General features: G+C 64.6%; 50 protein-coding genes and 1 pseudogene (2 of these 51 only partly in view). 33 read left to right on the top strand and 18 right to left on the bottom strand.

Annotated features, from left to right (window positions below):
* Nucleotides 1-198, top strand: partial view of an ABC transporter ATP-binding protein gene (locus tag ABIA45_RS02365; protein ID WP_036043328.1) — the 3' portion only. It extends 642 nt beyond the left edge of the window; only the last 198 of its 840 coding nucleotides appear in the window; the start codon falls outside the window, past its left edge; it ends in the stop codon at nt 196-198.
* 12 nt (nt 199-210) lie between these two features.
* Here ABIA45_RS02365 and ABIA45_RS02360 read toward each other — a convergent pair whose 3' ends face one another.
* The gene (locus ABIA45_RS02360; protein WP_157285545.1) at nt 211-1,362 is read right to left on the bottom strand and encodes an AGE family epimerase/isomerase; all 1,152 of its coding nucleotides are present in this window, start codon (nt 1,360-1,362) and stop codon (nt 211-213) included.
* A gap of 86 nt (nt 1,363-1,448) precedes the next feature.
* Here ABIA45_RS02360 and ABIA45_RS02355 point away from each other — a divergent pair, with 86 nt between their 5' ends.
* The 8 genes from ABIA45_RS02355 (at nt 1,449) to ABIA45_RS02320 (ending at nt 10,121) form a co-directional block, all read left to right on the top strand.
* A complete protein-coding gene (locus tag ABIA45_RS02355) occupies nt 1,449-2,672 on the top strand; it encodes a phenylacetate--CoA ligase family protein (RefSeq protein WP_404539569.1) in 1,224 nt (407 codons plus the stop codon).
* Between the two features lie 228 nt (nt 2,673-2,900).
* On the top strand, nt 2,901-4,277 hold the full coding sequence (locus tag ABIA45_RS02350; RefSeq protein WP_271537350.1) for a CBS domain-containing protein: 1,377 nt from the start codon (nt 2,901-2,903) through the stop codon (nt 4,275-4,277).
* A gap of 22 nt (nt 4,278-4,299) precedes the next feature.
* On the top strand, nt 4,300-6,219 hold the full coding sequence (locus tag ABIA45_RS02345) for an N-acetylneuraminate synthase family protein (protein WP_271537348.1): 1,920 nt from the start codon (nt 4,300-4,302) through the stop codon (nt 6,217-6,219).
* Nucleotides 6,219-6,908, top strand: coding sequence for an acylneuraminate cytidylyltransferase family protein (locus ABIA45_RS02340; RefSeq protein ID WP_271537346.1), 690 nt, complete (start codon nt 6,219-6,221; stop codon nt 6,906-6,908). Before ABIA45_RS02345 ends, ABIA45_RS02340 begins: the two co-directional genes overlap by 1 nt.
* Complete coding sequence (locus tag ABIA45_RS02335; RefSeq protein ID WP_271537344.1) at nt 6,901-7,665, top strand: SDR family oxidoreductase; 765 nt, start codon at nt 6,901-6,903, stop codon at nt 7,663-7,665. The genes ABIA45_RS02340 and ABIA45_RS02335 overlap by 8 nt, the downstream gene beginning before the upstream one ends.
* Complete coding sequence (locus ABIA45_RS02330) at nt 7,662-8,510, top strand: sugar phosphate isomerase/epimerase (RefSeq protein WP_271537342.1); 849 nt, start codon at nt 7,662-7,664, stop codon at nt 8,508-8,510. The genes ABIA45_RS02335 and ABIA45_RS02330 overlap by 4 nt, the downstream gene beginning before the upstream one ends.
* The gene (locus tag ABIA45_RS02325; RefSeq protein WP_404651001.1) at nt 8,507-9,268 is read left to right on the top strand and encodes an SDR family NAD(P)-dependent oxidoreductase; all 762 of its coding nucleotides are present in this window, start codon (nt 8,507-8,509) and stop codon (nt 9,266-9,268) included. The genes ABIA45_RS02330 and ABIA45_RS02325 overlap by 4 nt, the downstream gene beginning before the upstream one ends.
* 13 nt (nt 9,269-9,281) lie before the next feature.
* Nucleotides 9,282-10,121 carry an SDR family oxidoreductase gene (locus tag ABIA45_RS02320; RefSeq protein ID WP_271537338.1) on the top strand — a complete coding sequence of 280 codons (840 nt, stop codon included), beginning with the start codon at nt 9,282-9,284 and terminating at the stop codon, nt 10,119-10,121.
* Between the two features lie 61 nt (nt 10,122-10,182).
* Here ABIA45_RS02320 and ABIA45_RS02315 read toward each other — a convergent pair whose 3' ends face one another.
* Both ABIA45_RS02315 and ABIA45_RS02310 read right to left on the bottom strand, forming a co-directional pair.
* Entirely contained in the window at nt 10,183-11,598 is a 1,416-nt protein-coding gene (locus ABIA45_RS02315; protein WP_404651000.1) for a DUF6418 domain-containing protein, read from the bottom strand.
* Nucleotides 11,599-11,606: 8 nt separating this feature from the next.
* Entirely contained in the window at nt 11,607-12,461 is an 855-nt protein-coding gene (locus ABIA45_RS02310) for a hypothetical protein (RefSeq protein ID WP_404650999.1), read from the bottom strand.
* A gap of 447 nt (nt 12,462-12,908) precedes the next feature.
* On the opposite strand from ABIA45_RS02310, the gene ABIA45_RS02305 reads away from it, so the two are divergent.
* From ABIA45_RS02305 to neuB, 6 genes are all read left to right on the top strand, one after another.
* On the top strand, nt 12,909-13,793 hold the full coding sequence (locus tag ABIA45_RS02305) for a class I SAM-dependent methyltransferase (RefSeq protein ID WP_404650998.1): 885 nt from the start codon (nt 12,909-12,911) through the stop codon (nt 13,791-13,793).
* Between the two features lie 327 nt (nt 13,794-14,120).
* Nucleotides 14,121-15,323: an HAD-IIIA family hydrolase gene (locus ABIA45_RS02300; protein ID WP_404650997.1), complete on the top strand. Its 1,203-nt coding sequence runs from the start codon at nt 14,121-14,123 to the stop codon at nt 15,321-15,323.
* Between the two features lie 134 nt (nt 15,324-15,457).
* Complete coding sequence (locus ABIA45_RS02295) at nt 15,458-16,477, top strand: NAD-dependent 4,6-dehydratase LegB (protein ID WP_404650996.1); 1,020 nt, start codon at nt 15,458-15,460, stop codon at nt 16,475-16,477.
* Complete coding sequence (locus tag ABIA45_RS02290) at nt 16,470-17,687, top strand: LegC family aminotransferase (protein WP_404650995.1); 1,218 nt, start codon at nt 16,470-16,472, stop codon at nt 17,685-17,687. The genes ABIA45_RS02295 and ABIA45_RS02290 overlap by 8 nt, the downstream gene beginning before the upstream one ends.
* The gene (gene neuC, locus ABIA45_RS02285) at nt 17,680-18,858 is read left to right on the top strand and encodes a UDP-N-acetylglucosamine 2-epimerase (RefSeq protein WP_404650994.1); all 1,179 of its coding nucleotides are present in this window, start codon (nt 17,680-17,682) and stop codon (nt 18,856-18,858) included. The genes ABIA45_RS02290 and neuC overlap by 8 nt, the downstream gene beginning before the upstream one ends.
* Nucleotides 18,855-19,925 carry an N-acetylneuraminate synthase gene (neuB, locus tag ABIA45_RS02280; RefSeq protein WP_404650993.1) on the top strand — a complete coding sequence of 357 codons (1,071 nt, stop codon included), beginning with the start codon at nt 18,855-18,857 and terminating at the stop codon, nt 19,923-19,925. Before neuC ends, neuB begins: the two co-directional genes overlap by 4 nt.
* Here the strand turns inward: neuB and ABIA45_RS02275 are convergent.
* Nucleotides 19,922-20,533 carry an acetyltransferase gene (locus ABIA45_RS02275; protein WP_404650992.1) on the bottom strand — a complete coding sequence of 204 codons (612 nt, stop codon included), beginning with the start codon at nt 20,531-20,533 and terminating at the stop codon, nt 19,922-19,924. The two genes, neuB and ABIA45_RS02275, sit on opposite strands and share 4 nt — an antisense overlap.
* 198 nt (nt 20,534-20,731) lie before the next feature.
* On the opposite strand from ABIA45_RS02275, the gene ABIA45_RS02270 reads away from it, so the two are divergent.
* The 12 genes and pseudogenes from ABIA45_RS02270 to ABIA45_RS02215 all read left to right on the top strand — a co-directional run bounded on the left by ABIA45_RS02270 (nt 20,732) and on the right by ABIA45_RS02215 (nt 32,276).
* Nucleotides 20,732-21,781 carry a nucleotidyltransferase family protein gene (locus tag ABIA45_RS02270; RefSeq protein WP_404650991.1) on the top strand — a complete coding sequence of 350 codons (1,050 nt, stop codon included), beginning with the start codon at nt 20,732-20,734 and terminating at the stop codon, nt 21,779-21,781.
* Complete coding sequence (locus ABIA45_RS02265; protein WP_404650990.1) at nt 21,778-22,686, top strand: Gfo/Idh/MocA family protein; 909 nt, start codon at nt 21,778-21,780, stop codon at nt 22,684-22,686. Before ABIA45_RS02270 ends, ABIA45_RS02265 begins: the two co-directional genes overlap by 4 nt.
* Entirely contained in the window at nt 22,683-23,384 is a 702-nt protein-coding gene (locus ABIA45_RS02260) for an acylneuraminate cytidylyltransferase family protein (RefSeq protein ID WP_404650989.1), read from the top strand. The genes ABIA45_RS02265 and ABIA45_RS02260 overlap by 4 nt, the downstream gene beginning before the upstream one ends.
* Nucleotides 23,385-23,397: 13 nt before the next feature.
* Nucleotides 23,398-23,649: pseudogene (locus ABIA45_RS02255) on the top strand (SDR family NAD(P)-dependent oxidoreductase); the annotation flags it as partial.
* Between the two features lie 64 nt (nt 23,650-23,713).
* Nucleotides 23,714-24,220 carry an SDR family oxidoreductase gene (locus ABIA45_RS02250; protein WP_404650988.1) on the top strand — a complete coding sequence of 169 codons (507 nt, stop codon included), beginning with the start codon at nt 23,714-23,716 and terminating at the stop codon, nt 24,218-24,220.
* A gap of 10 nt (nt 24,221-24,230) precedes the next feature.
* Nucleotides 24,231-25,757, top strand: a complete 1,527-nt coding sequence (locus ABIA45_RS02245; RefSeq protein ID WP_404650987.1) for a hypothetical protein — start codon at nt 24,231-24,233, stop codon at nt 25,755-25,757.
* Nucleotides 25,754-26,644: an SAM-dependent methyltransferase gene (locus tag ABIA45_RS02240; RefSeq protein ID WP_404650986.1), complete on the top strand. Its 891-nt coding sequence runs from the start codon at nt 25,754-25,756 to the stop codon at nt 26,642-26,644. Before ABIA45_RS02245 ends, ABIA45_RS02240 begins: the two co-directional genes overlap by 4 nt.
* Entirely contained in the window at nt 26,641-27,573 is a 933-nt protein-coding gene (locus tag ABIA45_RS02235) for a hypothetical protein (RefSeq protein WP_157285565.1), read from the top strand. Before ABIA45_RS02240 ends, ABIA45_RS02235 begins: the two co-directional genes overlap by 4 nt.
* 25 nt (nt 27,574-27,598) lie before the next feature.
* On the top strand, nt 27,599-28,987 hold the full coding sequence (locus tag ABIA45_RS02230) for a surface carbohydrate biosynthesis protein (protein WP_271537294.1): 1,389 nt from the start codon (nt 27,599-27,601) through the stop codon (nt 28,985-28,987).
* 4 nt (nt 28,988-28,991) lie between these two features.
* Entirely contained in the window at nt 28,992-30,395 is a 1,404-nt protein-coding gene (locus tag ABIA45_RS02225) for a capsule biosynthesis protein (RefSeq protein ID WP_271537292.1), read from the top strand.
* Nucleotides 30,396-30,406: 11 nt separating this feature from the next.
* Entirely contained in the window at nt 30,407-31,156 is a 750-nt protein-coding gene (locus tag ABIA45_RS02220; protein WP_404650985.1) for a glycosyltransferase family 2 protein, read from the top strand.
* A gap of 157 nt (nt 31,157-31,313) precedes the next feature.
* Nucleotides 31,314-32,276 carry a UDP-glucuronic acid decarboxylase family protein gene (locus ABIA45_RS02215; protein ID WP_036007439.1) on the top strand — a complete coding sequence of 321 codons (963 nt, stop codon included), beginning with the start codon at nt 31,314-31,316 and terminating at the stop codon, nt 32,274-32,276.
* Nucleotides 32,277-32,395: 119 nt separating this feature from the next.
* Here ABIA45_RS02215 and ABIA45_RS02210 read toward each other — a convergent pair whose 3' ends face one another.
* Nucleotides 32,396-35,341 (bottom strand): M10 family metallopeptidase C-terminal domain-containing protein, encoded by a 2,946-nt coding sequence (locus ABIA45_RS02210; protein WP_404650984.1) that lies wholly within the window; start codon nt 35,339-35,341, stop codon nt 32,396-32,398.
* 197 nt (nt 35,342-35,538) lie between these two features.
* On the opposite strand from ABIA45_RS02210, the gene ABIA45_RS02205 reads away from it, so the two are divergent.
* Entirely contained in the window at nt 35,539-35,841 is a 303-nt protein-coding gene (locus tag ABIA45_RS02205; protein WP_057028692.1) for a hypothetical protein, read from the top strand.
* A gap of 106 nt (nt 35,842-35,947) precedes the next feature.
* Nucleotides 35,948-37,141 carry a CaiB/BaiF CoA-transferase family protein gene (locus ABIA45_RS02200; RefSeq protein ID WP_271537282.1) on the top strand — a complete coding sequence of 398 codons (1,194 nt, stop codon included), beginning with the start codon at nt 35,948-35,950 and terminating at the stop codon, nt 37,139-37,141.
* Nucleotides 37,142-37,230: 89 nt separating this feature from the next.
* On the opposite strand, the gene ABIA45_RS02195 is transcribed toward ABIA45_RS02200, so the two are convergent.
* The 7 genes from ABIA45_RS02195 to ABIA45_RS02165 all read right to left on the bottom strand — a co-directional run bounded on the left by ABIA45_RS02195 (nt 37,231) and on the right by ABIA45_RS02165 (nt 44,950).
* Nucleotides 37,231-38,097, bottom strand: coding sequence for an outer membrane protein (locus ABIA45_RS02195; protein ID WP_271537280.1), 867 nt, complete (start codon nt 38,095-38,097; stop codon nt 37,231-37,233).
* 168 nt (nt 38,098-38,265) lie between these two features.
* On the bottom strand, nt 38,266-39,783 hold the full coding sequence (locus tag ABIA45_RS02190) for a tripartite tricarboxylate transporter permease (protein WP_271537278.1): 1,518 nt from the start codon (nt 39,781-39,783) through the stop codon (nt 38,266-38,268).
* A 16-nt stretch (nt 39,784-39,799) separates the two neighbouring features.
* On the bottom strand, nt 39,800-40,342 hold the full coding sequence (locus ABIA45_RS02185; RefSeq protein WP_036007459.1) for a tripartite tricarboxylate transporter TctB family protein: 543 nt from the start codon (nt 40,340-40,342) through the stop codon (nt 39,800-39,802).
* 74 nt (nt 40,343-40,416) lie between these two features.
* A complete protein-coding gene (locus ABIA45_RS02180; protein WP_271537272.1) occupies nt 40,417-41,391 on the bottom strand; it encodes a tripartite tricarboxylate transporter substrate binding protein in 975 nt (324 codons plus the stop codon).
* 155 nt (nt 41,392-41,546) lie between these two features.
* On the bottom strand, nt 41,547-42,344 hold the full coding sequence (locus ABIA45_RS02175; protein ID WP_271537270.1) for an enoyl-CoA hydratase/isomerase family protein: 798 nt from the start codon (nt 42,342-42,344) through the stop codon (nt 41,547-41,549).
* A gap of 57 nt (nt 42,345-42,401) precedes the next feature.
* Nucleotides 42,402-43,601, bottom strand: coding sequence for a pyridoxal-phosphate-dependent aminotransferase family protein (locus tag ABIA45_RS02170; protein WP_404650983.1), 1,200 nt, complete (start codon nt 43,599-43,601; stop codon nt 42,402-42,404).
* A 146-nt stretch (nt 43,602-43,747) separates the two neighbouring features.
* Nucleotides 43,748-44,950 (bottom strand): alanine--glyoxylate aminotransferase family protein, encoded by a 1,203-nt coding sequence (locus tag ABIA45_RS02165; RefSeq protein WP_271537267.1) that lies wholly within the window; start codon nt 44,948-44,950, stop codon nt 43,748-43,750.
* Nucleotides 44,951-45,083: 133 nt separating this feature from the next.
* Here ABIA45_RS02165 and ABIA45_RS02160 point away from each other — a divergent pair, with 133 nt between their 5' ends.
* From ABIA45_RS02160 to ABIA45_RS02150, 3 genes are all read left to right on the top strand, one after another.
* Nucleotides 45,084-45,830 (top strand): GntR family transcriptional regulator, encoded by a 747-nt coding sequence (locus tag ABIA45_RS02160; RefSeq protein WP_271537265.1) that lies wholly within the window; start codon nt 45,084-45,086, stop codon nt 45,828-45,830.
* Between the two features lie 104 nt (nt 45,831-45,934).
* Nucleotides 45,935-48,928, top strand: a complete 2,994-nt coding sequence (locus ABIA45_RS02155) for an FAD-binding and (Fe-S)-binding domain-containing protein (RefSeq protein WP_404650982.1) — start codon at nt 45,935-45,937, stop codon at nt 48,926-48,928.
* Nucleotides 48,921-49,349: a heme-binding protein gene (locus ABIA45_RS02150; RefSeq protein ID WP_404650981.1), complete on the top strand. Its 429-nt coding sequence runs from the start codon at nt 48,921-48,923 to the stop codon at nt 49,347-49,349. Before ABIA45_RS02155 ends, ABIA45_RS02150 begins: the two co-directional genes overlap by 8 nt.
* A 133-nt stretch (nt 49,350-49,482) precedes the next feature.
* Here ABIA45_RS02150 and ABIA45_RS02145 read toward each other — a convergent pair whose 3' ends face one another.
* Nucleotides 49,483-50,265, bottom strand: a complete 783-nt coding sequence (locus ABIA45_RS02145) for an enoyl-CoA hydratase/isomerase family protein (RefSeq protein ID WP_404650980.1) — start codon at nt 50,263-50,265, stop codon at nt 49,483-49,485.
* A 166-nt stretch (nt 50,266-50,431) separates the two neighbouring features.
* Here ABIA45_RS02145 and ABIA45_RS02140 point away from each other — a divergent pair, with 166 nt between their 5' ends.
* A complete protein-coding gene (locus ABIA45_RS02140) occupies nt 50,432-51,811 on the top strand; it encodes a caspase family protein (protein WP_404650979.1) in 1,380 nt (459 codons plus the stop codon).
* On the opposite strand, the gene ABIA45_RS02135 is transcribed toward ABIA45_RS02140, so the two are convergent.
* From ABIA45_RS02135 to ABIA45_RS02115, 5 genes are all read right to left on the bottom strand, one after another.
* Nucleotides 51,784-53,910, bottom strand: coding sequence for a molybdopterin oxidoreductase family protein (locus ABIA45_RS02135; RefSeq protein WP_404650978.1), 2,127 nt, complete (start codon nt 53,908-53,910; stop codon nt 51,784-51,786). The genes ABIA45_RS02140 and ABIA45_RS02135 overlap by 28 nt on opposite strands.
* Nucleotides 53,911-54,076: 166 nt before the next feature.
* Nucleotides 54,077-54,883: an SDR family NAD(P)-dependent oxidoreductase gene (locus ABIA45_RS02130; protein WP_404650977.1), complete on the bottom strand. Its 807-nt coding sequence runs from the start codon at nt 54,881-54,883 to the stop codon at nt 54,077-54,079.
* 22 nt (nt 54,884-54,905) lie between these two features.
* Nucleotides 54,906-56,198, bottom strand: coding sequence for a TRAP transporter large permease (locus ABIA45_RS02125; RefSeq protein ID WP_404650976.1), 1,293 nt, complete (start codon nt 56,196-56,198; stop codon nt 54,906-54,908).
* Nucleotides 56,189-56,740, bottom strand: a complete 552-nt coding sequence (locus tag ABIA45_RS02120) for a TRAP transporter small permease (protein ID WP_157285582.1) — start codon at nt 56,738-56,740, stop codon at nt 56,189-56,191. Before ABIA45_RS02120 ends, ABIA45_RS02125 begins: the two co-directional genes overlap by 10 nt.
* 65 nt (nt 56,741-56,805) lie before the next feature.
* Nucleotides 56,806-57,671: the 3' portion of a TRAP transporter substrate-binding protein gene (locus ABIA45_RS02115; protein ID WP_036043896.1), read on the bottom strand. 106 nt of this gene lie beyond the right edge of the window; the window shows 866 of its 972 coding nt (coding positions 107-972); its start codon lies off the right edge, out of view; its stop codon occupies nt 56,806-56,808.

Here is a 57,671-nt window from a genome sequence, read left to right as displayed (position 1 = left end):
GAGCAGAATGCACGCGCGGCGCTCTCCGTGGCGAGCCACGGCTACATCATGGAACAGGGCAAGGTCGTGCTCGATGGCAGCGCCGACGCATTGCGCGACAATGAGGACGTCAAGGAATTCTACCTCGGCGGCGCCGGCGACCAGCGCAAGAGCTTCAAGAACCTCAAGAGCTTCAAGCGGCGCAAGCGCTGGCTGTGATCCACAAGGAGCCTAGCCGAGCACCTGCTCGGCTTCCGTGACCGCGCAGAGAACATGATAGAACGACGACGCAGGAATGATGTCGATCAGCGATCTGCCGTCGCGATCGAACTGGTCGTACCAGCCGCCCTTGACGGGATGGCTGAGATAATGCCGTTCGAGCCGCACCAACGCCGCGCGCGCCTCGTCCGCCGCACCCGCCTCGCCAGATTCGGCCTGCGCGATCCACGCCTTCGCGATCTCGGTTTGCGGCCACAGCCGGCGCGTGCTGCGGCGGATGTTGCCGCTTGCATCGCCCTCGTCGACGAGGCAGCCCGTTGCCTCGTCACGATAGCGCAGCGAGGTCTCCAGCAATTCCGCACGCCGCTGGCCGGTCGGGCATCCCGTGATGCGTTCAAAATTCTTCAGCAGCCAGACCCATTCCGCCTGGTGGCCCGGCTCGACGCTGACCGGCTCGATCTTCGACCAGTCCTCCTCGAAATACTCGGACAATACGTGCTTCTGCTTGTCGTAGAGGTTGGCGAGGAACAGTGCGAAGAATTCTCCGGCACGGTTCTGGAACGACAGATCATGCGTCGCCTCGAAGCACGCGATCATCGCCTCGAACAGATGCATATGCGGGTTCTGCCGGCGCGGCAGCGAGACCGGAAGGCCTTCGTGAACGCCGCCATGCGGCGAGCGCAGGTGGCCGTCGAGGAAGGCGAGCAGCGCATCGATCTCGGCGCGGACCTGCGCATCCTGGTCGAGCGCATAGACGCTGGCGAGCGCAAACAGGATGAAGGCGTGGTCATAGGCATCGCGCCGGGCATCCAGCACCGATCCGTCCGGCGTCAGCCGGTGCACATAGCCGGGCCGGCCATCGGGCGCTTTCGCTTTGGCCAGCAGGTGCTCCAGCCCCTTCAGCGCAATCGCGCGCCCCTCGGGATACCAGCCCATCTGTGCCGCCTTGGCGTAGCACCAGATCTGGCGGGCCTGCACGAACACGCGCCGGGGCGCGGCCGCATCCGCCGCACCGTCGCGGTGCAGCCTGTCGATGAAGCCGCCCGCGGCGTGATCCCAGCCGACCGTCGACCACAGCGGCAGCGCCGCGTCGATCATACGGCGCTTCAGGCGCGCAACGACGTTCGACGCCTCGTCGGCCGCGATGATTCCTTCGTCCGCCATCGGATCCCTTTCAAGCCTCGCCAATGGCGGTCTGATAGCCATGCCGGTGGCGGCGCGCAACGGATGCCAACACGGAAAGAACAGCCATGACCGCCCATTACGACGCCCGCGAGACGCGTGAGCAGGCCGCGCGCGAGGCCGACCTGTTCGCCCGCCTCCCGGAGGTGCTGCGAGCCGCGATGGCCGCCCCGGCCTATGCCGAGCGGCTCAAAGGCTTAGATCCCGCCGCCGTGACCTCCAGGGCGGCTCTGGCGGATTTGCCGGTGTTGCGCAAGTCGGAACTGCCCGCCCTGCACAAGGCCTCCGCACCCTTCGGAGGCTTCGTGGCGGCGGCGCCTGGCTCGTTCGCCCGTCTCTTCACCTCCCCCGGTCCGATCTTCGAGCCGGAAGGGCGACAAGCCGATCCCTGGCGCGGCGCAAGGGCGCTGTTCGCAGCCGGGTTCCGCCCCGACGACATCGTCCTCAATACCTTCAGCTACCATCTCACCCCCGGGGGATTCATCTTCGATGCGTCGGCGCGGGCGCTAGGGTGCGCGGTGATCCCCGCCGGCCCCGGCAACACAGAGCAGCAGTTCGAGCTGATCGAGGCCTACCGGCCGGTCGGCTACAGCGGCACGCCGGACTTCTTGAAGATCCTGCTCGATGCCGCGGCAAGCTCGGGGCGTGACGTTTCCTCGATCAAGCGCGCGCTGGTCTCGGGCGCTGCGTTCCCGCCCTCGCTGCAGGCCGAGATCAAGGGGCGCGGCATCGATGCCTACCAGGCCTTCGGTACCGCCGATCTCGGCCTCATCGCCTTCGAGACCGAGGCACGCGAAGGCATGGTCGTGAACGAGGATCTGATCCTGGAGATCGTCAAGCCCGGCACGGGCGATCCGGTCGCACCAGGTGACGTCGGCGAGATTGTCGTGACTTCGCTCGACCCGCACCATCCCTGGATCCGGCTCGCGCTCGGCGACCTCACCGCAGCCTTGCCCGGCACGAGCCCGTGCGGGCGCACCAACATGCGCATCAAAGGCTGGATGGGCCGCGCCGACCAGACCACCAAGATCAAGGGCATGTTCGTCCGTCCCGAGCAGATCGCCGAGATCGGCAAGCGCCACGCGGGGCTCGGAAGACTTCGCCTCGTCGTCACGCGCCAAGGCGAGACCGACGCCATGACGTTGAGAGCGGAAGCCACGACTGCTGGCGACTCGCTCCGCGACGACATCGCGGCCAGCTTGCGCGCGATAACGAAGCTCGGAGGAGCCGTCGAGCTGGTCGGTCCGGGCACGCTGCCGAATGACGGTAAGGTCATCGTCGACGAGCGCTAACCTCAGCTCGATTTCGACAGCAGGTCATTGCCGGGGCTGAGCACATCCTCCGCGAATGCGGGAGCGCGGAACGAGCTCGCGGCGCGACGAAGATGACGAGCGTAGAGCCCGACCCTCGGGCCATGGCTGCGATGCCGCCGGGCGCAGGAACCTTGCATCGTCCGGGCTGCTCCCGTATTACCAGACGCTGCGATATGGCCGGAATCGGCCCTTTCTGGACCCCAAAACGTGCTTGACCGAACCCTCGTCACGATCGCCGAGACGGAGACCATTGAGGAAGCCTTCCGGCGCCTGAACGCGAACATGCTCGGCATCCTGTTCGCGCAGGACGCGAGCGGGCGAATCGTCGGCGCCGTGACGGACGGCGACATCCGCAGGCGCATGCTGACCGGTATCACGATCCAGGACCGGGTTGGGTCCTGCATCAACCGCAAATTCGTCTGGGCACCGACCGGCGGGCCACGCGAGCAGATCCTCAAGCTGCTCGACCAGCGCGTCCACGTGGTGCCGATCCTGGATGGCGAGGGACGGCTGGTCGACGTGTTCAGCCGCGAACTGTTCAACCTGTCGGAAGAGAGCGAGGTGTTCGCGCGCGCCCGCTCGCCGGTGCGGATCAGCTTCTCCGGCGGCGGCACCGATCTGACGCATTACTTCGTGGCGAATGACGGCGGCGCGGTCATCAGCGCCACGATCAAGATGTACGCTCACGCGACGTTGCGGCGCCGGAGCGATCCCAGCATCCGGATCTACTCGCACGACTTCCGCCGCACGGTCGAAGCCGGTAACCTCGCAGAGCTCGGAACGGGCGGAGATCTCGCACTGATCAAGTCGGTCGTGCGCCTGATCAAGCCGACTTACGGCTTCGAGCTCGAACTGTCCGCCGACTTCCCGGTCGGTTCCGGCCTCGGCGGCTCCGCGGTGGTTTCGTCGGCGATCATCGGCTGCTTCAACGAATTTCGCAGCGACCAGTGGGACCGCCACGAGATCGCAGAGATGGCCTTCCAGGCCGAGCGGCTGATGCTCAACATCCCCGGCGGCTGGCAGGATCAGTACGCCACCGTGTTCGGCGGATTCAATCACATGGAATTCTTCTCCGACCAGAACACCATCGTGCCGCTTCGCCTCGATCCCAACATCATCGCCGAGCTCGAGGAGAGCCTGGTGCTCTGCTACGTCGGCTCGGGGCGCGATTCCGGCGCCATTCATCGCGACCAGAAGGCTCAGCACGAGACCAGCGACGCGGTGGCCGCGGCTGCCAAGCAGAAGGAAGTGACGCGCGACATCAGGCGGCATCTGCTGCGCGGTCAACTGCTGGAATGCGGCCGGCTGATCGACGAGGCCTGGCACGCCAAGCGGAAGCTGAGCTCCAAGATCTCGTCGGACGCGATCGACGCGATCTATGATTTTGCCAAGCAGCATGGCGCGGTCGGCGGCAAGTTGCTTGGGGCCGGGGGCGGCGGTTACTTCATGTTCTTCGTCCGTCCGTTCGAACGCTACCAGCTGATCGCGGCGCTGGAACAGCAGGGGCACAGCTGTTCGCGCATCATGTTCGAGGAGAACGGGCTGCGGACGTGGAAATCGCGTGTTCCCGCCCAGCTAGCCTGACGCATATGAGACGAGAATGTTGATGACATCGCCCAAACAGCCTGCTCCGGTCCGCATCGGCAACCGTCTTCTGGGCGATGGCGAACCCTGCTACGTCATCGCCGAGATCGGCAACAACCATAATGGCGATTTCGACCGCGCCATTGCGCTGGTCGATGCCGCGGTCGCGGCCGGAGCCGATTGCGCCAAATTCCAGATGCGCAAGCTCGACGAGGTCTATCGCGCCTCGAGCCTGTCCGGGAAAGACGACGACCTCGCCGTCGAATATACGCTCGATCTTCTGCGCCGCTTCGAGCTGCCGACTGCACAGCAGAAGAAGATCGCCGAATATTGCGCAGCCAAGGGCATCGAGTACCTCTGCACGCCCTGGGACGCCAAGAGCGTCGCCGTGCTCGAAAGCTTCGGCGTCGAGGCCTACAAGGTCGCCTCGGCCGACCTCACCAATTTGCCGCTGCTCGCCCGCCTCACCGCCACCGGCAAGACGCTGATCGTCTCGACCGGCATGAGCACGACGGACGAGATCAAGGCCGCGGCGAAGTTCCTCGACGACCGCAATGCCAGCTACGTGCTGCTGCATTGCCAGAGCACCTATCCGGCCGCGCTCCACAACATCCATTTGCGTTTCATGGAAACGCTGCGCGAGATCCATCCGGTCGTCGGCTATTCCGGCCACGAGCGCGGCATTGCCGTTTCGACGGCCGCCGTCGCGCTGGGCGCCGTCGTCATCGAGCGCCACATCACGCTCGATCGCGAGATGGAAGGTCCCGACCATGCCGCAAGTCTCGAGCCGGAGGAATTCAAGGCGCTCGTCTCCGGCATTCGCGAGGTGGAAGCGGCCCGCGGCGAGAAGCTGGCCGAGCGCGCGCTGAGTCAGGGTGAGCTGATCAACCGCGAAAACCTCGCCAAGAGCCTGGTGGCCGCGCGCGACCTGTCGGCCGGCATCGTGATCTCCGAAAGCGATATTGCCGTGAAGAGCCCGGGACAGGGCCTGTCGCCGCTGAAGATGCCGGCGCTGCTCGGCCGCAAGCTGACGCGAACGATGGCGGCGGACGACTATTTCTTCCAGAGCGACATCAATGAGGGCGCCGCGAAGGCGCGGCGCTACCGGTTCGACCGCCCGTGGGGCGTGCCGGTGCGCTATCACGATACCGAACGCTTCCTGGAGATCTGCGAGCCCGACATCATCGAATTCCATCTCAGCTACAGCGACATGGAGCGCGATCCTGCGGCCTATCTGTCGGGCACCTATGATCTCGGTTTCGTCGTGCATGCGCCGGAGCTGTTTGCCGGCTCCAAGCTGATGGACCTTGCAACGCCCGACGAGGCGCTGCGGCGCTACTCGCTGGAGCAGACGCAGGCGGTGATCGACATCACCCGCGGCCTGAAGAAGTTCTTCCCCAAGACCAAGCGCCCGCCCATCGTCGCCAATATCGGCGGCTTCACCATGGACGAGCCGCTGCCGCCGGAAGAGAAAGCCGAGCGCTACCGCATCTTTGCGCAGAGCTTGACCGAGCTCGACATGGACGGCGTCGAGCTGACGCCGCAGACCATGGCGCCATTCCCCTGGCATTTCGGCGGCCAGCGCCACCAGAACATCTTCATCTTCCCGGAGGAATCGGCCGCGTTCTGCGCCAAGCATGGTTTGCGCATGTGCGTCGATATCTCCCACACCAAGCTCGCCGCCAATCATTTCGGCTTCGACTTCGCGCAAGGCCTCGCCCAGCTCGGGCCGCACACCGCGCATCTGCATTTCGGCGACGCCAAGGGCCTCGATGGCGAAGGTCTCCAGATCGGCGAAGGCGAGATCGATTTCGACGAGATCGGACAGGTGCTGCGCAAGCATGCACCGACGGCCTCGTTCATTCCCGAAATATGGCAGGGCCACAAGAACATGGGCGAAGGCTTCTGGACCGCGCTCGAGCGTCTGGAGGGACACATCTGATGGCGCGCAAGACGCTGGCTGTGATCGCCGCGCGCGGCGGCTCCAAGGGCATCCCGCACAAGAACCTGCTCGATCTCTGCGGCAAGCCCCTGATCGCCTGGACGGTCGAACAGGCTCGCGCGGCGCGCGGCGTCGACGTGGTGGCGGTCTCGTCGGACAGCGAGGCGATCCTCGCCGCGGCCGAGGCCGCCGGCGCGGTCGGCGTGCGGCGCCCGGACGACATTTCGGGCGACCTCGCCTCCTCCGAATCCGCCTGGCTGCATGCCCTCGATGCGACCGAGGCGCGACTGGGCCGGTTCGAGCGCGTGGTCGCGCTTCAGGCCACATCGCCGATCCGTGAGCCCAGCGACATCGAGAACGCGCTTGGGACCTTCGATCGCGACCATCTCGACAGCCTGCTGTCCGTCTGCGAGGTCGAGGACTACTTCAACTGGCGGATCGGCGCGAACGGCCCGGAGCCGATCAATTACGACTATCGCAACCGCCGCATGCGCCAGCAGATCGAGAAGCGCTACCTCGAGAACGGCTCGTTCTACGTCCTGATCCCATCCCTCCTGCGCGAGCAGAACAATCGTCTCGGCGGCAAGATCGGCTTCCACGTCATGGATCGTCACAAGATGTTCCAGATCGACCGCCCCGAGGACGTCAAGCTTTGCGCCGCCATCATGCGCAGTTACGGCTATGCCTGATCTCAGCGCCTTCTCGCTCGCAGGCAAGATCGCGGTGGTCACCGGCGCCTCGCGCGGCATTGGCGCGGCGATTGCGAGCGGCCTCAAGAATGCCGGAGCCACCGTGTTCGGCCTCAGCCGGTCCGGAATCGCGCCGCAGGGCGTCACCGCCATTGCCTGCGATCTCTCCGACGACAGCGCGATCGAAGGCGCATTCCGCAGCATCGCGGCAAAAGGCGATCGCATCGACGCACTCGTGAATGCCGCAGGCATCAGTCTTCCGGCCGAAGGCGGCGAAAGCGAGCTCGCGCGCTTCCGCGCCACGGTCGCAACCGATCTCACCGGCGTCTACGCCACCATCCTCGCCGCCTATCCGCTCCTGAAGAACGCGGGCTCGGCGGCGATCGTCAACGTCACCAGCATCAATTCTGTGCGCGGCTTCCCCGGCAATCCCGGCTACGTCGCGGCAAAGGCGGGGCTTGCCGGGCTGACGCGCGCACTCGCCGCCGACTACGCACCGGACGGCATCCGCGTCAACGCACTTGCGCCGGGCTACGTCGCGACCGAGATGACCGCGAAGAGCTATGCCGACCCCGTCATGCACGAGGATCGGCGCCGCCACACCATGCTCGGCCGCTGGGGGCAACCCGCCGACATGGTGGGTGCCGCCGTCTTTCTCGCGTCGGAAGCCTCCGCCTATGTGACCGGCCAGGAAATCTTTGTCGACGGCGGCTGGACCGCCAAGGGCCTCGCCATTAGTTCGGATAGCACATCGTGACCGCAACGCTCGACCGCATCGGCTTCATGCAGGGACGCCTGTCGGCCCTGGTCGACGGCAAGATCCAGGCGTTCCCGTGGAACGAATGGCAGGAGGAATTTCCCCGCGCCAAGGCGCTCGGCTTGAGGCGGATGGAATGGACCATCGATCAGGAACGGCTGCGCGAAAACCCGCTGATGACCGAGCCGGGACAACAGGAGATTCTGACGCTGGCACGCGAGAACGGCGTGCGCATCCCGAGCCTGACCGGCGATTGCTTCATGCAGGCGCCGTTCTGGAAGGTCGATGCCGTCGTGCGCGATGCTCTCGTCAACGATCTCGATCTCCTGATTGCCGCCTGCAGCCGCATCGGCATCGCGTTCATCGTGATCCCGCTGGTCGACAACGGCAAGATCGAGCGCGAGAGCGAGAGCGACACACTCAAGCGGGTGCTGATCGCCCGCCGCGAGCAGCTCATAAGACAAAACGTCAAGATCGTCTTCGAGTCCGATCTGCCACCGCGCGACCTCGCCCGCTTCATGGAGGCGTTTCCGGCGGAGGTCTTCGGCATCAATTACGACAGCGGCAACAGCGCCTCGCTGGGCTACGACAGCGCCGAGGAGATCGAGGCCTACGCGCCCCGCATTCTCAACGTCCATGTGAAGGACCGCGTGCGCGGCGGCACCACCGTGCCGCTCGGCACCGGCAACGCTGATCTCGCCAAGACGATCCGGCTGATCGAGCGCTCCGGCTATCGGGGACAATACATCCTGCAAACCGCGCGGGCCGGCGACGGCGATCACGCCGGCGCGCTGGCGACATATCGCGACATGACGGTTCGCTGGATCGAGGATGCCGCGCGATGAAGCTCGAGCTGGATGATCGCGTCGCGCTCGTCACCGGCGCCAGCCGCGGCATCGGGCTCGCGATCGCGACGACGCTCGCCGCCGAAGGCGCCAGAGTCGCGCTCGCGGCCCGCGGCGCAGATGCGCTCGATGCCGCGCGGGCTACGGTCGGCGGCAGCACGTCGGTCCACGTGGCCGATGTCACCGATCCGGCTGCCGCAGCGAGGCTGCTGCACGAGGTCGAACGGCAGTGGGGGCGCCTCGACATTCTCGTCTGCAACGTCGGCAGCGGTGCTTCCGTGCCGCCCGGGCAGGAGAATGCAGCGGAATGGTCGCGGGTGATGGACCTCAATCTCTTCGCCGCGACCAACATGATCGAGGCTGCACGGCCGCTGATGGCGTGCGGCAGCGGCGACCGGTCGATCGTCTGCATCTCCTCGATCGCCGGCATGGCGGCGCTGGGCGCGCCCGTCACCTACTATGCCGCGAAGGCGGCGCTGAACGCCACCGTGCGCGGGCTGGCACGCCCGCTGGCGCTCGAGGGCATCCGCATCAATGCGGTCGCGCCCGGCAACATCCTCGCCGCCGAGGGCACCTGGGCGCGCAAGCTCGCCGAGAACAGGGCCGCGGTCGAGGACATGCTTGTTCGCGAGGTGGCGCTGCGCCGGCTGGGGAAGCCGGAAGAGGTCGCCGACCTCGTCACATTCCTCGCCTCGCCGCGCGCGGCGTTCATTACCGGCAGCGTCATGGTCGCCGACGGCGGCCAATTGCGCAGCTGAACAGGAGCTCCCGATGCCAAGCCCGTCCTCACGCTATGACCTGACCGGCCGCACCGCTCTCGTGACCGGTGCAGGCGGCCTGCTCGGCCGGCAGCATGTCGCCGCGCTCTCCGAGGCCGGCGCGCGCGTCGTCGTCACCGACGTCGGACTTGCGCAGGCCGAAGCCGCCGTTGCCGCACTCAAGCAGAATGCGCCGTCTGCCGACCTGATCGCGCTTGCGATCGACGTCACCACACTCGATTCGGTGCGCGCTGCGCACGAGCAGCTTTCCGGCCGCGGCGTCTCCGTCGACATCCTCGTCAACAACGCGGCCATCGATCCCAAGGTGACCTCCGCACCCGGCGTGATGCATTCCTCCCGCTTCGAGGCGTTTCCGGTGCCGCAATGGCAGACCGAGATCGCCGTGGGCCTGACCGGCGCGATGCTGTGCGCTCAGGTGTTCGGCGGTGCAATGGCATCGCGTGGCCGCGGCGTGATCCTCAACATCGCCTCCGATCTCGGCGTGATCGCGCCGGACCAGCGGCTCTATCGCCAACCGCAGGTGACGCGCGAGGAGGAACAGCCGGTGAAGCCGGTGACCTACTCCGTGATCAAGCACGGGTTGATCGGACTGACGAAATATCTGGCGACGTACTGGGCCGATCACGGCGTCCGCGTCAACGCGATCTCGCCGGGCGGGGTCTTCAACAACCAGGATCCGGCCTTCGTCGAGCGACTGACGCGCCTGATCCCGATGGGCCGCATGGCAGATGTCGACGAGTACCGCGCCGCGGTGCAGTTCCTGTGCTCGGATGCCTCGAGCTACATGACCGGGCAGAACCTGGTGATGGACGGAGGAAGGAGCGTCTGGTAGCGCGGCGCGCCGCCCACGACGAGAGCGACACCGCTCTGCGCTGCTCGCCGGAACGTAGCTCCTAAACATTGGAAACCGCAGAGCGGCGAAACAAGCGAGTTTTGTCGGCGAGCACCCACGGGAGAATGGGACGGCCCAACCTCTGCCAACGCTCCTCCAGAATGATCGCGGCGAACAGCGCGGCAATTTTGATCCAATATGTCGGCGTCGTCACAAAGTTCAGCATGCCCCCGATGTACATGACGTAGAAGCCATACAGCACATAGAATGACAGCACCGCCGTCAGATATCGCTCGGCAACGATTGAGCGGATCATGATCGCGGAAATGAGCGCCGTGAGCCAGCCGGCTCCCAGCAGAAAGAACCAGCTCAAATAGGGACCAAACAGCTCGAAGAAGATTTCAGGAAATCCACCTGCGAATTGAAACCCGCCCGTGATGTGCTCCGTCGTCCGTGGCTCACCGATCGTTTCGGACATCAGGAACTGCGGTGTCGTGTTTCGCCCCGCAACGATGGGACGCCCGAACAGAGCATCGAAGGCACGGCGTGCATCCCAATCTCCGTTGACCAGAACGCGCTGATAGGACGTCCATCCTATCTCTGACGGCTGCACGAGCGCGCGCTCTAAAAAAACGCCTCGCGCGGCCTCTCCTTCGTATCCTCTGACTCTGGTCAGATTCCAGTAGAGCGCGAATGCAATCATCGCGACCGTCGCCGCTATGATGCCGGTGCCCGCCAGCACGATGCGGCGATCGGCGATCCGAGGCAGCAAGCTGAACGAACGTCCGCCTGCAAAGCCTCGCGCCCGAACGAGCAAAGCCGCCGAGAACGGTATGATAAAGAATGCACAATATCGGTAGAAGGGCGAGAAGCGCCCGCCTACGAGAAACATGTAGAAGATCATCGCGGCCAGCAAGACCAGAAAACGATAATCGTATCGCCGCCGTCGCAACCACTCGGCGAAGAACATGGTCCCCCACCAGAAGCAGACCATGTCGCCTCGCTCGATCACAAAGCGATGAAGAAAATTGGCCTGCTCGTTGAAGGTCCAACGCTCGATCTGGGCGAACAGTGGAATGACGCCCCCCTGGATCAGAGCGCCGAAAAGCAGGATCAAGAAAAGGACCGACGCGTAGAATGTGACGTCCGACAGGGTCAGTTGAGATCGGCTCGGATGCGGTTCGGGAACTGGAGCCGACCGCGCCCAATCATCCAGCGCCCGCGCATTGAAGACCCAGAGGAAGGGAAGAAGCGTTAGAAAATAGGCAATCGACTGGAACACAGTCATGACGCCGGGACCAATGAACATCTGAAGCTGGGACGAAAAGATGGGCCCCGAGAGATCGATGTAGAGGGAGGAGATCGTTCGCCACGCGAAGGTAAACAAAAGAAAGGCGAGGCACAGGAAGATTGTCGATCTGAAGCGCAACAACCAAACGATGAAGAGCAGTATCGAGACACCAGCCAAAAGGGTCATCGCCAGCTCTACCCGACGCGGGCCGATCGCTTCAGAAGGAAAGTCAAAAGGCCAATGAAAAGGATGATGCCCAAGCCCGCCAGAATGGCTCTTTGCACGAGATTGACCTCCCTGGGGCCTTCCGTCACAGGAGATGATCCATCCTGCAGCCCTGTCATCCTCACGGTGCGCTCGCTATAGGTCAGTAACGCAATGCGCGTTTCGACGTTGAGAAGTCCATCGACTGCCCCCCCGGGGCTCGCCATCAAGGGGGGTGTGCCATCCGGCCGAGCCGGCGTAATGTACATGTCGCCCTTCTTGAGAGAATCGCTCAGGCGTGTCCTTGCATCTTGAAGACTATCGCGCACGGAACGCAACAATTCCATTCTCGGTTCAAGCAATTTCTGATGAGCGGCCTGGATCGCGGCAACGCCCTGTTGAAGCAGGATTAGCGCCTCCTCCTTCGAGGCGGAACTTGCCTCCAGACGAATGATGGAATCGTCTATGACGATCCCGCGCAAGGAGGCTCCGGCGAAGGCCCCTCGGCGGTCGTGAAGTGCCTTGCGAGCATCGGCAAGTACATTGTCTTGGAACTGAATCCCTCCGATCCGCGTCACCAGTTCACGGGCACTCTCTACGCGTTCAACGGCCGCCGCAGACCGGCCGAGAATGCCTTCAAGGCTGGGCATCGTACCAAGTGCAATCGTCGCGCTTGCAGTCCAGGATTCCACCTTTCGGCCGACGTCCAGGGAACCGAGAGCAGCCAACAACATGACTCCGATAGCGAGCGAAAGAACCCAATGCCTCCGTACTGTCCGGATAGCGACATCGGACCACCTCGCAAGCTGCGGACGAATTGAAGCTTGCGGCGCACGCTCGATCATTGGCATGTACTCTTGTCCCGGACACGATATGAACAGAAAGCTCCATACCGTGAATGGGGCGCCCGGTCGATATCATACTGGTCAATCTATGGTTGATCAATCAGCTCTGCGCCGAACACTCGAGGAGCCATTGTGGCCCTGGCCGCCCTCGGTCTGTCTTGCCGTCTGATCCACCAAGGCCACCCGCGACTTTCGTCAGGCTCAAGCCTTGGTCGCCCAAGCGGCCGCTGGACATGAGGCCGCTCTGCTACCGGAAACGAGTGCCGCCATCTCTGCGCTCGATCCTTGCATTGGGGCTGCGGCTCCCGTATGACCGAAACTCGCTATGTGAGTTGGTACCTGCCTCAAACAGGCAGAACATCGGCCTTTCCTGGACCTACACCGTGCTTCAAGGACCGCTCGTCAGCATCACTCCGATCGTGGCCGTTCCAGCGAGGAAATGCTGACGTGCGCTGGCAAACAAAGGCGCGGGCGTTCTCCGTATTGTCGAACATTCCCTGGGGCGAAGACCTGCATTACGCCCTGCAGCGCTACGTCACACGACGGCTGCCGCGCCCTGAACGACAGGTCAGGTCCATCTATACACTTGCGCAGCGGCTGCTGAGCGTCCACGACAGGTACAGCATCCGACCGTTACGGGATTCGACTTTTTACGAGTTCGGCGCCGGGCGGGATCTGATCATTCCTCTCGCCTTCAGTGCACATGGGTCGCGGCGCTTCATCACCGTCGACATCGAGCGCTTGGCCAAGCTGGAACTGATCCGCTCCAACGCAGCCGTGATTTCTCGCCTGAGCGGGACCGACCACCCCGACTTGAAGTCCCTAGAGGACCTCGAACGTTACTGGCACATCGACTACCGCGCACCGGCCGATGCCCGAACGACAGGCCTGCCAGCCGGTTCGATTGACTGCGCGGTCTCGGTCGAAACACTCGAGCACATTCCCAAGAGCGACATCGCAGCGATCCTGAAGGAGTTGCGACGCATCATGCGCCCTGACGGGCTCATCCTCATGCAAATCGACTACGGCGACCACTTCAAAGGCTTCGATCCGTCCATCAGCTCATTCAATTTCCTGACCTATTCCGACGAGGATTGGGCGCCGTTCCAGTCTCGCTTCCAATATGTCAATCGTTTGCGCCACAGCGAATATCTGCAGCTGTTCAGAGAGGCCGGGTTTGAACTGCTCAGCGACCAACCAGACCGCCGGCCACCGGAGCAGCAGATCCTGGAACGGTTGGCACCGCGCTTTCGAAATTTCTCTCCGGAGGATCTGTTCACGCTCGGCTCCCTGATCGTTGGCCGCCCAGCCGACCTGCCGAACGGAAATTGATGATCCGCCGATTCTCGGCTGCAACGACGGCCCCGATCCTAGAGATCTCGCGATGTCGACGGACTACATTTTTCCTGACCTTGCTGTTCTTCCCGATCCAGCTCGGCACCGTTGGCTCCGCCAGAACCTACGAAAGGAATCATCCTCTCGGACCAGTATACGATGGGCATCGTCCGGGCGATCACCGGCGCGCCGGCCGCTTATCTGCAGACGGTCGTCGTTCGCATTCCTTGTTCGCGCTGATATGAAGACAAGACGGGAATTGCCCGCCGCATTGCGGCAGATTGGCGTCGTGCTGCATCATTCATGCTGTCGAAGGGACAAATCATGCTGAGACAAGCCGTCATCCTCGTCGGCGGGCTCGGCACCCGCCTTGGCGAACGCACCATGGCGATGCCGAAACCGATGCTCGAGATCGGGGGCAGGCCGTTTCTGGACACCCTGATCGATGAACTCGTCCGCTATCACGTATTCGACGAAATCCTCCTGCTTGCCGGCCACAAGGCCGACATCGTCGAGAGCCACTACGCCGGCGCTGTGCGGGGCCGGGCAAAGATCCTGGTGGCGCGCGAGACCGAGCCGCTCGGTACCGGCGGCGCGCTCGTGAACGCGCGCGATCTGCTGCACGACCGCTTCCTGCTGCTCAACGGCGACTCGCTGTTCGACTTCAACCTGCTTGATCTGATCGCGCGTGCGCGGGACGGTCGGATTCACATGGCATTGCGCGACGGCGTTGTCGGTGACCGCTACGGGCGCGTCGCGCTCGATGGCGACGTGGTGCGCGATTTCATCGCCCCGGGTGCGGGCGCCACCGGTCCGGTCAATGCCGGAATCTACGTCGTCGACAAGTCCGTTCTCGCCGATATCGCGAAGCTTCCCGCCTCCCTCGAACAGGACGCGTTTCCCGGCCTTGCCTCGCGCGGCGAGCTGCGCGGCACCGCCTATCGCGGCTATTTCATCGACATCGGCATCCCCGACGATTTCGCGCGCGCCGACCGCGAGCTGCGCGAGAAGCTGCGGCGTCCCGCCGTGTTCTTCGACCGCGACGGCGTGCTCAACCATGATTCCGGCTACACATTCGAGACGCACAAGCTCGAATGGATCGACGGGGCACGCGAGGCCGTGAAGGCCGTCAACGACGCCGGCTATTTCGCTTTCGTCATCACCAATCAATCCGGCGTCGCGCGCGGCTATTACGAGGAGCATCACGTCGACACCCTGCACCGCTGGATGGCGGACCAGATGGCACTCGTTGGCGCGCATATCGACGCCTTCGAATATTGCCCCGACCATCCTGAGGGAACCGTGGCCCGCTATTGCCGTGTCAGCGACCGCCGCAAGCCGGGCGCTGGCATGATCACCGACCTGGCGCAGCGTTTTCCCATCGACATGGCGCGCAGCATGGTGATCGGCGACAAGCCAAGCGACCTCGAGGCCGCGCAGGCGGCCGGCCTTCCCGGCCATTTGTTCCAGGGCGGCAATCTCCAGGCGTTCGTAAGAGCGCGTCTGAACGCGTCCGGCAACACTTAGATGGCGCGTCAAAAACTGCTGCATCCCCGGGCATTTGGCAGCTTTCGCACCGCGGCTCTGTTGCGCGCGACCGCCAGTATGCTATAGCGCCATCTTGTTGCGAAGACTGGCTTAATCGCCTTTTGGGGTCCGGCATGGCAGATCTGAGGGACGCCCGCGTCCTCGTTACCGGCAGCGACGGCTTCATCGGTTCGCATGTCGTCGAGGAGCTGGTGAAAGCCGGGGCCCGCGTCAAGGCGATCGTCTACTACAACTCCTTCAACTCCTGGGGCTGGCTAGACACCGTTCCCGCCGACATCATGAAGTCCGTGGAGGTGGTCGCCGGCGACATCCGTGATCCGCATTTCATGATCGCAGCCGCCAGCGGCTGCACCGACGTGCTGCACCTGGCGGCGCTGATCGCGATTCCCTTCTCCTATGTCGCGCCCGATTCCTATGTCGAGACCAATGTGCGCGGCACCGTGAACGTGCTCCAGGCTGCGCGCATGGCCGGCGTGCGGCGCTTCGTGCAGACCTCGACCAGCGAGGTCTATGGCACGGCGCAGACCGTTCCGATCAAGGAGAGCCATCCGCTGGTCGGCCAGTCGCCCTACTCGGCCTCGAAGATTGCCTCCGATCAGATGGCGCTATCGTTCCACGCCTCGTTCGACATGCCGGTCGTCGTGATCAGGCCGTTCAACACCTTCGGCCCGCGGCAATCGGCACGTGCGGTGATCCCCACGATCATCAGCCAGATCGCGACCGGCAAACGCAGGATTCGTCTCGGCGCTGTCAGCCCAACGCGCGATTTCTCCTTCGTCACCGACACCGCGCGCGGCCTGATCGCAGGACTCACCGCTCCAGCCGAGCAGACCGTCGGCCAGACCATCAATCTCGGCAGCGGCTTCGAGATCTCGGTCGGCGCCACCGCGCAGATGATCGCCGACGTGATGGGGACCACGATCGAGATCGAGACCGACGAGGCGCGCCTGCGCCCGGCGAACAGCGAGGTCGAGCGCCTCTGGGCCGACAATTCCAAGGCGCGCCAGCAGCTCGGCTGGGCCCCGGAATTCGGCGGGATCGAAGGCATGCGCCAGGGCATCGAGAAGACGGTGAACTGGTTCACCAATCCCGTCAATCTCGGCCGCTACAAGGCGGACGTCTACAATGTCTGAGGCAATTGTGGGAACGGCCGCGACCAGATCCGACATCTCCTTCGATCCGAAGGCCGTGGTCGATGCCGTCCGGCGCGCCGCAGGCACGCCCAACGGCATCCTCGGCCTGCACGAGCCGGTGTTTGCCGGCAACGAGGTCGCCTATCTCGAAGAATGCATCAAGAGCACTTTCGTCTCCTCGGTCGGCCCGTTCGTCGACCGCTTCGAGCGGATGCTGGAAGAGGTGACGGGCGCCAGGCGCGCGGTCGCCGTCGTCAACGGCACGGCGGCATTGCACGCCTGCTTCCGCCTCGCCGGCGTCGAGCCCGGCGACGAGGTCATCTCGCCGGCGCTGACCTTCATCGCGACCACCAACGCGATCGCCTATTGCGGGGCGGTGCCGCATTTCGTCGACAGCTCCTTCGCCACGCTCGGCATGGACCCGCGCGCCCTCGCCGCGCGGCTCGAGAGGATTGCCGAGCGAATGCCAAAGGGCGCGGTCAATCGCGAGACCGGGCGCCGCATCGCCGCGATCTCGCCGATGCACACGTTCGGACATCCGGTCGAGCTCGACGAGATCGCCGCGATCGCCCGCGACTGGGGCATCGCGCTGGTGGAGGACGCCGCGGAATCCTTGGGCTCGACCTACAAGGGCCATGCCGTCGGATCGCAGGCGCGGCTCGCGGCGCTGAGTTTCAACGGCAACAAGATCGTCACCACAGGCGGCGGCGGCGCCATCCTCACCAACGACGAGGAGCTGGGACGCCGCGCCAAGCATCTCACCACCACCGCGAAGCTGTCGCACAAATGGGCCTTCGTGCACGACGAGATCGGCTTCAACTACCGCCTGCCCAACCTGAACGCCGCGCTCGGCTGCGCCCAGCTCGAGCAGCTCGACGGTTTCCTGGCGAGCAAGCGCCGGCTGGCGGCAGCCTATGAGCGCGTCTTCGCGGACGTTCCCGGCGTGTGCTTCTCGCGCGAGCCCGAGGGCACCACGAGCAATTACTGGCTGAACGCGATCCTGCTCGATGAGGCCCATGCCGGACGGCGGGACGACCTGCTGACGGCGCTGAACGAAGCCGGCTTCGGCGCGCGGCCGGCCTGGACCCTGATGCACCGCCTGCCGATGTTCTCGGACAGCCCGCGCGGCGATCTCTCCACCGCCGAGTCGATCGAACGCCGGCTGATCAACCTGCCGAGCAGCGCCAGCATCAGAGCCCGCGATGAATAGCGGCGCGCGAAAGATCTGCTTCGTCACCGGCAGCCGGGCCGATTTCGGGCTGCTGGTCTGGCCGATGCGCGCGATCCGCGAGACGTCAGGCTTGAAGCTCCAGCTCATCGCCACCGGTATGCATCTCGCGCCCGAGTTCGGCTACACCTTCAACGCCATCCGCGACGAGGGCTTCGAGGTCGACGAGCGCGTCGAGACGCTGCTTGCCAGCGACACCGGCGCGGGCGTTGCAAAATCGGTCGGGCTCGGCGTGATCGGCTTTGCCGACGCGTTCACGCGGCTGCGACCGGATCTCGTCGTCGTGCTCGGCGACCGCTTCGAGATGTTCGCGGCCGCCCAGGCCGCGATGTTCATGCGGCTGCCGATGGCGCATCTGTTCGGCGGCGACGTCACCGAAGGCGCCGTCGACGAATCCGTCCGCCACGCCATCAGCAAGATGTCGCATCTGCATTTCACCAGCAATCAGGACTCGACGCGGCGCTTGATGCAGCTTGGCGAGCACCCAACCCGTGTCCACACCATCGGCTCGGTCGGCATCGACGCCATCAAGCATCTCAATCTGATGAACCGCGACGACATCGGCAACGCGATCGGGATGCCGCTCGGCGAACGCAATGCGCTCGTGACGTTCCATCCGGTGACGGTCGAGGCCGGACGCTCGGTGGCCGAGCTGGACGAGCTGTTCGCGGCGCTGTCGAGGCTCGATCCCGGCTTTCGCCTCATCTTCACGCTCGCCAATGCCGATGCCGAAGGGCGCGCGTTGAACGAGCGGACCAAGGCTTTCGCGGCCGGCCGGCCGAACACGATCGCGGTCGCCTCGCTCGGGCAGCTCCGCTATCTCAGCCTGATGAGCCAGGTGGACGTCGTGATCGGCAATTCGTCGAGCGGCATCCTCGAAGCGCCGTCCTTCGGTGTTCCGACGGTGGATATCGGCGACCGTCAGAAGGGGCGCGAGCGCGCCGACTCGGTATTTCACGCCACGCCCGAGCGCGGCGCGATCGCCGCGGCGATCTCGCAAGCGCTTAAGCGGGGCCGCAAGGACACCGTCAATCCCTATGGCGACGGCGATTCCAGCCGGCGCTTTGCCGACATCATCGCGGCCATCCCGGATTTCGGCCAGCTCCTGAAGAAGGGCTTCTACGAAGCTCCCGCAAACGGAGCGCGGCCATGACGAGACACACGCTGATCATCGCGGAGGCCGGCGTCAATCACGACGGCAGCCTGGACAAGGCACTGGCTCTCGTCGATGCTGCCGCCGATGCCGGTGCCGACATCGTCAAGTTCCAGACCTTCAATGCGAAGGCGCTGGCGGGCGGAGCGGCGAAGAAGGCCGACTATCAGCAGCGGACGACGGACGCCGCCGAGAGCCAGCTCGCCATGCTGGAACGTCTCGAGTTGCCCCAGGCGGCGCATCACACGCTGATCGCGCGCGCCGAGGAGCGCGGCATCGCGTTTCTGTCGACACCGTTCGACGACGCTTCGCTGGCCTTTCTGCTGTCGCTCAAACTGCCGCGCATCAAGATCGGTTCGGGCGATCTCACCAATGCCCCGCTGCTGCACGCTGCAGCGAGGGCCGGTGCGACGCTGATCCTCTCGACCGGCATGGCGACGCTCAGCGAGATCGAGGAAGCCCTCGGCGTATTGGCGCACGGCTACGCGCAGCGCAACGATGCTGCGGGCTTCGCATCTTTCCGCGCGGCGTGGCGCGATCCGGCAGCGCGCGCCACGCTGGCGCGGCACGTCAGCCTGCTCCATTGCACGACCGAATATCCCTGCCCCATCGCCGATGTGAACCTCGCTGCGATGGCGACGATGCGGTCGGCGTTCCAGCTTCCAGTCGGCTATTCCGATCACACTGACGGTTTCGAGGTTTCGGTCGCCGCGGTCGCGCTCGGGGCGGCGGTCATCGAGAAGCACCTGACGCTGGATCGCAGCGCGCCGGGTCCCGACCACGCGGCCTCGCTCGAACCTGATGATTTCAAGCGGATGGTCGGCGCCATCCGCAATGTCGAGGCCGCGCTCGGCGACGGCGTTAAGGCGCCGAGGGAGTCCGAGGTCGGGAATGTGCCGGTGGCGCGCAAGAGCATCGTGGCGGCACGCGCACTTAAGGCCGGCGAGATCATCGGCCCGGCCGACATCACCGCCAAGCGGCCGGGCACGGGGCGGTCGCCGATCGAGTACTGGTCCCTGATCGGAACCGCGGCACCGCGGGCGCTCGAGCCGGATGATCCGGTCTAGCGGCGAGGCTTGGCAGGAACCCCGCGCAGCACCGAGCCGGGCGGCCATGAGCCCGTGACGACAGAGCCCATCGCGACCAGCGTATCATTGCCAATGGAAATGTGATCGCGAACGCGGCTGCCGAGCCCGACGAAGCAATTGTCGCCGATCTCCGCGCCGCCGCCGACCACCGTTCCCGGCGAGAGATGGGTGTAGTGTCCAATGCGCACGTCGTGCTCGACGACCGCGCCCGAATTGATGATGCAGTGATGGCCGATCATGCTTCGCGCATTGACGATCGCGCCCGGCATGACGACGCTGCCCGGACCGATCGTGGCCGACGGCGAGACGAACGCGCGGGGATGGATGACCGACGCCCAGCGATTCAGCTGCAGCCGGCCGATCATCTGCCGGCGCGCGGGCCCCGCCTGCATCGTTCCGACCCCGACCACGAAGGCGGCATCGGGATAGTTCGGCGCAACATCATCGGTTCCGAGATAGCGCGCATCGCCCAACGTTCCCGGCTGGCGGTCGAGGAAACCGATGACGTTGAACTGGCCCGACAGAAGCGCTGCCTCGTAGACCATGAAGGCATGTTCGCCGCCGCCGATGATGATCAGATCGTCCATCGCGATTCCCCTGAGCTGCACCGATCTTAGCGGGCGGGCCCGGACGCTTCAAACCGACCGATTGCGCCCGAAAACGCGTGAATTAACAAGGACAAGCCCGGGTCCCCTGACGGGGTTGACGCCGCCTCTCGCAGCCGCGATATAGCAGGCTCAGCCGTGGGCTGCCCACAAATCCGGCGTGTACGAGGCAGAATTGCCATGAAATCCTGGCGCAAGGCCATCGTCGGTATCCAGGCCAGTGTGGGCGAGGCCATTGCCGCGATCGAGAGCGGAAGCATCCAGATTGCGCTGGTGCTCGACGACCAGAACCGGCTGCTCGGCGTGGTCACCGACGGCGACGTCAGACGCGGACTGCTGCGCGGCATCGCCCTCACGGGGCTTGCAACCGATATCATGAACCGGACGCCAGTGTCGGCCCCTGCGACCTTGTCCCGTGAGGATCGCCTGCATTTGATGCGGCAGAGGTCGATCAAGCAGCTCCCGCTCGTCGACGAGGGCGGCCATCTCGTCGTGGTCGAGACGCTCGATGAGCTGCTCGAGCCGCGCCAGTATCCGAATCCGGTGCTGATCATGGCCGGCGGTCTCGGCGAGCGCCTGGGCGCGCTGACGCGCGACGTGCCGAAGCCGATGCTCAATGTCGGCGGCCGCCCACTGCTCGAGACGATCGTCCGCAACGTCGTGCAGCAGGGCTTTGCCAACATCTTCATCTCGGTGAACTACAAGGCTCAGACGATCAAGGATTACTTTGCCGATGGCGCCGCCTTTGGCGCCAACATCCAGTACGTGCATGAAACCGAACGCCTCGGCACCGCCGGTGCGCTCGGGCTGTTTGCAACACCGCCGGATCTGCCGATGATCGTCACCAACGGCGACATCCTCACCACGATCAACTACGGAGCGCTTCTCGACTTCCACAACGGAGCGCCGGCGGAAGCGACGATGGCCGTCCGCGAGCACAAGGTGCACGTCCCCTATGGGGTGGTGTCCACCACGGACGGATTTCTCCAGACCATTCGCGAGAAGCCGACCGAGAGCTGGTTCGTCAGTGCCGGCATCTATGTGATCGGCAGGTCCGTCTTCCGCCACGTCACGCGGGGCGTCAGCATCGACATGCCGACCGTGCTCGAGCGCGTGATTGCCGACAAGGGACGCGTCGCGGTCTATCCGATTCGCGAGTACTGGCTCGATATCGGCCGGCTGGAGGATTTCGAGCAGGCTCATGCGGAGTTTCACGAGGTCTTCCCGTGACCCCGACAACAGCCGTCGTGGTTGGCCTCGGCTCGATCGGCACAAGGCATGCGCGCGTCCTGCGCGAACTCGGCCTTCGGGTCGCAACGGTCAGCCGGCGCGAAGGTGGCGACTACGGTTCGATCGCGCAGGCCGTTGCGGCGGCGCATCCGGACTACGTCGTGATTGCCACCGAGACGGCGCGCCATGCGGACAATCTGCAAGAGCTGGCGCAAACCGGCTTCCATGGCAAAGTCCTCGTCGAAAAGCCGCTTTTCGCAACGCCGGCACCGCCCCCGAAATATCCGTTTGCCCATGTCAGCGTCGGATACAATCTGCGCTTTCACCCAGTGATGACGGCGCTGGCGGACACGCTGCGCGGACGCGACGTGATCACGGTCGGCGCCTATGTCGGCCAGGACATCAGGGACTGGCGACCGGACCGCGATCACCGCACAACCGCCTCCGCCACGGCTGATGCCGGAGGCGGCGTGCTGCGGGATCTCAGCCACGAGCTGGACTATCTGCTCTGGCTGTTCGGGCCATGGCATCGCGTCGCAGCACTTGGCGGCGCCTCCGGCACGCGCGACATCGACGTCGAGGACCACCTCGACCTGCTGCTCGATATGCAGCGGGCGCCGTCCGTCCACGTCCATATGGACTATCTCGACCGTCAGGGCGTTCGTCGCATTCGCGTCAATGTCGATGACGACACCATCGAGGCCGATCTCGTCGGCGGCCGCCTCGCCGTCAACGGCAAGGCAAGGGAGATCCCCAGCGAGCGCGACCAGACCTATCGCGACATGCATGTGGCGGCGATGCGTGGCGCCAGTCCGGCCTGTTCGCTGCCGGAGGCCCTCGGCGTCATGCATCTGATCGACGCCAGCGAGCGCGCGCTGCGCAGCAAGACCTGGGTTTCGCCATGAGCCTTGTCTGTACCATCTGCGCGCGAGGCGGCTCGAAAGGTGTCGTTGGCAAGAACGCGCGCGATCTCCTGGGTAGGCCCGTGCTCGCGTGGAGCATCGAGCAGGCGCGCGAGACCGGCCTGTTCGACGCGATCGCCTTCAGCAGCGATTCGGACGCCTTGCTCGATGCGGCGGTGAAGGCCGGCGCCGATATCGCGGTCAAGCGCCCCGACGAGATGGCGACCGACACCGCGCCGAAGCTGCCGGCGATCCGGCACTGCCTCGAGCAGGCCATAGCGCAAATGGGTCGGACGCCGGAAATTTTCGTCGATCTCGACGTCACGTCCCCGCTCAGGCTGGCCTCGGACATCACCGGTGCAGTGGCGTTGCTGCGCGAGAGCGGCGCGCGCAATGTCATCACCGGTGCGCCGGCGCGGCGCTCGCCGTATTTCAACCTCGTCGAGCAGCGCACCAACGGCAGCGTCGGCCTCTCGAAATCCGCCAATCCGCCCATCACCCGACGGCAGGACGCCCCGCGCTGCTTCGACATGAACGCGTCGATCTATGTCTGGCGGGTCGAACCGTTCCTGGAGCACCCCGCGGTGTTCTATCCGGATACGCGCCTGTTCGAGATGCCGGAAGAGCGTTCGATCGACATCGATTCGGATCTCGATTTTGCATTGGTGGAACTGTTGCTCCGCCAGCGGCTGCCGGCCTGAGGAGGCGCAAGCGATGACCACGAGCTTCAAGGCTCTGTTCGATCTGACTGGGCGGACGGCCGTCGTCACCGGCGGCTGCGGCATTCTCGGACGTCGATTTGCCGAGGGGCTTGCCGAGTTCGGCGCCAATGTCGCGATCGTGGATCTCGATCAGGCTGCGACCGACGCGGCGGCGGCCGACGTCGCCTCACGCCATGCCGTCCGGGCCAAGGGCTATGGTTGCGACATCACCAATCCCGATGCGGTGCGCAAGACGGCCGATGCAATCGAATCCGACCTCGGAGTGGTCTCGATCCTGCTCAACAACGCCGCCCAGCAAGACCCGCGATGTGGACGCCTTCTTCGCCCCGGTCGAGACGTTCTCGCAGGATACCTGGCGCGAGATCATGTCGGTCAATCTCGACGGTATGTTCACCGTCGCGCAGGTGTTCGGCGGCCGGATGGCCGAGCGCGGCTATGGTGCGATCGTGCAGACCGCCTCGATCTACGGCCTGATGGCACCCGACCAGCGCATCTACGACGGCTCCGAATATCTCGGCCGCGCCATCAACACGCCGGCGGTCTATACGGCGTCCAAGGCCGGGGTCATAGGCCTGACCAAGCACCTTGCGACTTACTGGGCGGCGAAGGGTGTTCGGGTCAACACGCTGACCCCGGGCGGGGTGGAGAGCGGCCAGAACGAGACCTTCAAGGCGCGCTACGGTGCTCGCGTCCCGCTTGGCCGCATGGCGCGGGCGGATGAGATGGTGGGGACCATGCTGTTCCTGGTGTCCGACGCGGCCTCCTACGTGACCGGGCAGAACATCGCCGTCGATGGCGGATTGAGCGCTTGGTAACGAAACACCAATGATCAAGCGCCTGATCCAGAACACGGTGATTTCGGCGTTTGCCTTCGGCGTGGCCGCCTTGCTGGGCCTCGCAGTCATTCCGCTGATCATCGGAACCTGGGGGGTGACCGAGTTCGGTCTCATCGTCATTTCGCGGCTTCTGCTTCCCAGCGGCATGATGGCGGTGCTTGACCTCGGTCTGTCCGAGGTCGCAACCCAGGTCGTCGCGCGCGCGCGCGAGCACCGCAACTGGACCCAGGCCAGCCGCCAGATCGCCTTCCTGGGCGCGGCCTCCATCGCTCTTGCCTTGATCCTCAGCGCCGCGATCTGGCTCGCGACGCCACTGTTCGTCATCGCGATGAAGGTTGACGCCGCGCACCTCGAGACGTTCGCCCGGATCATGCACTACACTGCCCTCGCAAATCTGATCTTCGTTCCGGCGCTGGTGTGGGAAGGCATTGTCAAAGGCTTCGAGCGCTACAACCTGCTCCGCGCCGCCGAGGTCACGTCGACGGCGGCCTATGTCGGCCTGACATTCGCAGCATCGTGGGCGGCGGCAGGCTTCGAGGTGGTCGCCTACATCTATCTCGCCACCCTGGTCGCCCGCGCCGTCGTCATCGGAATTGCCGCCTTCGTCGCCCTGCGGCACAAGCACGTGCGATTGCTGCCCTGGACCCGGGACATCCGAAAGGACATTCTGCATCGTTGCCTGCTGCTGCTGCAAGGCAAGCTGATGGGCGGCATTTCCGGACCGCTTCAACCGTTCCTGATCGGATTGCTGTTCGGCCCCAGGGCCGTCGGCACCTACGACGCGCTGGTACGATTGTCGCGGCTCTCCAAGGTTGTGGTCAGTCTCCTGACTTCCGCTCTGCTTCCGGTTGCCAGTCGGCTCGACGAGCGCGGCAGCGCCGCGTCGTTCCAGCGCCTCGGTGACCTCGGCCTCGTCATGATGCCGATGTTCGTCGTGCCGCCGCTCGCCAGCACCGCTATCCTTTCGCCTCAAATCATGGAGATCTGGATCGGCCCGCTTCTTACGCCTTACGCGTTCTGGATGGGCCTGAGCTTCCTGGTTCCGATCTGCGCGCAATATGTGGCAATCGGCAGCCTGATCTTCCTGACGCGGCCCGAGGTGCAGGCCAAGCTCAACCGGCTGGTGGCCGTTCAGCTTCTGATCTGGGCGGCGGTGTCCGCCGCGACACTGCATTTGTTCGCGGAACGCGCCCTGATACTTGGCCAGGTCATCGGCAGTATCGCCGTGCTTCCCTTGCAGTTGAGAGAGTTGCGCAGTGCACTCGAGCTCGATCGCAATCAGTTCGCGAAGATGATCGGAACCCAGTTCGCAATCCTTCTCCTGGCAAGCGTTTTTCTAGCAACAATTGCAGGTTACATTCGGTTCGACAGCGTGCTAAAGCTCGCGCTCGGTTCCATGGTTTTCTGTCTGGTGACCTGGGCGCTCCAGTACTTTCTGGTCCTCGAGCATCGGCACCGGACCGTATTTCCCGCAGTCGGGCAACTGATGGGACTGACATCCAAAGCAGCTAAATGAACATCCACGCGACAGATTCGAAGGCGGTCAACACAGGGTTCGCTCCGGCGTCGTTGTCGGACAAGGCCACGACTTATGCCATAGACGCGGCAAGGAGCATTGGCCGTCTTGCCTTGCGCCGCGTGAAGCGCACGGCAGACGTCGTCGATTCCGAGTACAATCTGACGCATTGGCTGCGAATGCTGACCGAGAAGAGCTGGACGAAAGCCGCCAGCATCGACGAGTTCCTGATACCAGAGAATCCCGCGCAGGGTCTTCGCAAGGTGGACAATCAGATCTGCAGGGTCGCGGCCGACGACTATTATCGCTACCGGGCCCGAGCCCTCGGCGACTTGCTCGCGCGGCACGCAGGTGGCGCCACGGAGATCGTCGAGCTCGGCGCCGGCTGCGGCATCAACCTGCTTTCGCTTCACCTCAATCATCCCGACTGGAAGCTGCACGGGTTCGACATTGCACCGAACGGAATCGCCGCAGGCCGCGAGATCGCGGCGCATTTTGGCCTGTCGGACCGGATTTCGCTCGACAGGATCGACCTGACCGACGGCAACGACCCGAGTTATCCCGCCATCAGTGGTCAGGTTGTCTTCACCTATTTCTGCATCGAGCAGATCCCTTATGACGTGCGCAAGGTGGTGGACAACATCATTGCTGCGAAGCCGAAGCGCGTCATCAACATCGAGCCGACGACGGAGCTGCTGAATCTCTCGAGCCCGCGAGATATCGTCAGCTTCCTCTATATCCGTTCGGTCGACTACCAGACGCAGCTGTTCTCGACGCTCGACGAGTATGAGCGACAGGGCCGCGTCCGCGTCCTGGCGCGAGAACGGATGCCGTTCGCGCCGACGATCCACAATGATGGTTTTTTGTATTGCTGGGAGCCCACATGACAACCATCAACACGACGGCCGATCAGTCTACCCCGAAGAGGGCCAAGATCAGCCAGTTCCGCCGCCTGTTGTGGCACGTCAACCGCACCGACCTCGGATGGGCGGTGAAGGCGGCTCTGACCGCCCTGCAACTGCCTGCGCGCAGCAAGCGCGTCGCACTGCTGAAGCAGCTTCCCACGAAGCCCGAGTGGTCCGAGGCGAGCCGCAAGCTCGCCGAGGATGGTTATGTCGACGTGTCCGCGCTCGTGGATCGCAGCCTCGCGGAAGCCGTTGCCTCGTTCGCGGACCGCAAGGTGAAGCGCCTCAACGAGCTCGTCGGCCAGCAGAAGGAACGGCACAAATCCTTTTGGGTTAGCCTGCTGGATGAAGATCTCGTCAACGGCTCCTTTGCCACCGACCATCCCTTCGTGCGCTACGCCCTGCAGCCTGCTGCACTGCGCATCATCGGTGACTTCATGCACGATCTGCCGCAATTGTCCGACGTGGTATTGACGTTGTCGCAACCGACCCCGAATCAGGCGCTGAGCTTCTCGCAATTGTGGCACCTCGATCACGACGACAAGCGCGTCTGCAAGCTCTTCATCTATCTGACCGACGTTCGGGAGAGCGCGGACGGACCGTTCACCTTCATTCCGGCCGGGCCATCGAAGGCGTTCCGCAACACGCTCAAGAGTCACATGAGCGACGCCCAGGTGTTCGCCAAGACCGGCCCCGATGCGGTCAAGGAAATGATCGCGCCGCGCCTGTCGTCCTTCATCGTCAACACAGCCCGCTGCCTGCACATGGGAAGCCGGATCCAGTCGGAACACAGCCGCCTGCTGTACACGGCGACATACATCCAGCAGCCGCGCATTTATCCCGAACCGCCGCCGCGCTTCCGCGCGGTCGGTGCCCTGACGGAGCTCGAGCGCACTGTGATGCGGCTCTGACGCGGATCTGCCGGGAGCTCACATCTTGCGCATAGGCCTCGTGGTCGATCACCCCAAGCGTGACCTGCCTGGGGCAGTCATGCTCGCTTATCAACTCGCGCGGCGCGGCGTCTCCGTCATGCTGGTGCCGATGTACGAGCAGGCCGTCGACGTGCCGCGGCTCGGGCTGGACGCACTGGTCGTCAACTACGCACGTGCCGTCAATCTCGACCTGATGCGCAGCTTCGCCAAGGCGGGCCTCGCGCTTTACGTGCTCGATACCGAGGGCGGCGTGCTCGCCGAGAAAGGCGGCAATTCGCCACCGGCGATGGCGGCCCACATCAAGGGCAGCGGCTACGCGGACATCCTGACGGGCTATTTCTTCTGGGGCAGCCGGCTGCACGACGCCTTTCTCGCCGCCGAAACGATGAAGCCGGAGCAGCTTCACCTTACCGGATGCCCGCGCTTCGACTTTGCAGCCCCACGCTGGCGCACGCTGCTCGACGGCGAGCCGCGCGGCTATCTGCTCGTCAACGCCAACTTTCCACTGGTCAATTCACGCTTCACCGGCAAGCCGGGCGGCGAGCGCGAAGCGATGGTGCGGGCCGGCTGGGACGGCACCTATGTCGATCGCTTCATCGCGGACCTGAAGCAGGTCTTCGCGAGCTATCTCGCCGAGATCGACCGGCTTGCCGCAGCGCGCCCCGACCGCAACATTCTCGTGCGACCGCACCCCTTCGAGAGTGAAGACGTCTACCGCAGCGCGCTCTCGCGCCACGCCAACGTCCTGATCGACGGCACCGGCAGCGTGCTCGACCGCATCCGCAATGCGGCCGCCGTCATTCATCTCAATTGCGGAACGGCCGTCGAATCGGTCCTGCTCGGCAAGCTCCCGCTCCAGCTCGAATACCTGAACACGCCGACGACCGCCGGCCATGCCGCGCTGCCCGCACGCGTGAGCCGGCCGGTCGCCTCGTTCGACGAGCTGCTCAGCGCCATCGACCATATCGAGCGCGAGACCGAGGCCTTCGATTTCGCCCGCGTTCACGCTGCCGATATCGAGGCCTTCTTTCACCTGAACGACGGGCAAGCCGCCGAACGCGTCGCCGACGTCCTGACGCGCGCGACGAACGCGCGCCGGCCCTACGTATCGCTGCTTGCCACCATGAAGGGCACGCGCGACAAGCCGAGCATCGGCCAGATCATCAAGGGCGCCGCCAGCGCGGCGCTCGGCTCGGCCGTCACCGAGCGGCTGCGCAGCCAGTTCAATCCCGCCCGTCGCGACAAGCGGATCGCACCGTCCCTCGTCCAGCCCCTGCTTCAGCGCATCGCCGCGCACGATCAGGCGAGCCCGTCGCAATATACGGCAAGGCGCGCACATTGCGCGATGACGGGCTTGCCGCTCGCGAGCATTGCGATCGAACACGCCCACTAGAGCCATGACAGCATCCGCAACGACCATTCTCATCACCACGCTTGCCGAATATCAGACGCGGTTCTGGATTCCGGTAGCGCAACGCTTGCGCGCGGCAGGCCATGACGTGGAGCTGCTTGCCTTCGACGATCGCAGCGCCGAGATGTCGGCGGCCGGGGGCGTGCCGGTCACGAACATGTATCGCGAAGGCCTCAAGGCCGCCCCCTCGCCCGACGATCGCGGCGCGTTCGATACGCGCGTCGCCGCCTACGGCCTCGACGGAACCAATTTCCTGTTCAGCCATGAACGCTTCACCTTCGGTATCCGCGATAGCGCCGCCTTGCGCCGCCGCTTCATGATCTACGCCAACGCGATGGAGACACTGCTCGACCGGCTGGAGCGGCAAGGCAAGCGCGCCGAGCTGGTGCAGGAGCTCGGCGGCTTTCTTTCGGTGATCGCGAGCTTCTACGCCGCAAGGCGCCGCAACATCCGCAACTGGTTCATCGAGCCGTCGTTCTTTCGCGGCCGCATGTACTTCACGCCCGACACGCTCGGCGCGCCCGACGTGATGCCGACGCCGGCGGACACGGTGTCGTCCGAGGTCCGCGCCTATCTCGACGACACGCTGACGCAGCGCGCGATCGTCATTCCCAAGAAGGACCAGCATCATTATTCGGCGGCCTTCAAGAAGGTCGTCAATTTGCGCAACGCCAATCGTCTCGTCGAAAAGCTCTGGGACCAGTTCGCGCTCGGCAAGCACCAGGAATTCGGGCACAATCTGCGTCACGCTCAGGTGCATGCCGCCATGGCGCTCAACGCGACGCGGCTGCGCAAGCTCTACCAGCCGCTTCCCCAAACGCCCTTCGTCTACTATCCGTTCCACGTTCCCGCCGACATGGCGCTGACGCTTCGCTCGCCGGACTATCTCGACCAGGTCGCGACCGTCGACTTCCTGCTGCGCACGATCCCGGATTCGCATGTGCTGGTAGTGAAGGAGCATCCTGCCCAGATCGGGGCAATCTCGGCCGCCCGCCTGTTCGAGCTCGCGCGCCGGTTCGACAATTTCGTGCTGTTGCCGCCGCAGACCAACAATTACACCGTGCTCGATCGCGCCGCTGCCGTCGTCTCCGTCAACAGCAAGTCGGGCGCCGAAGCGCTGCTGCTCGGCAAGCCGGTGGTGGTGATGGGCGACGCATTCTACCGCTCCTGTCCGCTGGTCTATGCGGTCGATCGTCTGGCCGACGTACCCGCACGGTTGCGCGAGGCGCTCGCCGCCGGGCCGTTCGATCCCGCCAAGGGCGCGCCCTATTTCGAGTCGGCCTGGCGACGGTCTTATCCGGGCGAGCTCTATGTCAGCGACACCAAGCTGCTCGACACCTTTGCGGCCTCCTTGCGTGCCGCAATCGCCGCGCCTGACCGCGCGAACTGAACGGACCCGTCATGCCGCTCGTTTCGATCATCACTCCATCCTGGAACGTCGAAGGCCTGATCGAGGAGACGATCCGCTCGGTGCAGAGCCAGACGTTCACAGATTGGGAGCTCTTGATCGCCGACGACTGCTCGACGGACAAGACCCCGCAGATCATCGCCGACATCGGCGAGCGCGATCCGCGCGTCAAGCTGATCCGGCAGGCGAAGAACGGCGGGCCGGCGTTGGCGCGTCAGGCCGCGATCGACGCCGCGCAGGGCCGCTATCTCGCCTTCCTCGACAGCGACGATCTGTGGCTGCCCGAGAAGCTCGAGCGGCAGCTCGCCTTCGCAAAGGCAAAGCAGGCCGCGCTCAGCTACACCGCCTTTCGCCGCATCAACGACACCAACACGGTGACTGGCCGGCTGATCGAGGTGCCGGCCTCGCTCACCTATGGGCAGCTCCTGAAGAACACTGCGATCGCGACGCTGACCGCGATGGTCGACCGCGAGATCGCAGGTCCCGTCGCGATGAAGAACGAAGGCTACGACGATTTCTGCCTGTGGCTCTCGATCCTCAAGCGCGGCCATACCGCATACGGCCTCAACGAGGATCTGGCCCGCTACCGGGTCAGAGGATCCTCAATCTCCAGTCGCCCGCTGCGCTCGGCCAAATGGGTCTGGCAGATCTATCGCAATGTCGAGCAGCTCTCCTTGCCCCGGTCGGCCTGGTGCTTTGCCCATTGGGGGGCGCGGGCCTGGCTGAAGCGGCGGGAGTTCTAGACGTGTGGCGGCATCCGAGTGAAAAAGGTGCCAAAACAACCCCATGCACAGTAGGGGTACTTTAACACCTCCATCCAAACCCATTTGGCTGTTGGCGAGTCCGGCCGTTGCCGATACCACTCAGCCTGCTCCCCCCGTGGACAATCTGGAACCGATCATGCCGTTTGAAAACTACAGGAACAGCCGCATCCTCGTGACCGGGGGCGCCGGGTTCATCGGTTCGCACCTCTGCGAGCGGCTGCTGGATGCCGGCGCCGAGGTGGTGTCCGCGGACAATTATTTCACCGGCAGCCGACGCAACATCGCCCATCTGATCGCAAATCCGCTGTTCGAGGCGGTGCGGCACGACGTCACCTTCCCGCTCTATATCGAGGTTGACGCCATCTTCAACCTGGCCTGTCCGGCCTCACCGATCCACTACCAGCGCGATCCCGTGCAGACCACCAAGACCTCGGTGCACGGCGCCATCAATATGCTGGGGCTCGCCAAGCGGCTCAAGGCGCGCATCTTCCAAGCTTCGACCAGCGAGGTCTATGGCGATCCGCTGATCCACCCGCAGACCGAGGATTATTGGGGCAACGTCAACCCGATCGGCATCCGTTCCTGCTACGACGAGGGCAAGCGCTGCGCCGAAACGCTGTTCTTCGACTACTGGCGCCAGCACAGCCTGCCGATCAAGGTCGCGCGCATCTTCAACACCTACGGCCCGCGCATGCAGCCCAATGACGGTCGTGTGGTCTCGTCCTTCATCGTCCAGGCGCTGAAGGGCGAGCCGATCAGCGTGTTCGGCGACGGCGGCCAGACCCGCTCGTTCTGCTATGTCGATGATCTCGTCGAGGCCATCATGCGGTTGATGGTGACTGGGGAAGACGTCACCGGCCCGATCAATCTCGGCAACAATTCCGAGTTCACGATTCGCGAGCTCGCCGAAAAGGTCATCGAGCTCACCGGCTCGCGCTCCAAGCTCGAGTTCAAGCCGCTGCCGCAGGACGACCCGCGTCAGCGCCAGCCCGACCTCGCCAAGGCGAAGGCCGTGCTGAACTGGGAGCCGAAGGTTGCGCTCGAAGACGGGCTGAAGGAGACGATCGCTTACTTCAAGCACTCGCTCGAAATCGCCTGATCCCGCTCGCGGGCCATTCCCGTCACTGCGGATAGCTGCAATTTAGTCGCCAGGATGGGACATCGGCGAACCAAGACAGAGATGTTTGCCGGAGAAGCCTCGCGGAAACGACATCGCCTTCAGGTCAGCTGGAAATCGAAATCGTGACGGGCCTGGAGAAAGTCGGCCAGAATGTCGATTGCAGCCGTGCCGTGACTGTCCGCCGGTGGAGTCCACTGATCCGACGCGGTCCACGGATCGGCTGGTGCCGGGATAAAGTCCGGCGGCTCGGATGGAGCAGTCAGCGAGGCCCCGCTTTGGGTGAAATCGAACGCGAAACCATCGCCGGATGTCGGCGCAGCGCCCACCGTGCCGTCGCCGTTGAGATCCTGCTGGAACGTCGGCTCCAGCGCTTTCAGAGACGGATCGGACCCGAGCACTTCCGGAGCCGCGGCAAGGGTGGTCAGGAAGTTGCCGTTCGCGTCCGTGCTCCAGACGGAATAATGGGCGTTCGCCGAGTTCTTCCAGACCACGTCGTACCCACCGCCCGACACCTTCTCGGCGCCGATCACCGACCAGGTGCCCCAGTTCGCTGTGATCACCGCAGAGCCTGCATACTTCAAGGTCGGCCCGGTACCCGTCGCGATGCTCTCGAGATGGTAGTTGCCGCCGGATGAAACAACGCGCGTCGATCCAAACGCCTCGATCGTGGTGCTGACGGCAGCAGCGACGCCGATCGTCCCGTCACCGTTCAGATCTTGCTGCAGCGTCGGCTCCAGCGTCATCAGCGATGGATCGGTTCCCAGCATTTGAGGAGCCGAACCCAGCGTGGTCAGGAAGTTGCCGTTGCTGTCCGTGCTCCAGACTGAGTATTGCCCGCCTGCCGAATCCTTCCAGACCACGTCATAGCTGCCGCCCGACACCTGCTCGGCGCCGATCACCGACCAGGTACCCCAGTTCGCTGCGATCACCGCAGAGCCGGCATATTTCAAGGTCGGCCCGGTACCCGTGGCGATGCTCTCGAGATGGTAGTTGCCGCCGGATGAAACCAGACGCGTCGACCCTAGCGCCTCGATCGTGGCGGTGACGGCAGCAGGGACGCCGATCAGACCGTCACCGTTCAGATCTTGCTGCAGCGTCGGCTCGAGTGTCTTCAGGGACGGATCGGTTCCCGACATTTGGGGGGCCGAACCCAGCGTGGTCAGGAAGTTGCCGTTGCTGTCCGTGCTCCACACGGAATATTGCCCGCTCGCTGAATCCTTCCAGACCACGTCATAGCCGCCGCCCGACACCTGCTCGGCGCCGATCACCGACCAGGTGCCCCAGTTCGCTGCGATCACCGCAGCGCCCGCATATTTCAAGGTCGGCCCCGTACCCGTCGCGATGCTCTCGAGATGGTAGTTGCCGCCGGATGAAACGAGGCGCGTCGATCCAAGCGCCTCGATCGTGACGGCAACAGGGAAGCCGATCAGACCGTCACCGTTCAGATCTTGCTGCAGCGTCGGCTCGAGCGCCTTCAGGGATGGATCGGTTCCCAGCATTTGAGAGGCCGAACCCAGCGTGGTCACGAAGTTGCCGTTGCTATCCGTGCTCCACACGGAGTATTGCCCGGTGGCCCCTTCCTTCCAGACCACGTCATAGCCGCCGCCTGACACCTTCTCGGCGCCGATCACGGACCAGGTACCCCAATTCGCTGCGATCACCGCAGAGCCCGCATATTTCAAGGTCGGTCCGGTACCCGTCGCGATGCTCTCGAGATGATAGTTGCCGCCGGAGAGAACGAGACGCGTCGATCCAAGCGCCTCGATCGTGGTTGTCACCAAGCCGGAGCTTGCGAAGGTACCATCGGTGAATTGGAAGTACTCCACACCCACGGCAGTGTCGGTGCCGTCGGGCGAGCCGGAACGTTGATCGACGATCGTGAATATCTGCGTCGCCACGTCGTACGAAATCAGGTAGTTGGCCCGGCTGCCCGAATACACTGCGGTGTCCGTGCCTGAGCCGCCGTTGATGGTGTCGCTGCCCGCACCGCCGGTGATCGTGTCGTTGCCGCCGGCGCCGTTCAGCATGTTGGCGATGGCGTTGCCGATGATCGTGTCGTTGCCGGACCCGCCGGTGGCGTTGTCGATGTAGGAGCGCGCGTCGCCGTTGTAGAGATAGGCGTTGTAGACGTTGCCCGATGCATAGTGGCCGTTGCCGAGATAGGCCAACTGCACGGAGGAGAACACCGACGAGGCACCGGGATTGAGGTTGATGCTCAGGTTCGTCGTGTAGTTCGAGAGGTCGTAGGTATCGGTGCCGCCGCCGTCCCAGACGGTCTCGTAGATGCGGTTGGCCGAGCCGCCGACGCCTCCGCCCGGTGCGAGCTGGCCGACGCCATTGATGAACTGCTGCCCCGTGGTCGGATTCCAAGTGTAGACGGTGCTGCCGCTCTGCGTCGTGTAGTCCGCGCCGTACATCGTCTGGAGCGCGAGGATATCGTTGGCCATGTAGGTCTGCGAATATCCGTAGGCTTCGTTGGTGTAGCCGCCCGTGGTCGAAGCGCCGACATAGCTGCGATAGCTCATGACGGTGTATTCGCTGCTGTCATGCGCGCTCGGCACCGCAACGTTGCCGGGGCCGCCGGCCTCCTGGCTGTGCTTGAGGCCGATCGCGTGTCCGAGCTCGTGCAGCGCAGTGGTGAAGTAGTAATTGCCGAGCTTGGCCAGCGAGAAATTGTATTGAGTCCCGAACCAGATGTCGCCGCCGGGTGCATAATTGCCGGGATAGTAGGCGTAGGCGGTCGGATTGGCGGCCGACGACTGCGCGATCATGAGGTCGGCGCCGTTGGTGCCCGCATATTGGATGTTGGCGTTGGTGTAGCTCAGGATCAATCCGACGGCGTAGTTGATCGCCGCCTGGATCTGCGTGGGCACCGAGGCAAAGCCCGAGGTGGTTGGCTCGCCGCTGCCGCCGGAATAAGGATTCGAATAGTCGCTCGGCGCGTCAGGAAAGCTGTAGGTGATCGTGCCCGACCATTTGACGCCGGACAGCAGGCCGTCAATCTCGGCGTTGTTGGTGGCACTGACATAAACGGCGGTGGCCAATGGACTCTCCAAGCAACGCGTCGTGTGATTCGCCGCGGGGGCACATGATTCTAGCTAGAGAGTTAAACGTTTGGTTTAAATGGGGCAGCGGCGTTTGCGCTGCTCCCATAAGGCCGTGTTAGCCATTAAATCCCGTAGTCATACGGAACGGCAGCATAGAGTTTCGTTCCCGGAACTCCCGTGATTTGCAGGGTTTCATGAAACGACGCACACTCCCGGCCGGCCTGTTTGGCGCCTTGATTGCGCTTGCTGGACTGTCCCATCAACCTCTCGGAGGACTGCCCGTGATGGTGGAGAAGGCCAAGGCAGACGACAGCAGCAAGGCAGGGCGCGCGCCCTCCATGCCGATGGCGCGAGATCCTGCCGCTGCGGTGGCAGAGGAATATGAAGCTGCCCGCCGGAAGGGAACGCGGGAGGCCCTTGAACTCTTCATTGCGCGCCATGGCGATGATCCCCTTGCCGCGCAGGCGCGGGCCGAATTGAAGCGCCTGTCGCGCTGATTCCTCAGGCAAGGCATTTCAGCAGGCGGCATCGGCGCCGGCCCGGCTTGTCGCGTGATCTCTGGGCACTATGGTAGGCGCCCAATCTGTCCCGGAGCCTTTCACGATGCCCTTCCCGCATGCCTCGGAAGCCCTGTCGCGCTTCACCGTGCTCGATCTGACCCGTGTCCGCTCCGGGCCGACCTGCGTGCGCCAGCTCGCCGACTGGGGCGCCAACGTCGTCAAGATCGACGCGCTGACCGAGGATGCCGGCGGCGAGCAGCCGGGCGGGCCGCGGCGCGGTTCCGACTTTCAGAATTTGCACCGCAACAAGCGGGCAATGACGCTGAACCTGAAGGACGAGCGCGGGCTCGCGGTGTTCAAGCGCCTCGCCGTCAAGGCCGACGTCGTGGTCGAGAATTTCCGGCCCGACGTGAAGAAGAAGCTCGGCATCGACTACGACAGCCTCGCCGCGATCAACCCGCGCATCGTCTATGGCAGCATCTCCGGCTTCGGCCAGGACGGCCCCTACCACAAGCGGCCGGGCTTCGATCAGATCGCGCAAGGCATGGGCGGGCTGATGTCGATCACCGGCGCACCGGGCGAAGGCCCGATGCGGGTCGGCATCCCCGTCGCCGATCTCAGTGCCGGTCTGTTTTGCGCGATGGGCATCCTCACCGCCCTGCTCGAGCGCGAGGTCTCGGGCAAGGGCCAGTGGGTGCAGACCTCGCTGCTGCAGGCCCAGATCTTCATGCTCGACTTCCAGGCCGCGCGCTGGCTGATGGAGAAGGAGGTCGCCAAACAGGCCGGCAACAACCATCCGACCAGCATTCCGACCGGCGTGTTCAAGACCTCGGACGGCTACATCAACATTGCCACCACGGGCGGGCGGATCTGGGAGCGCTGTGCGCAGGCGATCGGCGCGCCGGAGCTCTACACTCATCCCGACTATGCGACGGCTCCCGCCCGCTCGAAGAATCGCGATGCGCTCAACGCCGAGATCGAGAAGCGCACCGTGACGAAGTCGACCGAGACCTGGGTCCGCGAGCTCAACGAGGCCGGCGTGCCCTGCGGGCCGATCTACGCCATCGACCAGATGTTCGAGGACGCGCAGGTCAAGCATCTCGACATTGCGCAGGACGTGCCGAACGATGAAGGCCGGCATATCCGCCTGGTCGGCCAGCCCGTGACGCTGTCGCGCACGCCGAGCAGGATGGTGGCGCGGCCGCCGGAATTCGGCGAGCAGACCGACGAAGTGCTGAAGGAGTTCGGCTTCGAGACCGACGAGATCGGAAGGCTCAAAGACGCGAAGGTGGTGTGAATCTCAAGGCCCCACTGCAACGACAAAGCCCGGCGCGAGCCGGGCTTTGCTTGTTGTTGGACGCCTTGTTGATCTCAGTACTTCGTCGCTCAGTACTTGGCGACCACCGGGCCACCGAACTGATAGTTGATGCCGGCGCGCAGGATGTGGTCTGTGAAGCGAGAGGAAGCACTGGCCGCAATCGTGGGCAACGGCGCGAGCGAGAACGGACCTGACGAGAACCGGCCGAGATCCACATAGAGATATTCGAGCTTGGCGCTCCAGTTCTGAGTGATCTTGCCTTCCACACCGGCACCCAAGGTCCAGCCGACGCGCGTGTCCGATGAAGAGCTGGTCGAGGCGACCGCGACACCAGCCGGCGTGAAACCGGCGATAGTGCCCGTGGTCTTGATCTCGCCGAAGGCCACACCGCCGGTGCCATAGAACAGCACTTTCGGCGTCGCCAGAATGCCGACGCGGCCGCGGACCGTGCCGAACCATTGCAGATCCTGGTCGAGCGTCAGAGTGGTGCCGGCAGCAGCGCCGGGGGGCAGAAAGGTCAGGCCCGGAAGACAGGCGCCGCCTGCAAGGCTGGTGGGGGCGCAGTTGAAGCCGGCGCGCCCCCTCTCGTCCGACCAATTCAGGTCGCCCTCGATGCCGAACACCCAATTCGCGCTCTGCCAGTTGTAGCCGGCCTGGCCACCGGCGACGGCACCGTTCATGTCGAACGAGGCGTTGGTGACGGATCCGGCCGGCGGCACGATCACCGCACCGGTCGCCGTGTTGGTGTAGGTGACGTCAGTGCGCGAACGGCCCCAGCTGTAGCCGCCGTTGGCGCCGACATAGAAGCCCGTCCAGCTCCAGACCGGATCGACCATAGGCGCCTTGACGTACGGCTTTGCCGCGAGATCGGCGGCCAGCGCGCCCGTGGCAAACAGCGACATCGCAGCCGCCATTCCAATCACTATCCGCTTCATGGAGAATTCCCCCTTGCACGATCTTGTGATCGAAATATACGCGCATCCTCACCCAAGGGCTGTGCCGCCGCGGCAACATTCGGAAACAATCGCAGATCGCGGTGGCATCCGGATCAAAGAGCTAACCTTGACATAAGCCATTGATTTAAAAAATATTTCTCTACCACCCTAGGGCGATGTCGCCTTGGTCCCATGCGTCAACCCGACACGGCCGAGCAGGCCGTCGATCACCGGCCAGAACAGCAGCACAATCGCCAGGGTCGTGATCGAGCCGACTAGGCCGTTCGACCAGAACACCTTCAAGGTGCCGCCGGAGCCGATCATCGACAGGCGGAAGGCATCCTCGGCACGGTTGCCGAGCACGAGCGCCAGGGTGAACGGGGCCAGCGGAATGCCGATCTTCTTGAAGACGTAGCCGACCACGCCGAAGCCCAGCATCAGCCAGATGTCGAACATCGCGTTCTGGATGGCATAGGCGCCGATCGCGCAGGACACCACGATCATCGGCGCCACCGCCGCGAACGGCACGCGCAGGATCGAGGCGAAGATCGGCACCGTCGTCAGCACCAGCACGAGGCCGACGACGTTGCCGAGATACATCGAGGCGATCAGGCCCCAGACGAAATCCTTGTGCTCGACGAACAGCAGCGGCCCCGGATTGAGGCCCCACACCATCAGCCCGCCGAGCAGGATCGCGGCCGTGCCCGAGCCGGGAATGCCGAGCGCCAGCATCGGCAGCAGCGCCGAGGTGCCGGAGGCATGCGCCGCCGTCTCCGGCGCGAACACGCCCTCGATGCGGCCCTTGCCGAAGCTCGCGGGCTCCTTGGCGAAGCGTTTTGCCAGATTGTAGCCCATGAAGGAGGCCGCGATCGCACCGCCCGGGGTGATGCCGAGCCAGCAACCGATGAAGGAGGAGCGTAGCAGCGTCACCCAGTATTTCGGCAGATCCTTCCAGACGCCGAGCACGACGCGCAGCGAGATGCTGGCCGCATGCCCGCGCAGCGCAAGGCGCTCCTCCATCGTCAGCAGGATCTCGCTGATGCCGAACAGGCCGATGACGGCGACCAGGAAGTTGATGCCGCGCAGGAGCTCCGGCGAGCCGAAGGTCATGCGCAGACTGCCGGACACCGTATCCATGCCGATGCCGGCGAGCAAAAGGCCCAGCGACATCGAGATGACGGTCTTGTGCTTGGCTTCGCGCCCGAGGCCGACGAAGGAGCAGAAGGTGAGGAGATACACCGCGAAGAACTCGGGCGGGCCGAATTTCAGCGCAAAGGACGAGATCATCGGCGCGAGGAAGGTGATCAGGAGCACCGCGACCAGCGAGCCGACGAAGGAAGAGGTGAACGCCGCAGTCAGCGCCTCCGCCGCCCTGCCCTGCTGCGCCATCGGATAGCCGTCGAAAGTGGTCGCGACCGACCAGGCTTCGCCCGGGATGTTGAACAGGATCGAGGTGATGGCACCGCCGAACAAGGCGCCCCAATAGATGCAGGACAGCATCACGATGGCCGAGGTCGGGTCCATCGTGAAGGTCAGCGGCAACAGGATCGCGACGCCGTTGGGGCCGCCGAGCCCGGGCAGCACGCCGACGAAGATGCCGAGCACCAGCCCGACCATCATGAGCACGAGCGTCTTCCACGTCAGCAGGACGGCAAAGCCGTGGAGCAGGAGACCGAGAGCTTCCATCGCGCGGGGGCTCCGCCTAGCGCCCGAGGGCCGCTTCGAGCGGCCCCTTCGGCATGATGACGTCGAAGGCGACGTCGAAGGTAACGAACATGATGGCCGTGAACGCGAACGCGGTGAGCAGCGACTTCCACAACGCGATCCGGCCGACGAGGCGCATGAAGCCCGCGATCAGGAGAAAGCTCGCGACATAGAGGCCGAGGAACTGCGTCGCCAGGCAGAACAGCGACGTCGGCACGAACACCGCCAGCACGCGGCGGCCTTGCGCGCGCGTGACGAAGGTTCCGGACGAGGCGCGCCGCGCAAGCAGCGCGGCGATCAGACCGTAGAGGCTGCCGCCGGCGAGAATGACGGAGAGATAGAACGGGAAATAGCCGGGCTCCGGCCCGGTCGCGTCCCAGGACGCGCCGGTGCGCCAATTGTCGTAGCCGAGCGTGACCGCGAGCGCGAGCAGCAGCAGGCAGACGACGATTTCGATCGTGCCGGAAGAGACGACGGAAGGGGAATCGTCTTCGGGCGCGGTGGGATCCTCGACGACGATTTCGATATCGGTTTGGGACATGGACTGTTAGGGACGGAGTGCGTTCAATTCTCCCTCTCCCCGTAAGAACGGGGAGAGGGAGAAAAAAGGGACAGCTACTTCGCAACGAAGCCGGCTTCCGTCATCAGCGACTTGTTCAGCGCATCGTCCTCCTCGAGGAACTGCACCATGTCCTTGCCGGTGAGGAAGATCGGCTTCAAGGCCTGCTTCTCCATGTAGTCCTTGTATTCCGCGGTCTGCGTCACCTTGTGGAACAGATCGACGTAGAACGCCTGCTGCTCCGGCGTGACCTTGCCGGGCAGGAACATCGCGCGCAGCATCAGATATTGCACGTCGACGCCCTCCTCCTTGCAGGTCGGGATGTCGGCCCAGGACTGGGTGTCGGTCACCTTGGTCCTATAGGCAATGCGCTCCCTGTCGAACACGCAGAGCGGACGCACCTGGCCGGCGCGCCAGACCTCGAGATTTTCGGATGGGTTGTTGACGTTGGCTTCGGTGTGGTTGCCGACCAGCTGGGTCGCGGCCTCGCCGCCCGACTTGTAGGGCAGATAGGAGAATTTCGCGCCGGTCTTCTGCTCCAGGAACACGGTGAGCACGTGGTCCTCGCGCTTGGAGCCGGTGCCGCCCATCTTGAACGGCGCGCTCGCAGCCTTGGCGGCCGCGACGAATTCCTTCAGCGTCTTGGGGCCCGCGCTGTTGTCCCACAGCACGAACTGGTCGAGCGCGACCACCGCGACCGGCGTCAGCTCGCGCCAGTTGAACGGGATCTTCGCCGACAGCGGCAGCATGTAGATCAGCGAATAGGCGATCAGCACCTTGTTGGGATCGCCCTCGCTGGACTTCATGTACATCAGCGCTTCCGCGCCCGAGGCACCGCCCTTGAGCGAGACCACCACCGGCTGCTTCATCAGATTGTTCTTCTGGATCGCGGCCTGCATCATCCGGGCCATCTGGTCGGAGGCGCCGCCCGCGCCCGCCGCCACCACGATCTCCACCGGTTTCGTCGGCTCCCAGGCCGCAACGGCCGGCGTACTCAACAACAGCGCCGTCGCAGCGCCGAGGGCTTTCACTGGAATTCGCACGAGTTTCGTCCCCTGATGTTTTTTGAGTTGTAGGTGCGGAAAATTCTATCGCTGCATAGTGCGGATTAATCCTGTAGAGTTCAAGCAGACGGGCAATTGCGCGCATATGACTTTCGACTGACGGAGCCGAAAGCCCGTGAGACTTACTTGCCCTTCCAGACCGGCGTCCGCTTGTTGAGGAAGGCATCCATGCCCTCGCGGAAATCCTCGCTCATATAGGCTTTCAGGATCAGGTCCTCGCCTTCCTCGCGCGAGAGCGTGCGGCGGATGCGGCGCACCGCTTCCTTGGTCGCTTCCAGCGTCAGCGGCGCGTGGCTGGCGACGAGCTTTGCAGTCTCGTCGGCACGGCGCTGCAGCGTCTCAACGTCAGGCACGATTTCGTTGAGCAGGCCGAGCGCCAGCGCCTCCTGCGCCTCGACCAGGCGCGCCTTGAAGATCATATCCTTGGTGCGGGCGGGACCGACCAGCGCGACGATGCGGCTGATGTTGGACATCGACAGGCAGTTGCCGAGCGTGCGCGCAATCGGAAAGCCCATCCGCGTCGTCTCGGTGCCGATGCGAAGATCGCAGCAGGCCGCTATCCCTGCGCCGCCGCCGGTGCAGGCGCCGGCGATCGCCGCGATCACCGGCACGCGGCACTGCTCGAGCGTGCCGAGCACGCGATCGATGCGCGCCTCGTAGTCGAGCGCATCCTGCGCGGTCTTGAAGGCGCGGAATTGCGAGATGTCCGTGCCGGAGGCGAACGCCTTGTCGCCCGCGCCGGTCAGGATCAGCGCCTTGATCGAGCGGTCGGCGTTGATCTCCTCGCAGATCTCCGCCATGCGGTCATACATGGCGAAGGTCATGGCGTTGCGCGCCTGCGGGCGGTTGAAGGTGATCCGCGCGATGCCGTCCGTGACGGAGTAGAGCAGGTCTTCGTTGGCAGTCGTCGGTGCGTTCATCGCGCGCTCACTTCCTTCACTACAGTTCAGTCAGGCCGCCATCAGGCAACCTGAGCCTCAGGCAACTTGAGCCTTGGTCATCGGCACAACGTCGCGTCCCTTGAGGACGTCCATGGCCGCCAATACGCCGCCGCTCCGGTGCGGGATCTTTGCGAGATCGAGGCCCATCTCGACGCCGGCGAGCGTGCCCATCAGCATCAGATCGTTGAAATGGCCGATATGGCCGATGCGGAACACCTTGCCCTTGATCTTGTTCAGGCCGGTGCCGAGCGACATGTCGAAGTTCTCCAGCACCACCTTGCGGAAGGCGTCGGCATCAAAGCCCTCGGGCACGCGCACGCCGGTCAGCGCCGGCGAATGCGCGGCGGGATCAGCACATTGCGTCTCGAGGCCCCAGACCTTGACCGCAGCACGCGTCGCGGCGCTGTGGCGCTTGTGGCGGGTCCAGACGTTCTCCAGCCCCTCCTCCTCCAGCATCTTCACCGCCTCGCGCAGGCCGTAGAGCAGGTTCGTTGCGGGCGTGTAGGGGAAGGTGCCGAGCTTGTTGAAGCTGATGACCTCCTGCCAGTCCCAGTAGGAGCGCATGCCGGGGTTGGCCTTCGCCACGGCGAGCGCCTTCTCCGAGACGGCGTTGAAGCCGAGGCCCGGCGGCAGCATCAGGCCCTTCTGCGAGCCCGCGACCGAAACGTCGATGCCCCAGGCGTCGTGCTCATATTCCATCGAGCCGAGGCCGGAGATGGTGTCGACCATCAGCAGCGCCGGATGCTTGGTGCGGTCGAGGATCTTGCGCACCTCCAGCGGCGGCGTCACGCAGCCGGTCGAGGTCTCGTTGTGCACGACGCAGACCGCCTTGATGGCGTGCTGCTTGTCGGCGGCAAGGCGCTTCTCGATCTCCGCAAGGTCGGCGCCATGGCGCCAGTCGCTCGGGATGAAGTCGACATCGAGCTTGAACTTGTCGGCGATGCCGCGCCACAGCACGGCGAACTGGCCGGTCTCGCACATCAAGACCTTGTCGCCGGGCGCGAAAACGTTGACCATCGCCGCTTCCCAGGCGCCGGTACCGGACGAGGGGAAGATGATCACGGGCTGCTTGGTGCGGAATACGCGCTGCATTGCGGCAAGCACGGCAAAACCGAGCTCGGCGAACTCCGGACCGCGATGGTCCAGCGTCGGCATATCCATCGCCCGCAGCACCCGATCGGGCACATTGGTCGGTCCTGGAATCTGTAAGAAATGCCTTCCAGTATGCACGGTCATCGGCGTCCTTCCCGGTCTTGCCTTGGTTTGGTGGCGCCGAATAGCACCATTTGACCGGCTTGTCCTCTCCTCCAAAGGGCCGTTCGTGCATAGCGGGCCGGCCTGCCCTCGGCCGCTCCGTCGCGACCACCTTTGCGTGCTGACCTTTACGTGCCGACGATCTTCAGATGCGGCGCGGCATTGCCCGGCGGGCGCTGCTCCAGCAGCTTCATCGCGACATCCACACCGCCGGAGCGGTGCGGCACGCCGGCCACCGACAGGCCCATCTCGACGCCGGTAAGCGCGCCGAGCAGCGTCAGTGCATTGCATTCGCCGAGATGGCCGATACGGAAGACCTTGCCGGCGACCTTCGACAGGCCCGAGCCGAGCGACATGTTGTAATTGTCGAGCACGACTTTCCGGAACTGATCGGCATCATGCCCCGGCGGCATCAGCACGGCCGTCAGGACCGGCGAGAACTCCGAAGGCTCCTGGCAGAGCACTTCGAGACCCCAATGGTTGACCGCGGCCCGCGTTGCCGCGGCGAGCCGCTGATGCCGCGCGAAAACATTGTCGAGCCCCTCCTCGAGCAGCATCGCGATCGCCTCGCGCAGGCCGTAGAGCAGATTGGTCGCGGGCGTATAGGGGAAGAAGCCCTTGGCGTTGGGCTTGAGCATCTCCTCCCAGTCGAAATAGGAACGCGGCATCTTGTTGGTTCTGGACGCAGCCAAGGCCTTGTCCGAGATCGCGTTGAAGCCGAGGCCGGGCGGCAGCATGAAACCCTTCTGCGAGCAGCTGACGCTGACGTCGACCTTCCACGCGTCGTGACGATAGTCGACCGAGCCGAGCGAGGAGATGGTGTCGACCATCAAGAGTGCCGGATGCGAGGCGCGGTCGATCGCGGCGCGGATCTCGGCGATGCGGCTGGTCGCGCCGGTCGAGGTCTCGTTGTGCACGACCATCACCGCCTTGATGGTGCGCGCGGCGTCTTCGGAGAGCTTGGCCTCGATCACCGTGGGATCGGCGCCGCGGCGCCAGTCGCCCGGGACGAAATCGACCTCGATGCCGAAGCGGGCGGCCATCTGCCGCCACATCGTGGCGAAGTGGCCGGTCTCGACCATCAGCACCTTGTCGCCCGGCGACAGCGTGTTGACGATCGCGGCTTCCCAGGCGCCGGTCCCGGATGAAGGGAAGATCACGACCGGCCCCTTGGTCTGGAAGATCTTCTGGCTGCCTTCGAGTACCGTCCGGCCGAGTTCGCCGAATTCGGCGCTGCGGTGGTCGATGACGGGCATGTCCATCGCGCGCAGGACGCGCTCGGGGATCGGGCTCGGGCCCGGAATCTGCAGGAAATGGCGTCCCTGAGGCATGCAAAGCTCCCTTCCGGCGAGTTACGGCCGGCTCTTCCAGCTATTTTGCATTCATTTTTTGTCCCTTCAATCAAAATCTGGTATTCGATTTCGAACATCGACGCGACCAATCGGGCAAATTACCGTACTGCAAATGAAATCCACGATTCCCGACAATGGAGTTCCGATCACCCCGCTCGCCGGCAATGGCGATCGCCAGGAAAACCGTCACGAGGCCTCGCTGCATGGCGAGATCCTGCTGCGGCTGCGCGATTACGTGGTCGAAGGCAATATTCCCGAAGGTGCGCGCGTTCCCGAGCGGCAGCTTTGCGAGATGCTCGGCATCTCCCGCACGCCATTGCGCGAGGCGCTCAAGGTGCTCGCCGCCGAGGGCCTGATCGAGCTATTGCCCAACCGCGGCGCACGGGTGCGCCAGCTCAGCCAGCGCGATATCGAGGAACTGTTCGACGTCATGGCAGGCCTGGAAAGCCTGGCAGGGCGCCTCGCCTGCGAAGCCATAACGGATGCGGAAATCACGGCGATCGAGCAGCTGCACTACGAGATGTACGGCCATTACCTGCATCGCGACATGCACGGCTATTTCCAGGCCAACCAGCGCATCCACGAGAGCATCGTCGCGGCCGCGCGCAACGAGACGCTGAAGATCGCCTACGCCAATTTCGCCGGCCGGATCCGACGCGTCCGCTACTCCGCCAATTTCGCCCGCAAGCGGCAGCGCTGGGCGGAAGCCATGCGTGAGCACGAGGCCATTCTCGATGCATTGCGCCGCCGCGCCGGGAGCGAGCTTAGCGACATCCTGTTCCAGCATCTGCGCAACAAACGGACGGCAGCGATCGAGCACCTGACCGAGCCCCAAGAGGGCGCGCCGGCATCGCCTTGAGGGGCGCCCGGCTTGCCCATTTTGCATTCGCAATATAGTCGGTCAGGAACCACAATGAATATCCCAGCAAGGCTGAGCCTGGCCGGGTCAGTCCGGAATCAGGGATGACGAACGCCTCCTCGCTCGAACGGCGCCTGCGGTCGGAATTGACCGGCGACGTGCTGTTCGACGGCTTCAGCCGCGGCCGCTACGCCACCGACGCCTCGTTCTACCAGATCATGCCATCAGGCGTGGTCGTCCCCAAGACCATGGACGAGGCCCTGCGGGCGCTGGCGATCGCGCGCGACGAGGGGCTGAAGGTCACCCCGCGCGGCGGCGGCACCTCGCAATGCGGCCAGACCGTCAATGACGGCCTCGTGATCGATCTGTCCAAGCACCTCAACCGGATCCTGTCGCTCGACGTCGAAGGCCGCACCTGCGTGGTCGAGCCCGGCATCGTGCTCGACGACCTCAACCGTCAGCTCAAAAAGCACGGCCTGTGGTTTCCGGTTGACGTCTCCACGGCCTCCCGCGCCACCATCGGCGGCATGGCTGGCAACAATTCCTGCGGCGGCCGCTCGCTTCGCTACGGCACGATGCGCGACAACACGCTGTCGATGGAGGCATCGCTCGCCGACGGCACGCTGAGCCGCTTTGGCGAGGTCGCGCGCGATCTCTCCGACCTCGAGGCCGGCGACAGCACCCGCGCCCTGTTCCGCGACATGCTCGACCTCGGCACCCGCGAGGCCGACGAGATCGCCGCGCGCTTCCCAAAGGTGCAGCGCCGCGTCGGCGGCTACAATCTCGATGCGCTGGTGCCGCGCAATGCGCCGAACAACATGGCGCATCTGTTGGTCGGCTCCGAAGGCACCCTCGCCTTCACCACCAAGGTCGAGCTGAAGCTGTGGCCCGTGATCCGCAACAAGGCGCTCGGCGTCTGCCATTTCGGCAGCTTCTACGAGGCGATGGACGCGGCCCAGCACCTCGTCAAGCTCAAGCCGATCGCTGTCGAGCTGGTCGACCGCACCATGATCGCGCTCGGCCGCGACATCGCGATGTTCGCACCCGTCATCTCCGCGGCGATCAAGGGCGATCCCGACGCCGTGCTGGTGGTCGAATTCGCCGAAGAAGACCAGTCGGACAATCTGGTGCGCCTCAAGCAGCTCGGCGAGTTGATGGGCGATCTCGGCTTCGGCTGGAACAACGACACGCGTAAATGGGGCGGCGTGGTCGAGATCACCGAGCCGGCGCTGCAGAGCGGCATCGCCGATTTCCGCGCGGCCGGCCTCAACGTGATGATGTCGATGAAGCAGGAGGGCAAGCCGGTCTCCTTCGTCGAGGACTGCGCCGTGCCGCTGCCGCACCTCGCCGACTACACCGCACGGCTGAACGAAGTGTTCGCCAAGCACGGCACCAGCGGCACGATGTATGCGCACGCCTCGGAAGGCTGCCTGCATGTGCGCCCCGTTCTGAACCTGAAGCTGGAGAAGGACGTCAAGGCCATGCGCGCCATCGCCGAAGAGGCCTTCGCCCTAGTGCGCGAGTACAAGGGCTCGCATTCCGGCGAGCACGGCGACGGGCTGGTGCGCTCCGAATTCCACGAGGCCATGTTCGGCGAGCGCCTCGTCGCCGACTTCAGGGAGGTGAAGCAGCGCTTCGATCCCGCCGGCGTGCTCAATCCCGGCAAGATCGTCGATGCGCCCAGGATGGACGACCGCTCGCTGTTCCGCTTCAAGCCGGATTATCGGGTCGGCGAGCTGAAGACGAAGCTCGACTGGTCCGCTTATCCCGGCGCCGGCAGCGGCTTCCAGGGCGCAGTCGAGATGTGCAACAACAACGGCGCTTGCCGCAAGCTGGAGGGCGGCGTGATGTGCCCGTCCTATCGCGCCACGCGCAACGAGAAGGACGTTACCCGCGGCCGCGCCAATACGCTGCGGCTTGCGATCTCCGGCCAGCTCGGCCCGGATGCGCTCTCTTCCGACGAGATGATGGAGACGCTCAAACTCTGCGTCTCCTGCAAGGCCTGCCGCCATGAATGTCCGACTGGCGTCGACATGGCCAAGATGAAGATCGAGGTGCTGGCCGCGCGCGCCGCTTCTCACGGCCTGACGCTGCGCGACCGGCTCGTCGGATATCTGCCGCGCTATGCCGGCCTTGCTTCGCGCTTCGCGCCGCTGGCGAATTTGCGAAACAGCAGCCCGCTGCTGCGAAGGCTGTTCGAGCGCTTCGCCGGCATCAGCGCACGCCGGACCCTCCCCGCCTTCCGCCGCGATGTGTTCGTGCCGCCCGCCGAAAGCATCGGCCCGGAGACCGGCCGCGAGGTCGTGCTGTTCGCCGATACCTTCAACTGCATCTATGAGCGCGAGAATCTGGACGCCGCTCTGCGCGTGCTCACGGCCGGCGGCTATCGCGTGCATCTGCCAAAACTTGCGAGCGGCAGCCGTCCGCTGTGCTGCGGCCGCACATTCCTGTCAGCCGGCCTCGTTGACGAAGCCAAGGTCGAGCTCGACCGGCTGGTCTCGGCCTTCGCGCCATACGCGGCGCGCGGCGTGCCGATCGTCGGCCTCGAGCCGAGCTGCCTCCTGACGCTGCGCGACGAGCTCGCTTCACTGCGCAAGGACGACGAGGCCAAGGCGATCGGCGCCCACGCGCTGACCTTCGAGGAGTTTCTGGTGCGCGAGGCCGAGGCCGGAAGGCTGCAACTGCCGCTCGGCATCGTCGCCGACAAGGCCGTGGTGCATGGCCATTGCCATCAAAAATCCTTCGGCGCCTTCAAACCGGTCGAGCAGGTGCTGCGCCTCGTCCCGGGGCTGAAGGTCGAGACCATCGAGTCGAGCTGCTGCGGCATGGCTGGCGCGTTCGGCTATGGCGCGGACACCTACGATGCGTCGATCGAGATGGCCGAGCTGTCGCTGCTGCCGGCCGTGCGGCGCGCGGACCCGGATACGCTAGTCGTCGCCGATGGCACCTCCTGCCGGCACCAGATCCACGACGGCACCCAGCGCGAAGCGCTTCACGTCGCGCGCGTGCTGGCCATGAGCCTCGATCGCGCCAAAAGCCTCGATCGCGTCAAGTCCAACCTCATTTCTCCAGCTGCAAAGGAAACCAGCCATGGCTGACCTCACTCTCGACACCGCCCGAAAAATCCTCGACGCCGCCTTCGCGAAGGCCGGCGAGCTCAAGCTGAAGCCGCTGGTCGTCACCATCCTGGACGCGCGCGGCGTGCTCAAGCTCGCGGCCGCCCAGGACGGCACCAGCCTGATGCGTGCCGAGATCGCGCATGGCAAGGCCTATGGCGCGCTCGCCATGGGCATGGGCTCGCGCGCTTTGTTCCAGCGCGCGCAGGAGCAGGCCTATTTCGTCGATGCCGTGAACACGATCGCCAAGGGCGCGCTGGTGCCGGTGCCCGGCGGCGTGCTGATCATGAACGGCGCGACCCTGCTCGGCGCGGTCGGCGTCTCCGGCGACACCTCGGACAACGACGAGGCCTGCGCGGTCGCAGGCATCCAAGCGGCGGGGTTGAAGGCGAACGCGGGCTGAGATTGTCATTCCGGGGCGCGCGCAGCGCGAGCCCGGAATCCATCAAGCAGCAGATTATATCGACAAATGGATTCCGGGCTCGCGCCAAGTGGCGCGCCCCGGAATGACAGCAGAGTGCAGTACCCCTGCCTCTTCACCTCCCCGTCCAGACCGGCTTCCTCTTCTCGCTGAACGCCTTCAACCCTTCCTTGGCGTCCTCGGTCATCGCGAGCAGCGCGATCTGGCTTTCGGTGTAGGCGATGCTCTCGTCGAACGACATCGAGGCGATCGCGCGCATGGCGTATTTGCCGCGGCGGATCGCGGTCGGGGATTTGTCGACGATGCGGCCGATCAGCCAGTCGACCTTGGCATCGAGCTCGGCGGCAGGCACGACATAGTTGAGCAGGCCCGCGGCCTGCGCGGCCCTGGCGTCGAACCGCTCGCCCGTGAGCGCCCATTCGTTGACGAGACGGGGCGGAGCGATGCGCTGGAGCAGGCTCAGCACCTGCATCGGGAACACGCCGACCTTCACCTCCGGCAGGCCAAAGACGACGTGATCGGCCGCAACCGCCATGTCGGTCATGCACAGAAGGCCCATGCCGCCGGCCATGCAGACGCCATTGAGGCGCGCAATCGCCGGCTTGGTCGCGTTCTGTGACAAACGTAACAGATCGGCATAGTCGACATTTGGTTTGGAATGATCCATCGCGAAAGCCGCGCCGGAATTCTGCAAGTCGGCGCCCGCGCAGAACGCCTTGTCGCCCGCGCCCGTCAGCACGATGACGCGGACGTGCTTGTCCTCATGCGCGTCGCGATAGGCTCTTGTTATCCCGGCGATGACCTCGCCGTTCAGCGCGTTGCGTTTCTCCGGCCGGTTGATGGTGATCCAGAACGCCTGCCCGCGCTTCTCGGTGATGACGGCTGTGGTGTCGGTCATGACATGCTCGCTCGCTTGGTCCCGTTTTGCAGCCATTTGCGGCAGGACCGGCGGCGCGCGCAAGGGCAATCTGCAGGGTCGCCTCACCATAGCGTGTGGGCGCAACTTCGCTTCGCGATTGAACTGGGGCTTGCGCGCGTTATCCTGACCGGAGATTTGATCACCGATGAGCCATTTCATGCGCGCCGCATTGATGTTGTTGCTGGCAGGATTGGTTGTGCTGAGCGGCGGTGCCGCATGCCATGCGGCCGACACCGCGAAGATCGCGCTGGTGATCGGCAACGCGAAATATCCCGACAATGAGTTCGTCCTGAGCGAGGTCGCCAACGATGCCCAGGACGTCGCCGAGGAATTGAAGCGCGGCGGCTTCGTCGTCGACAGGCAGAGCAATCTCACCGGCGATGCCATGCGGCAGGTGCTGGGCCGCTTCTACGACCGCATCGAGCGCGGCGCGGTGGCGCTGATCTTCTTCGACGGCTTTGCCATCCAGTCCAACCGTCAGACCTATCTGCTGCCGGTCGACGCCCAGATCTGGACCGAGCCGGACGTCTCGCGCGACGGCTTCGGCCTCGACACCATCCTCGCCGAGATGAACACGCGCGGTGCCGCCATCAAGATCGCGCTGATCGACGCCTCCCGCCGCAACCCGTTCGAGCGGCGCTTCCGCCGCCATTCGGCCGGCCTGGCACCGGCGATCGCACCGAGCAATACGCTGGTGCTCTACTCCGCTGCGCTCGGCGCGGTCACGGCGACCGGAAAGACCGATCGCAGCCTCTTTGTCGCCGAGCTGCTGCGCGAAATGCGCGCGCCGAACATCAGCGCCGAGCAGGCCCTGACCAACACCAAGAACGGCGTGGTTGCCGCCACCAACCGCGAGCAAGTGCCCTGGCTGTCCTCCTCGCTGACGACGGAGTTCTCGTTCGCAAGCCCGGCGACGCGGCCGCGGGACGACGCGGCCAAGCCTCAGGTGCAGACACCCGAGCCGCAAAAGCCGGTCTGCGAGGTACCGCAGGCGGAGCCCGCCCCGAATACGGACGAGTTGGCACGAGATCCTGTCATCGCCGATCTCAGCCGAAAGATCACCGCCAACGCCAACGACGTCACCTCGCGCTACAAACGCGGCCAGGTCTACGCGATCAAGCGCGCCTATGCGCTCGCGATACAGGATTTCGACGCAGTGCTCCGCCGCGCGCCCAAGGACGCGGAAGCCCTGAACAACCGCTGCTGGAGCCGGGCTGCGACGGGCGACCCGCAAGGCGCGCTCGCCGACTGCAATCTGGCGCTCCAGATCAACCCGGGCTTGAGCGATGCACTCGACAGCCGCGGGCTCGTCAACCTCAAGCTCGGGCGCAATGCGGAGGCGATCAAGGATTATGCCGACGCGATCCAGCGCAACCCGCGCTCCTCGTCCTCGCTGTTCGGCCGCGGCATCGCTGCGCGCAGAAGCGGCGGCGACGGCGCCACCGATATCGCGCAGGCGAAGTCGATGAACCCGAACATTGCGAAGGAATTCGCAGGCTACGGCGTCACGGAGTGCATGCCTTGAGCTGAGGCCGCCTTCCTGATCCAAACCTTGTTGTCGTGGAACGCCGCGCCGCCGATCGGCGCGATGGTGTCCGCGCCGGTCAGCACGTTGATGCCACGGCCGCCGATATGGTTGCTGTTGGGATGGACGGATTCGGCGATCAGGACACCGCGCCGCACGCCCTCGAACAGCGTCGCGATCAGCGTGGTCTCGCCGCGGCCGTTGCCGAGCGTCACCGCATCGCCATCGGCGATGCCGAGCGCGGCGGCGTCGAGCGGGTGGATCATCACGCTGGCCCGGCCCTCGCGCGCCTGCGAGGACGGCGTCTCGTTGAAGGTGGTGTTGAGGAAGCTGCGCGAGGGACTGGTCGCGAGCCGGAACGGGTGGGCCCGGTCGGAGTGCTCGATCACCGCCCAATGGTCCGGCAGATCAGGCATTTTGTCGAAATCGCCCATCGTCTGCCCGAACGGCGGGTGCGCCCAATCGGCTTTAAAATGGAACTTGCCGTCGGCGTGAGCGAAGCCGTCGAGATAATGCGAGGTGCGGAAATCCGGCTGCAGGTCGCGCCAAATGTCGGCTTCGAGGCCGGCGATGTCGCCGTGATTGCTCAGCCTCAAGGTCGCGTCGATCAATTCGCGCGGGCTCATCTCGAAGCCCGGATGCCTGGCGCCCAGCCGCGGCGCCAGCGCCTGCAACACCTCGTGGTTGGAGCGGCATTCGCCCGGCGGGTCGATCAGCTTCGGCCCGACCGAGATGTGCTGATGGCCGCCGCCGTAGTAGAGGTCGTCATGCTCCATGAACATGGTCGCCGGCAGCACGATGTCGGCGATCTGCGCCGTCTCGGTCATGAACTGCTCGTGCACCGCCACGAACAGATCCTCGCGCGCGAAGCCCCGCCGGACCAGCGCCTGCTCCGGCGCCACCGTCATCGGATTGGTGTTCTGGATCAGCATCGCCTTGACCGGACCCTTACCCTGCAGAGCTTCGGCATCGCCGGTGAGGATGCGTCCGATCTGCGACTGGTCGAGTGCGCGCGTCGACTTGTCGATGGCGTCGTGGCCTTCGATGATGGATTCGTTGAAGTGCCACAGCGCGTAATTGTTGAAGAAGGCGCCGCCGCCTTCATACTGCCAAGCGCCGGTCACCGCGGGAATGCACAGCGCCGCATGCATCTGCGTCGCGCCATTGCGCGAGCGGGTGAAACCATAGCCAAGACGGAAGAAGGTCCGCTTGGTCTCGCCGACCGCCTTGGCGAAGGCCTCGATCTCCGACACCGGGACGCCGCAAATCGCCGAGGCCCATTCCGGCGTGCGTGATTTCAGATGTGCCTCGAGCTCGTCCGGGCAATCGGTGTACTTGTCCATGTAGGCACGGTCGGCATAGCCATCGCGGAACAGGACATGCATGACGGCGCAGGCGAAGGCGCCGTCGGTGCCGGGCCGCAGGATGATCCTGATGTCGGCCTGCTTCATGGTCTCGTTGTCGTAGATGTCGATCGCCGCGATTTTCGCGCCGCGCTCCTTGCGGGCGCGCGAGGCGTGCGTCATCACGTTGACCTGGGTATTGACGGGATTGGTGCCCCAGATCACGACGAGATCGGACAGCGCCATCTCGCGCGGGTCGACCCCGGCGATCTTGCCGGTGCCGATCGCAAAGCCGATGCGCGCAACATTGGCACAGATGGTCTGATAGAAGCGCGAATATTTCTTCACATGCGTGAGACGGTTGAGCCCGTCGCGCATCACGAGCCCCATCGTCCCCGCGTAGTAATAGGGCCAGATCGATTCCGCACCGAACTCGCGCTCGGCCGCATTGAATCGGTGCCCGATCTCGTCCAGCGCCTCGTCCCAGGAGATCCGCGCGAACTGACCTGAACCCTTGGGGCCGGTGCGGCGCAGCGGATAGATCAGCCGTTCGGGGTGATGGATGCGTTCGGCATAGCGGGCGACCTTGGCGCAGACGACGCCGGCGGTGTAGGTCTGCTTCTTCGAACCGCGGACGCGGCCGATGCTGCGGCCTTCGACCACCTCGACATCGAGGGCGCAGGCCGAGGGGCAATCATGCGGACAGGTCGAATGGCGGATCTCGATCTTCGGGCTGATCTTGGCGTGCTGGTTCATGTCCCAGTTCGTAACACCAAAATACCGGCCAGCCGAGCGCATTTATCCGGCAAGCCCCATGCGATTTGCTCAAGCCGCGCGCGCCGGAGCTTCCTGCTGCGGTTGCGAAGGAGGCTCGGCCAGTAAGCCGCCCGACGTGCAAGCGCAACCCGAGCTACAACCTTTGCTATTTGTGCAACTGGGTGAGACCGGTCGGCGGGCCGTCGACGGCAGTCCAGCCGCCGTCGACGAACAGCGTGCTGCCGCTGACATAGCTTGCGGCATCCGAGGCGAGATAGGCGACGGCGGTCGCGACCTCGTCGGCGCTGCTCCAGCGGTTGAACACGGTGTGGCCGGCGTAGAGATTGTAGATGTCGGGGCGCTGCTTGAACGGGCCGGTCAGCGCGGTCTCGGCAATGCTCGGGGCGATCGCGTTGACGCGCACGCCGGCGTGGCCGACCTCGGAGGCAAAGCCCTTCACCAGGAGGCCGATCGCCGCTTTGGTCGAACCGTAGACGCCGAGGCCCGGCTCGATGGTCACCGCGCGGACCGAGGAGCAGGCGATGATGCTGCCGCCCCTCTGCGCGACCATGATGCGGCCGAAGGCCTGGAAGAACCAGACCGTGCCCTTGACGTTAAGGTTGAGGACGCGGTCGAGATCCTCCTCGGTGTAGTCGAGGATGGTCTTGCGGATGTTGAGCCCGGGTGTCGTCACGGCGATGTCGAGCCGCGGAAACTTCTGCATCACGGTTTGGGCCAACGCATTGACGTCCGCGGCGCTCGCGGCGTCGCAGCCAGCTGCTTCCGCCCAGCCGCCCTCGTCGCGAATGCCGGCGGCGGTCGCCTCCGCTGCGTCGAGCGCACGATCGGCGCAGACGACCCGCGCACCGAGACCGGCAAGCGCTTCGGCCGACGATTTGCCGATGCCGGATGCGGCGCCGAGAACGAGCGCGGTCTTGCCGGTGAGATCGAAGAGCTTGCGATAGTCCGTCACTGACAATGTCTCCCTGGTGCTGCTAGCCCTTGTAGCCCATCAAGAGGCGCGGCAGCCACAGCGAGAATGCAGGGACGTAGGTCACGAACATCAGTGCTGCGATCAACGCAGCATAGAACGGCAGGATGGTGCGCATCACCGCACCGACCGAGATGCCGCCGATGGCGCAGCCGACGAATTGCGTCGTTCCGACCGGCGGCGTGTTGAGCCCGAGGGCGCAATTGATCAGCATCAGCATGCCGAACTGCACCGGGTCCATGCCCGCCTTCATCGCGATCGGCAGGAAGATCGGGGTGCAGATCAGGATGGTGGCCGCCATGTCCATGAACGTGCCGAGCACGAACAGGATGATGTTGATGAGCAGGAAGATCACCCAGGGCTGCGTCGACAACTTGTTCATCATCGCGCCGGCGAGATCCGCCACCTCGTAAAGTCCCATCAGGTACTGGAACATGGTGGAGACGCCGATCAGCAGCAGCACCACTCCCGTCGTCTTCACCGCCTTGGCCGCGGCGCGCAGGAAGTTGCCCCAGGTCATGGTGCGGTAGATGAAGAACGTCAGCAGGATCGAGTAGGTGACGGCGATGGCCGCCGATTCGGTTGCCGTGAAGACGCCGGACAGGATGCCGGCCAGGATGATGCCGACGATCAGAAGCCCCGGCAGCGCCGCCGCCAGCGAGCGGACCACCTCGGCCCAGCCCGGGAACTTGCCGGCGGGATAGCCGCGCTTCACCGCGACCGCGTAGGCGGCAACCAGCATGCAGACCATCAGCACCAGCGCCGGCAGCAGGCCGGCCGCAATGAGCGCGCCGATCGAGACCTTGCCGCCGGCCGCCAGCGCATAGATGATCATGTTGTGGCTGGTCGGCATCAAGGCGCCCACGAGCGAGGCATGGGTGGTGACGTTGACGGCGTAGTCGGTATCGTATCCCTCCTTCTTCATCATCGGGATCATCACCGCGCCCATCGCCGACACGTCGGCCACGGGCGAGCCGGAGACGCCGCCGAACAGCGTGCAGGCGACCACGTTCGACATGCCGAGCCCGCCGCGGATGTGCCCGACGAGGTTCTTGGCGAGTTGCACGATCTTGTCGGCCACGCCGCCATGCAGCATCAGCTCACCGCTGAAGACGAAGAACGGAATGGCGAGGAAGGAGAAGATGTTCATCCCCGACATCATCTGCTGGAAGATGACGGCGACCGGCAGGCCTTCGTAGAGGATGGTGCAGATGGCCGCCAGGCCGATCGCGAAGGCGACCGGTACGCCGAGGATCAAAAAGCCGAAGAAGGTGGCGCCGAGGATGATCAGTTCCATGAGGGGACGACCTCTTCGCCACGCAGGAGAGCAATGATGTGCTCGATGGAAAACGAAACGATCAGGATGCCGGAGGCGAACAGCGGCACGTAGCGGATCACCTCGGGCAGGCCGAGATTGGGGATCTTCACGGTGCCGACCGACGCGCCGAGGATCCAGCCGTTATAGGCCATGGCGAGGCCGAACACGGCGACCAGAACGTGGATCACGATTTCGATCTTCTCCCGCGCGTGATCGGGGAGCATGACCAGCAGGCTGTCCATGCCGATATGCCCGGCATCGCGTACGCCGACGGCGGCGCCGATCAGCGTGACGTAGAGGATCAGGACCAGCGCCAGGTTCTCCGTCCAGGTCGGGCTGGAGTTGAGCACGTAACGTCCGAACACCTGGTAGAAGACGATGGCGACGATGACGAGCAGGCCTGTCACCGACAGGTACATGCCGAGGCGCGCAATGGGGGCATTGACCCGCGACAGCAAGCCGGTGGACGGGCGTGCTGCTACGGCCCCCTGCTCGTGACTTGCGACGTGTGGGTCTGTCATCCCGCGCCTCCCTGGAGGTCCGGTGCCGCCTCGCGGCAGCACCGGACCCCGATTCCCGAATTGTCCTACTTCGTGTCCTGGATACGCTTGACGAGGCTCTGCAGCTTCTCGTTCCCGGCGAACTTCTGGTAGACCGGCTTCATCGCATCGACGAACTCCGCCTTGTTGCCGATCGTGACCACCTGAACACCAGCGGCTTCGACGGTCTTGCGGGCGGCCTGCTCGCGCGCGTCCCAGAGCTTGCGCATGACGGGCACCGATTCCTTGGCTGCCTTGCGGACCATCGCCTGGTCCTCCTTGCTCAGCGCGTCCCAGACCTTTTTCGAGATCACGAGAACTTCGGGCGCGAGGGAGTGCTCGGTGATGTTGTAGAACTTGGCGGCTTCGAAGTGACGGGAGGATTCGTAGGACGGCCAATTGTTCTCGGCAGCGTCGACGAGGCCGGTCTTGAGCGCGGTGTAGACCTCGCCATAGGGCATCGGCGTCGGGTTGGCCCCCAAGCTCTGGATCATGCCGACCCACAGGTCGGATTGCTGGACGCGGATCTTCAGGCCCTTCAGATCGGCCAGCGATTTGACCGGTCCCTTGACGGTGTAGACCGAGCGCGCGCCGCTGTCGTAATAGGCAAGGCCGACCAGGCCCGCGGGCTCCATGGCTGCCAGGATCTCATCGCCGATCGGACCATCGAGGACGGTGCGCATGTGCTGCGTGTCCCGGAAAACGAAGGGCAGGCACAAGGCGATGGTCTCGGGCACGAAATTGTTCAACGGCGATGCGTTGATCCGCATCATGTCGAGCGCGCCGATCTTGAGTTGCTCGATCGTGTCCTTCTCCGAACCCAGGGCGCCGTTCGGAAACACCTTCACGCCAAGCTTGCCGCCGCTCGCCGCCGCGAGTTGCTGGCCCATGAACTTGACCGCCTCGACGGTCG

Origin of the sequence: Bradyrhizobium sp. USDA 336 (assembly GCF_044908355.1) — a bacterium.
Taxonomy (GTDB): Bacteria; Pseudomonadota; Alphaproteobacteria; order Rhizobiales; family Xanthobacteraceae; genus Bradyrhizobium; species Bradyrhizobium yuanmingense.
Note: the sequence above shows the minus strand (reverse complement) of the source record. Positions and strands in the feature narration are given on the sequence as shown.

Bases quoted from the DNA above. Each gene is read 5' to 3' on its own strand.
- ABIA45_RS02360 (WP_157285545.1), bottom strand. From the start codon at position 1,362: ATGGCGGACGAAGGAATCATCGCGGCCGACGAGGCGTCGAACGTCGTT.
- ABIA45_RS02355 (WP_404539569.1), top strand. From the start codon at position 1,449: ATGACCGCCCATTACGACGCCCGCGAGACGCGTGAGCAGGCCGCGCGC.
- ABIA45_RS02345 (WP_271537348.1), top strand. From the start codon at position 4,300: ATGACATCGCCCAAACAGCCTGCTCCGGTCCGCATCGGCAACCGTCTT.
- ABIA45_RS02340 (WP_271537346.1), top strand. From the start codon at position 6,219: ATGGCGCGCAAGACGCTGGCTGTGATCGCCGCGCGCGGCGGCTCCAAG.
- ABIA45_RS02335 (WP_271537344.1), top strand. From the start codon at position 6,901: ATGCCTGATCTCAGCGCCTTCTCGCTCGCAGGCAAGATCGCGGTGGTC.
- ABIA45_RS02325 (WP_404651001.1), top strand. From the start codon at position 8,507: ATGAAGCTCGAGCTGGATGATCGCGTCGCGCTCGTCACCGGCGCCAGC.
- ABIA45_RS02320 (WP_271537338.1), top strand. From the start codon at position 9,282: ATGCCAAGCCCGTCCTCACGCTATGACCTGACCGGCCGCACCGCTCTC.
- ABIA45_RS02315 (WP_404651000.1), bottom strand. From the start codon at position 11,598: ATGACCCTTTTGGCTGGTGTCTCGATACTGCTCTTCATCGTTTGGTTG.
- ABIA45_RS02310 (WP_404650999.1), bottom strand. From the start codon at position 12,461: ATGATCGAGCGTGCGCCGCAAGCTTCAATTCGTCCGCAGCTTGCGAGG.
- ABIA45_RS02300 (WP_404650997.1), top strand. From the start codon at position 14,121: ATGCTGAGACAAGCCGTCATCCTCGTCGGCGGGCTCGGCACCCGCCTT.
- ABIA45_RS02295 (WP_404650996.1), top strand. From the start codon at position 15,458: ATGGCAGATCTGAGGGACGCCCGCGTCCTCGTTACCGGCAGCGACGGC.
- ABIA45_RS02290 (WP_404650995.1), top strand. From the start codon at position 16,470: ATGTCTGAGGCAATTGTGGGAACGGCCGCGACCAGATCCGACATCTCC.
- neuC (WP_404650994.1), top strand. From the start codon at position 17,680: ATGAATAGCGGCGCGCGAAAGATCTGCTTCGTCACCGGCAGCCGGGCC.
- neuB (WP_404650993.1), top strand. From the start codon at position 18,855: ATGACGAGACACACGCTGATCATCGCGGAGGCCGGCGTCAATCACGAC.
- ABIA45_RS02275 (WP_404650992.1), bottom strand. From the start codon at position 20,533: ATGGACGATCTGATCATCATCGGCGGCGGCGAACATGCCTTCATGGTC.
- ABIA45_RS02270 (WP_404650991.1), top strand. From the start codon at position 20,732: ATGAAATCCTGGCGCAAGGCCATCGTCGGTATCCAGGCCAGTGTGGGC.
- ABIA45_RS02260 (WP_404650989.1), top strand. From the start codon at position 22,683: ATGAGCCTTGTCTGTACCATCTGCGCGCGAGGCGGCTCGAAAGGTGTC.
- ABIA45_RS02245 (WP_404650987.1), top strand. From the start codon at position 24,231: ATGATCAAGCGCCTGATCCAGAACACGGTGATTTCGGCGTTTGCCTTC.
- ABIA45_RS02240 (WP_404650986.1), top strand. From the start codon at position 25,754: ATGAACATCCACGCGACAGATTCGAAGGCGGTCAACACAGGGTTCGCT.
- ABIA45_RS02235 (WP_157285565.1), top strand. From the start codon at position 26,641: ATGACAACCATCAACACGACGGCCGATCAGTCTACCCCGAAGAGGGCC.
- ABIA45_RS02225 (WP_271537292.1), top strand. From the start codon at position 28,992: ATGACAGCATCCGCAACGACCATTCTCATCACCACGCTTGCCGAATAT.
- ABIA45_RS02220 (WP_404650985.1), top strand. From the start codon at position 30,407: ATGCCGCTCGTTTCGATCATCACTCCATCCTGGAACGTCGAAGGCCTG.
- ABIA45_RS02215 (WP_036007439.1), top strand. From the start codon at position 31,314: ATGCCGTTTGAAAACTACAGGAACAGCCGCATCCTCGTGACCGGGGGC.
- ABIA45_RS02205 (WP_057028692.1), top strand. From the start codon at position 35,539: ATGAAACGACGCACACTCCCGGCCGGCCTGTTTGGCGCCTTGATTGCG.
- ABIA45_RS02200 (WP_271537282.1), top strand. From the start codon at position 35,948: ATGCCCTTCCCGCATGCCTCGGAAGCCCTGTCGCGCTTCACCGTGCTC.
- ABIA45_RS02195 (WP_271537280.1), bottom strand. From the start codon at position 38,097: ATGAAGCGGATAGTGATTGGAATGGCGGCTGCGATGTCGCTGTTTGCC.
- ABIA45_RS02190 (WP_271537278.1), bottom strand. From the start codon at position 39,783: ATGGAAGCTCTCGGTCTCCTGCTCCACGGCTTTGCCGTCCTGCTGACG.
- ABIA45_RS02185 (WP_036007459.1), bottom strand. From the start codon at position 40,342: ATGTCCCAAACCGATATCGAAATCGTCGTCGAGGATCCCACCGCGCCC.
- ABIA45_RS02175 (WP_271537270.1), bottom strand. From the start codon at position 42,344: ATGAACGCACCGACGACTGCCAACGAAGACCTGCTCTACTCCGTCACG.
- ABIA45_RS02170 (WP_404650983.1), bottom strand. From the start codon at position 43,601: ATGACCGTGCATACTGGAAGGCATTTCTTACAGATTCCAGGACCGACC.
- ABIA45_RS02165 (WP_271537267.1), bottom strand. From the start codon at position 44,950: ATGCCTCAGGGACGCCATTTCCTGCAGATTCCGGGCCCGAGCCCGATC.
- ABIA45_RS02160 (WP_271537265.1), top strand. From the start codon at position 45,084: ATGAAATCCACGATTCCCGACAATGGAGTTCCGATCACCCCGCTCGCC.
- ABIA45_RS02155 (WP_404650982.1), top strand. From the start codon at position 45,935: ATGACGAACGCCTCCTCGCTCGAACGGCGCCTGCGGTCGGAATTGACC.
- ABIA45_RS02150 (WP_404650981.1), top strand. From the start codon at position 48,921: ATGGCTGACCTCACTCTCGACACCGCCCGAAAAATCCTCGACGCCGCC.
- ABIA45_RS02145 (WP_404650980.1), bottom strand. From the start codon at position 50,265: ATGACCGACACCACAGCCGTCATCACCGAGAAGCGCGGGCAGGCGTTC.
- ABIA45_RS02140 (WP_404650979.1), top strand. From the start codon at position 50,432: ATGAGCCATTTCATGCGCGCCGCATTGATGTTGTTGCTGGCAGGATTG.
- ABIA45_RS02135 (WP_404650978.1), bottom strand. From the start codon at position 53,910: ATGAACCAGCACGCCAAGATCAGCCCGAAGATCGAGATCCGCCATTCG.
- ABIA45_RS02125 (WP_404650976.1), bottom strand. From the start codon at position 56,198: ATGGAACTGATCATCCTCGGCGCCACCTTCTTCGGCTTTTTGATCCTC.
- ABIA45_RS02120 (WP_157285582.1), bottom strand. From the start codon at position 56,740: ATGACAGACCCACACGTCGCAAGTCACGAGCAGGGGGCCGTAGCAGCA.